The following is a 57,671-nucleotide window of genomic DNA, read 5'->3' as shown; positions in this document are numbered from 1 at the left end:
TAGACCTTGTAGGCGTGAAACTTGTTTCGCGCGCACTCTTGTAGGTCGTGCTTTAGCGCGTCATTTGAAAAATATTTAACGTTTTGTCGCCATAAATGACGACCTACATAAATATAATCCCTCAACAGAGGCATTTAAAGCCAAACATCCAAAGATTCACGGCTGAAGCCATTCCTACGGTGTTTTGTAGGTCGTGCTTTAGCGCGTCATTTGAAAAATATTTAACGTTTTGTCGCCATAAATGACGACCTACATCAATATAATCCCTCAACAGAGGCCTTTAAAGCCAAACATCCAAAGATTCACGGCTGAAGCCGTTCCTACGATGTTTTGTAGGTCGTGCTTTAGCGCGTTTGAACGGGTAATCATATCTGCTCTTGCCTTTGCTATACTAATAATTAAGTATTTATTTACGTTCTGACTTAAAAGGATATTAATCTATGTATAAACAGACAGAAATAAATTACTCGTTAATTATTATTTTATTAGTGATTAGTGCCTTTATATTCTTATCGCCTGAACTGGCTGGCCTCAAAATAATTATATTATCGATAAACCTGCTTATTACTTTGTTATTCTTTTCACTAACAATTGTCATCGATGATCAAACGCTTCGTTGGTATTTTGGGTTTGGGATTATTAGCAAAAGTGTTGAATTATCTAAAATTAATGATACTTCTACATACCAAACAAAATGGTATCAAGGAATTGGTATACGTATGCTAAGTGATGGCTGGTTATATAATGCCTCAGTTGGAAATGCCGTTAAAATAACTTTAACTGACGGAAAAAACATATACCTTGGCTGTAAAAACGTAGAGGCACTGCAAAAAGCACTCAAAGTAAACGTTTAAAGGTTTTATCGATGGGAAAGTTTGCGAGTTTGTCGGAGGCGTTTCAACGCCGAACATCTAAATTCACGGCTGAAGCCGCTCCTACAAAAAATGTTCAAGATTGTGTCGCCATAAATGACGACCTACACCAATACAATTTCTCGACGTAGGAGGCGTTTTAACGCCGAGTAAGTTAGCAAGTAGCTCGGGTAAAACTTGTAGCTTTACCCTTGGTACTTGCTAACTTTTATTAATCAATTACTTAATCGCTGGGTAACCGATGCGGTCTGATAAGTAACCAACACTGGTTGCAAAGTAATACGAGCGATTCCAATGCATAAGTGCTTTGTAGTTATCGTAGGCTAGATACATACGACCGTTTACGTCATCAGGCATTACCATTGCGGCAGTAATATCAACGTTTGGTAAGTCGCTACCATCCATTTTACGAACCCCAAGAGCTTGCCAATCAGCAAGGCTGCGTTCTGACTCTTTCCAATACTCTAACCATTGGCTGCGTGTTCTAGTGCCACGCTTAAGAATATTTGAGTTATCAAAGCCTTCAGGTAATTTAACTTGGCGACCCCAGGTTAAATCATCGTTCCAACCTGCTTGCTTTAAGTAATTGGCGATTGAAGCAAATGCGTCTTCTTCTGTGGTCCAAATGTCTTTGCGGCCATCACCATTGTAATCAACAGCGTAAGCGTTAAATGAGGTTGGCATAAACTGCGTTTGCCCCATTGCGCCAGCCCACGAGCCTTTAAACTTATCAAGGGTAATGTGCCCCTCTTTTAAGATATCAAGCGCTGCCCAAAGTTGGTTTTTGTACATGGTTTCGCGGCGACCATCAAAAGCAAGTGTTACTAATGATGCAATTACACTGTGACCACCTTGGATTTTACCGAAGTTACTTTCAAGGCCCCAAAGTGCAACAATAAAACGTGCTTGAACGCCGTATTCTTTGGCTACTTTTTCTAGAACGTCTTGGTTTTCTTTGTATAACTTACGCGCGCGGTCAATTTTCCATTGCGGCACACGTTTTGGTAAATAAGTTTCGAGGGTTTCTTTTACTTCTGGCTGATTTTTATCTGCTGAGATTACTTTCTTTTTAAATTTAGCCGTTGCGAATGCTTGCTCAATCAGGGCTTGATCATAGCCCTTTTCAATTGCTTCTTTTTTTAATGCAGCAACGTAAACGTCAAAATCAGCTTGGGTTTTTTCTTCTGCCAGTACTGATGTGCTCAAAGTGGCACTAAGTAAAATAACGGCAAGTTTTTTAATCACTCTCAACTCCCTTGTTTTTTTTGAATTGGGTTAACAGGTTTTCTTCTGGCGGTGGTAATTGTAAGTAGAAACCTTTATCAATTAACGCTTGCTTAACCGTTTCGATATCTGCAAAACCTAACTTTTCACGACTAGCAAGATTGATCATCATTACGTATTTAGGTTGACCAAACGTTTCTAGTAAAGGTTCAGGAACACGACCAAAATCGTCTCTTTTTTCAATAAAAAGGTAAGTATCCGCTTTTTTAATACTTTTATACACCGCAGTTAGCATTATGGCCCTATAATATCTTGCTTAACGAAGTCGCACACTATAACATGAGTCAAATAATAAGTTAGAAAAAATAGATTAGTTTTTACTGTGTATGCCTTGTTCAGCCTGTGTTTATATACAAACTATACTAATCAAAACAAATCAATTGAGCGTGTATGTCGGAACAAATTTTTGAGCTAAAAGGGAACCTTTTTACGTTATCTGTTTTACATTTATTTTCAGCAGATACATCCCTCTTAAGTAAGCAGTTAGATGAGAAAATCGCCCAAGCACCTAAGTTTTTTGCTGGTGCCCCCATCGTAATTAACTTAAGTGACATACAAGACGAAACACTTGATTTCTCATTCTTAAAATCAATGTTAAGCGGTCTTTCGCTAAACCCTGTTGGCGTTTGCAATGGCTCTCAAGAGCAAAACGAAAGCGCGAAAGCTGCAGGCCTGTCGGTGTTAAATTATTCACAAGACGTTAAGGGTGCAACCGCTAAACAACAAACAAATACATCTATCGTTGAAAAAACCGTTCATTTGCCTGCGCAGGTTATTAGCGGCACTGTACGCTCTGGTCAGCAAGTATACGCAAAAGACCGCGACCTAATCGTGATTGGTTCTGTAAGTCATGGCGCCGAAGTAATAAGCGACGGTAACGTGCACATTTATGGCACCCTTCGCGGCCGTGCAATTGCAGGGGCAAAAGGTTACAACGAAGCACATATATTTTGCCAAAAATTAGAAGCAGAACTTGTTTCAATTAATGGTAGTTATTGGATCAGCGACTCTCTTCAGGGTGAACACTGGGGTAGCGCAGTACAAATCCAACAAAAAAATGATTCATTAGAAATTTCAGCTTTGGTTAAAGGATAAATCTCATGGCAAAAGTGATTGTCGTTACTTCTGGTAAAGGTGGTGTTGGTAAAACCACATCGAGTGCTGCGATTGGCACAGGTTTAGCGCTTAAGGGCTTTAAAACCGTTATTATCGATTTTGATATTGGTCTGCGTAATCTTGACCTTATCATGGGGTGTGAGCGCCGCGTTGTTTATGATTTCGTAAACGTAATCAATGGTGAAGCAAACCTTAACCAAGCGCTTATCAAAGATAAACGCGTTGATAAGTTACATATTTTACCTGCTTCACAAACCCGCGATAAAGATGCCCTTACCCGTGATGGTGTTGAGCGTGTACTAAACGAGCTGAAAAAAGATTTTGATTACATTGTATGTGATTCACCTGCAGGTATCGAAGCCGGTGCAATGATGGCAATGTACTTCGCTGACGAAGCGATTGTTACAACTAATCCAGAAGTATCATCAGTACGTGACTCTGACCGTATCCTAGGTATTTTACACAGCAAATCAAAACGTGCTGAAGAAGGCCTTGAAAGCGTAAAAGAACACTTGCTATTAACTCGCTATAATCCTGAGCGTGTTGAAAAAGGCGAAATGCTTTCGGTAGAAGACGTACAAGAAATCTTAGCAATTAAACTACTGGGCGTTATTCCAGAATCACAAGCTGTACTTAGTGCATCAAACTCTGGTCAACCGGTTATCTTAGATTCTGAATCGGATGCAGGCCAAGCGTACACTGATGCTATCAATCGTTTATTAGGCGAAACTGTTGATTTTCGTTTCTTAGACGTAGAGAAGAAAGGCTTATTTAAACGGATTTTTGGAGGTTAATGTGTCTTTACTTGACTACTTCCGCTCAGAAAAGAAAAGCAGTGCGTCACTTGCAAAAGAGCGATTGCAGATCATCGTCGCGCACGAACGTTCACAGCGTGGTACACCAGATTATTTACCACAGCTAAAACAAGACATACTTGATGTTATTCGTAAATACGTGAATGTAAACAGTGATGCAGTTCAGGTACAGTTTGACCAAAACGAAGATGACTTAGCGGTACTTGAGCTAAACGTCACTTTACCTGACGAAGAAAAGAAATAGTCAAAATTGGGCGCTTAGTTATTCTTAACAGCGCCCTTTTTTATTTCTGCTGTATTTATTTTTGCCACTGCATATGAAACTCGTAGTCATCTTCGCCTAGAGTTTTAAACCCTGCCCGTTGATATAGCCCATACGCTGGATTAGCTTTTAGCACCGTTAAATTAATTTCTGATGTTTGCGCTTTTAGTGCATCTAACACCTTTGTGCCTAGCCCTTTGCCCTGCTCTTTAGCTGCAATTTGTAGCTGTAATAAACTAATTGCTTGGTCACTAACTATGAACTTGGCAGCGCCTACACATTGCCCGTTATTTAACACTAAATGACTGTGCTCAAAGTGCTCTGCCACTCGTGCTTGATGCTGCTCAAGTGATAAAAATAATCCCTGATTCTCTAAGTGCTCAACCATGGTATTTAACCTTAAGTCGAGTAAATAGGTTTTGTCTTGCTCGGTAGTCGCTACAAATTCAATCATTATTGTCTTTAAGAAAAAGGTACTTTTATAAAAGTACCTTTTTAGGTTGCAACAAACAACATATCTAAGGTCAGAAGCTATAATTTGCGCCTAGGTAAAAACGACGCCCCGAATATTGGTTATAGGTAAAGCGATTACTTTGTTTCCAATAACCTTCTTCTAACTCTTCTGTTAGGTTTACAACTGACGCGGTAAACGAAAGATCCTCTGTAAGGTTATATGAGGCATTCACATCAAGCTGACCATAGTCTTTGGTATATAAGTTGTAGCCTTGGTGTATACCGTTGGCACGGTCGTCTTTCCAGTTATATGACGCACGAACACTAAAGTCATCATTCTCAAAATACACCGATACATTATATTGGTGCTTAGCCGTGCCTGGAATTTCAGCCTTTGTTTTTTGCCCGTCTGTCGATACTTCGCTGGTGCTGGTATCTGTGTAGGTATAGTTGGTTAAAATACCAAAGCCATTATCAAACGAATGCTGGAAGAACAGCTCTAAGCCTTCTGATTTTGCATCACCGCCACCCACTTTGGTGTTCATTTCAACTTCAATTGGGCCATTACAACAATTGTGCTCACGCTCAACTATTTCCACTGATGAAATCGGTAAATTAGAAATATCCTTAGAGAATAAAGTTGCCCCTACCGCAGAGCCATCATCGTAATACCATTCAATACCTAAATCGAATTGATCAGATAGCATTGGCTCAAGTCCGGTGTTTACAGAAGTACCTGTACCACGACCAGTCCATGAATCCGGCGAGTTAATGTTAACTGGTGGTCCGTATGATTCCGCTTGGCTTAAGTCTGAATAACTCACTCTTGCCATTGTGCGCGCTGCAGCAAAGCGAACAACAAGGTCTTCGGTTGCATCCCATGCTAAGTTGAAGCTTGGTAATACTTCACTGCCATCACTACTGCGTTCATTCGGGTCTGTATCATTATCATCATGGCCAATGACTTCGTCGTAAGTCAAAGTGCTAAGCTCAGTGTTTACATAGCGCACACCAACATTGCCGCGGAAATATTGCCATTCAAAATCAGCTTGTGTGTAAACAGACCAAATTTTCTCTTCAAGGGCATAGGTGCCCGACAGTGAAGGCACAACTGTTTGGCTAAAGTTCTCTTTTAAGTAGTTATCAAGCGCTCCAAAATCAAACGCTAAGAAGTTAAATGCACCGGTATCACCCGCACTGTTATCAACAACATGGTCGCTCACCAATGTTGGTGCATCCGGGTGAAAATCTGGATTATGGAACCACTCAGTTCCCGGTAAATAACCACGGTAACCACCGTTATCCGCTATGCCGTCATCCCAACGAAAGTCGTTACGAATACCTTTAATTTCGTGGTCGCGGTATTTAGCCCCCACATAGACACGGGTGAAAAAGCTGCCATCTAGGTCAAATTTTACATCAGTTTGAATGTAATCTTCTGAGTCTTCATTTTCAGATGAATAAGAATCAAACCAATCATAATATTGGTACGCTTGTTTATCGGTAGCTAAATCAGTCGACACTTCGTAGCTTGGTTTTCCGTTTTGAATTGACCATAACCAGCTATTTACTGAGCCTAATCGTGCATCAATATTAGCGTAGGTTTCTTTTGAAGTACCACCTTCAGCTTCGGTATGACCAAGCTTTAATGTAACGCTGTAAGTATCGCCATAATAAGTGCCTTCAAAATCATAGGTATTTGATTTAGACTCACCGAAGCGTTCACGCCCTGTCAACTGCGGCGATAACAAACCACGACGAACGGGCACACCGCCATTTACATCGGCATCACCCCAGTTATTGTCATTCAGTAAACCGTTATCAGCATTACCATAGGCAACCACCGTATCGCCATCAAGCACAATACCGTAATACGGGTTGTGGTTATCGTTCCACTCGGCAAAAGTAATGGCTTGACTAGATTGGTCATAGCCTAGCTTGGCGCCAAAATAGTTAAAGTTTAAATCAAGTCTGTCACTCGGTGCCCACTGAACAGCCACTTGATAACCATCGCGTGTACGGTCTTGGTTTGAGTTTGTAACGTACATAGCACGAGGCGCCCACACATTGTTGTACACTTCGCCTGTGGCTTGGTCTACCAGCGCTGGGCGCTCTGCCCCTTCAACGGTATCTGAGTGAAAACGCCAGTGTGATGCGTTGTTAGTGATGGTTGTTACGGTGCGATCTTGACGAGTAAATCCGGCAAGCACACCAAAGTTTTCGTCGTCATTTTTCCATGAATACAGCACATTAACTTGCGGCTTAGTGTCTTCAGACACATCATCGTAAGTTACCTCAGCGCTTAACGCCCCTGAGTTTGCTTCCATTTCAAGCGGTTTACGGGTGTGTAAAATAACTGTACCACCAATACCGCCTTCATCAATGCGAGCTTCAGCACTTTTGTATACTTCTACACTTTTGATCATGCTTGATGGCAATAGCGTGTAATTAAAACTACGGGTAGGAGTACCAGAACCTGATGAAGCGATATAGTTACCGTTTAATTGGGTAAGTGTCCAATCAGGTGACGTACCACGAATACTAACACGGCTACCTTCGCCACCATCGCGGTCAATCAAAACGCCCGATACACGTTGCAATGAATCAGCGACATTTTTATCAGGAAATTTACCAATATCCTCTGCTGTAATTGCATCGACGGTTGCAGCTGAAAGTCGTTTTATTGCTAAGTTTTCTGCGGTTGAAGAACGAATACCACGTACTTCAATCACTTCTACATCGTCATTTACTTGCTCTGCCGCGTAACTTGTATTAACTGCAGCCAGTAGCGAAATCAAAATTGCATTACGCTTGAAATGCCGTCCCTGTCCTTTTGTTTTTATTACAGTTTGCTTGCCCATGCCTATCTCCAGTTGTGTGTTCTGTTTTTGTATAAGAGGTTTTAGCCCCTGCAAAAACAATTTATTGTTGTCGGTTTTTAAACTGATTTTTGGTAGTTAACAGCTTGTTAAACTCAAACTCAGAATAGGGGGAGGTGGTCAAAAAGTGATAATAAAAATTCGGTGACAGATATGACAAAATCGGCGTTAAGAATATTTTATCTTATTTTTTGTAATTTATGTTTTATAGTGAATCACAAGTTTACAGAGTCAAAAACACTTGCATTTAAAATAGAAACTAAATAATAAATCACTGATTTATAATTAAAATACTAACAGAAACAATACTATCATTATGGTTCTTAAATAGATACTTTAAAGCTGGTGTAATAAACATGGCAAACAAATAACAATGAGCAATGGTAAAATTCTTGAAGTCTGCTTAAATGAAACAGACACAAAGCAGCTGACAAACAATGTTTTAATGGCTGGCAACTTAGGTGTAAGCCGTTTTGAGCTATGCAGTAATTTACACCTAGGTGGCCTAACACCAAGTGTAAATGCGATTAACTGTGCTGTAAAAAGCCTAACCAATAACGCACAGTTAGTGGTGATGATCCGTCCTGACGCTGGTAATTTTTTTGTTAGTGCTAATTGTCACAAATTAATGGAAAAACAAATAATAATGGCAGCTAATGCGGGGGCGCATGGCGTGGTATTTGGTGCAGTGAAACACGGCTTACTTGATTTAGAGGTGACTTACTCTTTAGTTACTACAGCCAAACAGCATGGCCTGATGGTGACCTTTCACCGTGCATTCGATACCCTAACAAACCCGTTAAGCACACTTGATAAACTCATTAGCTTAGGAGTTGACCGCGTTTTAACAGCAGGCACGCCGTGGCAAAGCGGCCAAAGTGCCGTAGATGGCTACAAGCTGCTCAACACATACTTAGCGCACTGCGCTAATCAAATTGAAATTGTTATGGGTGGTGGCGTTACTTTAGAAAACGCCGCAACACTTTGGCAATTAATAGAAAATCATTCAGCACATGCATCTGTGCATGTACACTCATGCGTGCATAACGAAAATGGTGCAATTAACGCTGAGGCTATCAAAAAGCTTCTTTCAAAGGATTAAGCATGGCAAACAAAGCAAGGTTTTTTTTAGGAATTGATGGCGGTGGCAGTAAGTGTAAAGTCCGTTTAGAAAACGAAAACGGCACTCTACTCAGCGAAGCTATAAGTGGCTCTGCAAACGTGGCCACCAGCTGCCAACAAAGCCAAGAATCAATACTACTCGCCACTGAACTTGCTTTTCATGAGGCAGGGCTTGCCCTAAGCGAGCTGAAAAACACTTATGTGCATGCAGGACTTGCCGGAGCTAATATCGACTCAGCTTACCAAGCTATGACCAAGTGGCAACACCCTTTTGCCAAGTTTACCCTCTCAACAGATATGCTAATTGCCTGTAAAGGCGCACATCAACACCATGATGGTGCGGTGATTATTCTTGGTACGGGCTTTTGCGCAGGCTACCAGCAGCAAAACCAATTTAGCGAATTAGGTGGTTACGGATTATTACTAAGCGATGGAGCCAGTGGTGGTTGGTTAGGTTTACAACTTTGCCGAAACGCATTTGAAGTTCTTGATGGTGTCGCGCAAAATTCAGCGGCTGTAGATGCCCTGCTCACCCAACTTAACTGCCACTCGAGCCAAGCGTTAAGTCAACGTTTAATATCGGCTCGCCCTGCTGAACTTGCCAAATTTGCGCCCCTAGTTTTTAGCCATTCTGACGATACTTTTTGTCAGCAATTAATCAATGAAGCGTGCGCATACATTAGCCGCTATATCGCTTACTTTGAAAAACAAGGTATTGAAAACGTCACCTTGATGGGCGGCATTGCCAGTGCCATCACCCCTTACTTACCTAATGCCAGTAAAGCGCGTTTAACCTCTGCCCTTGCCAGTGCTGAGCAAGGGGCTATTCTAATGGCGAGAGAGGCAATTTAATCGTCTAATTGTTCACGCATTTGCGAAGGTATTTCACCAAACAAACGCCGAAATTGTTTGCTGAAGTAACTCGGTTCAGAAAACCCACACTGGTAGGCCACTTGTGAAATGGGCAGTTGCGTTTCAATCAGTAGCTTGCGGGCATTTTCGAGACGCACTTCGTTAATAAATTGATTAGGTGTTTTTGCTAAATGCTTTTTAAAGCGGCGCTCTAAAGCACTTACCGACAAATGCGCAAGCTCTGCTAATTCATCAATGCTGATCTGACGATGAAAATGCTCACGAATAAATTTTACCGGCTCTTCAATTGCCCTGACATGAGAAAGCGCTTTTGAGGTTTTTTGTAAATGTCGGGTTACTCCGTAAGTGCCAATCACATTGCCATCGTGATCTTTTAAAGCATGCTTTGATGTAGAAAACCAACCAAGCTCACCTTGTTGGGTTTGGTTAAGCTCTAAACGGTCAGTTACTATGTAGCCCTCCATCACCCGTTTATCATCATTGACGTACTGAAACGCAAGGTGCTTTGGCGAAAAATCAAAGTCAGTTTTTAGCAATATTTGCTCCAGTGTTTTATAACCCTGATGCTCAATAAAATGCTGATTACAATGCACGATTCTACTATCTGTATCTTTTACCCAAAAGAGGATATCTGGCAGTAAATCAAATGCAGCAATCAGCTGATTTACGCCAGCTTTTTTAATTATTTCTTGAATATCCATCGCTTTAATTTGTCTCTATAAAGAACAATTCTATATATTTTAAACGCCGATTTTGTTGCATTGTCAACCGAATTTTTATTAGCGCTTATCGCTTAAGCTTTCCTATTATCAATAACATGATATTAACAGTAGCCGACGCTATTTAAATTAGGAGCGCTTAAGATGAGCAAAGCTAAGATCCGCATGGCAATGGTAGGCGGTGGCGATGGAGCCTTTATTGGCGCTATTCATCGAATTGCAGCGCGATTAGATGGAATGATAGAGCTTGTTGCAGGCGCATTCAGTTCAGACGCAAACAAATGTAAAGCAACCGGCGAACTACTTGGGCTTGATAGCAGCCGCTGCTACGACAGTTACCAGACACTATTTGCCGAAGAAGCAAAATTATCCGCTGATGAGCGTATCGATTTTGTGGCTATTGTCACGCCAAACCATTTGCATTTTCCGGTCGCGAAAATGGCGCTTGAGCACGGCTTTCATGTGTTATCAGATAAACCTGCAACACTCACTCTCGCAGAAGCAGAGCAATTACAAAGCATTATTGCAAAACAGCAAGTTTTATATGGACTGACCCACACTTATACCGGTTACCCAATGGTAAAAGAAGCCAAGCATCGCGTTAAAGCTGGTGAGCTTGGCACCATACGAAAAGTAATTGTTGAGTACACCCAAGGTTGGTTAGCGCACAGCGAAGACGAAGGCTCAAAACAAGCAAGCTGGCGTTTAGACAGCAGTAAGTCTGGCATTAGTTGTTGTATGGGCGATATTGGCGTGCATGCAGCTAACTTAGCCGAGTATGTCTCTGATCTCGAAATCACCGAACTTTGTGCCGATTTAAATCATGTGGTTGAAGGCCGAGCCCTTGATGATGATGGCACCGTGCTACTTAGATTCAATAATGGTTGTAAGGGCGTTTTACTGGCAAGCCAAGTTGCTATTGGCGATGAAAACAACTTACGCCTGCGTATTTATGGCGATAAAGCCAGCCTTGAATGGTCACAACTTGAGCCTAATAGCTTATGGCTAAGAGGCCACAATCAAGCCGCTACGTTACTAAGAGCTGGCGTGGGAGAATTACACTCTGACACACACAATGCCCTGCGCACCCCTGCCGGTCACCCAGAGGGCTACCTTGAAGCATTCGCCAATATTTACCGCAATTTTGCAGCACAAATTCATGCCTTTAAGCAAGGCGACAACGCAACAAATTCAGCATTTGATGTGCCTGGCATCAAAGATGCCGTGCGCGGTATGGCGTTTATTGAGCACGTTGTAGCTTCTTCAAAACAAGACACTAAATGGCACAAATTACAGATTGGATAATAAAGAATGAATAAAATCAAAGGGCCAGCAATATTTTTGGCGCAGTTTATTTCAGAGCAAGCCCCCTTCAATAACTTTAAAGGTTTATGTGAGTGGGCAAGCGGTTTAGGTTACAAAGCGATTCAAGTGCCAACCTCAAATCCAGACATTTTCGATTTAGAAAAAGCAGCTCAAAGCCAGCAATACTGCGATGAAGTCACTGGTATTGCCACAGAGTATGGACTTACAATTTCAGAGTTATCAACGCATTTGCAAGGTCAGCTAATTGCTGTACACCCTGCCTACGATGAAATGTTCGATAACTTTGCCGCAGAGCATGTAAAAGGTAACCCTGCTGCGCGTACCAAATGGGCAACAGAACAACTAATGCTAGCTGCGAAAGCGAGTAACAACCTTGGCTTAACCACCCATGCGACTTTCTCGGGTTCTTTTTTATGGCATACCTTTTACCCGTGGCCACAGCGTCCACAAGGGCTTGTTGAACAAGGCTTTAGTGAACTTGCTAAGCGCTGGTTACCCATTTTAGATTGCTTTGACGAGTATGGCGTGGACGTGTGTTATGAATTGCATCCGGGTGAAGACCTACATGATGGTGTGACATTTGAGCGCTTTTTAGCGGCAACCAATAATCACCCACGCGTTAATATTCTTTATGATCCGAGCCATTTTGTATTGCAACAGCTCGACTATTTAGCGTTTATCGATATCTATCATTCGCGCATTAAGGCGTTTCATGTCAAAGATGCCGAATTTATCGCAAATGGCCGCTCAGGTGTTTATGGCGGATTTCAGAACTGGCAAGACCGACCGGGGCGTTTTCGTTCTTTAGGTGATGGCCAAGTAGATTTTAAGCAAATCTTTAGCAAGTTAACTCAATATGGTTTTGATGGTTGGGCTGTACTTGAATGGGAATGTTGCTTAAAGCACCCAGAAGATGGGGCAAGAGAAGGCGCTGAGTTTATTAAAGCACACTTGATAAACCCAACAGACAAAGCCTTTGACGATTTTGCCAGTGGCGCAACAAACACTGAGCGTAATAATCGAATTTTAGGTTTATAAAACCGACAACAATTGAACACACAGGACACACAATATGGACAACAATAATTATAACCGCATAGTCTTTCGGCTTTGCTGTATAGCACTGATTGTGACCTCTATGACCTTTGCCATTCGTGCTGGTATTTTGGGTCAACTTGGCAGTGAGTTTGGCTTAACCGACACCGAACTAGGTTGGGTTAATGCCATGGCATTTTTAGGTTTTCCCGTTGCGACTATGGTCGGCGGTATTATTTATAATGCCATTGGCGCGAAGAAATTAGTGGCTTTAGCGTTTATTTGTCATTTACTTGGTCTTGTTTTAACTATCACTGCTGATGGTTTTTGGGGCTTACTGGTTTCTACCTTTTTGATTGGTTTTGCCAACGGGGCTGTTGAAGCGGGCTGTAATCCACTGATTGCAGAAATGTACCCTAAAAATACCACCACTATGCTAAACCGTTTTCATGTTTGGTTCCCTGGTGGCATTGTGATTGGCGCACTTGCGTCGAATTTTATGTCGGGAGCGGGTTTAAACTGGCAATGGCAAGTGGCTTTAATTTTAGTTCCTACGGTTATTTATGGCGCTATGCTGATCAAAGCGCAGTTTCCACGCTTTGATACACGTACTCACTCAACTAGCAGCAATATTCGCCACTTATTCACGCCGTTATACATCTTTTTAATTGCCTGCATGACATTCACCGCAACCACTGAGTTTGGCACACAGCAATGGATTGAGCGTATTTTAGGGTCTTCAGGCGCCTCTCCTATGGTGGTGTTAGCCTTGATCACCGGCTTAATGGCTGTTGGTCGCTTCTTTGCAGGCCCCATTGTACATAGGCTTAATCCTACCGGTGTGTTACTTGGCTCTGCCATTTGTGCAAGCTTGGGGATTTTTATGATGAGTCAGGCCGAGGGCAGCATGATTTATCTGGCAGCGATGCTGTTTGCACTTGGCGTTACCTATTTTTGGCCGACCATGCTTGGCTGCGTTGCTGAATATATTCCAAAGTCAGGGGCGCTGGGTATGTCGTTAATGGGCGGTGCAGGCATGTTTGCTATGAGCATCTGGAACCCTGTAATTGGTAGCTGGATAGATACCGCACGCTCATCGGCACAGGCAAGTGGCGCAAGCGCAGAACAAATTGAAATTTTAGCCGGACAGGCTGTATTACAAAACCTACTGATCTTCCCAATTATTTTAATCGTCGCATTCATTGGGTTGCATCTAGTAATTAATAACAACAAACGCACCGAAAAATGTGCGTCTTAAGCAAGTAAATCGTCGAGGAACACTATGTTTAAATCTCTTAAAGCACTGACTTTAATGCTCACCGTTAGTAGCTGTGCACTCGCTAATGCGGCTGATAATCAGCTTACACAACAAGAAAAGCAAGCTGGCTGGCAGTTGTTGTTTGACGGCAAAGATATGTCGCAGTGGCGTAACTTTAAAAGCGAATCTTTAAATCCTGCATGGGTCGTTGAAGATGGCGCTATGACATTAACCAAAGGTGGCGGTGATCTGCTTACTAAAAAGCAATACCAAAACTTTGAATTACAGATTGATTGGAAAATCTCTACTAAAGGCAATAGCGGTATTTTTGTATTGGCTGATGAAACCGGGCAGATGATTTACTCTCATGCGCCTGAAATTCAAATTATCGATAACGAAGAGCATCCAGATACCGAAATTGACTCGCACTTAGCAGGTTCGATTTACGATTTATTTGCTGCGCCAGTTGCGGCTCACAAGCCAGCAAATAGCTGGAACCATGTACGCATTAAAATGCAAGACAACCACTTGCAAGTTTGGCAAAACGGTATTAGCACCACCAGCATTGTGATTGGTAGTACAACATGGAATACCCTTGTTAAAGGCAGTAAGTTTGCAACTTGGAAAAACTTTGCAACGGCTGAGCAAGGTCATATTGGGCTTCAAGACCACGGTGACAAAGTGTGGTTTAAAAATATAAAAATCAAGGAGCTATAAGATGTCTGATTTTAAACATAAGGTATTAGTTGTTGGCTCTGGTGCTGGCGGTGCAATGGCCGCTTATACGCTAACTAAACTCGGTCACAAAGTGTTATTACTTGAAGCGGGCCGTAATTATGACCCGAAAACAGAAAGCCCAATGTTTCGTCGTAACAGCGAAGCCCCGCTTATGGGTGCAGGTAACAAAGACAAAAACTTTGGCTTTTATGATGCAACCGTTGATGGCGGCTGGCAAGTACCTGATGAGCCATACACCAGCGCCAAAGGTAGCGACTTTTATTGGTGGCGCGCACGTATGTTAGGTGGTCGAACAAACCACTGGGGCCGCTATTCATTACGCTTTAGTGAACACGATTTTAAAGGTAAAAGCCGTGATGGTCACGGTGCCGACTGGCCATTTGAATACGCTGATTTAGCACCTTGGTACGATAAAACCGAAGAGCTTGTTGGCGTATGTGGCACTAATACAGGCCATGAAGATATGCCAGATTCGTCACCGGGTATTTTACAGCCGCCACCAAAACCGCGTGTGCCTGAACTTCTAATTGCCGCTTCTGCAAAGAAAATGGGCATTCAAGCAGTGCCGATGCATCGCGCGGTATTAACTCGCCCGAAAGATGATCGCATGGCGTGTTTTTATGCAACACCTTGTGGCTCTGGTTGCTCAATTGGTGCTGCTTTCCAAACTACGACATCATTACTGCCAATGGCAAAAGCCACCGGAAACTTAAAAGTCATTACCGATGCTATGGTTAAGTCAGTTAAGGTTGATGAGCAAGGTAAAGTCACTGGCGTCACTTATGTTGATAAACACACAGTAACCGAACATGCTATTGATGCCGATGTGGTTATCTTAGCCGCCAGCGCCTGTGAATCAGCACGTATTTTATTAAACTCAAAGAATAAAAATCACCCGAAAGGCCTTGCTAATTCAAGTGGCCAAGTAGGTCGAAATTTAATGGATTCGACGGGTGCGTGGTTAGGTGCGCAAATTCCGGCACTTAAAGGTCGCCCACGTTATAACGAAGATGGACATACCGCAAACCACTTATTTATTCCTTGGTGGGGTCATCAAGCACAAGCTAACAATGAATTAGATTTCCCACGTGGTTATCACTTTGAAATTGGCAGTGGCTTTGGTCAGCCGGGCTCGGGGGTGTCGGGTGATAAACAAGGTTATGGCCCTGCCCTTAAACAACAAATTCGTGATGCATATGGCTCTTACGTTGGCTTTGCCCTACGTGGCGAGATGCTACCGAACAAAGATACCTACATGGAAATTGACGAAAACGTTAAAGACAAATGGGGTATTCCGGTATCAAAGTTCCACTTTAAGTGGTCTGACAGAGAGTTAAAGCAAATCGAACATGGTTTAAAAACCGCGAAACAAATCCTAGAAAACATGGGTGCGACCGTTGGCGAACTCCCGCCTGCTGAAAAGGCAATTTCAAAAGGTGGCGAAATCATCCACGAAGTGGGCACCACACGAATGGGTAGCTCGAAGAAAGACTCGGTCACCAATCAATGGGGTCAAACATGGGATTGTAATAACCTATTTGTAATGGATGCAGGCGTATTTGCTTCTAACCCTCATAAAAACTGTACGCTCACCATCATGACACTGGCAATGCGTAATTCAACTTGGCTTGCTCAACAAATTGATAACGGGGTACTTTAATTATGCATCATCGTAACGAACACGACTCATATAACTATGTTTCTAACATGAGCCGCCGTGAGTCTTTAAAATGGCTTGGCTTATTAGCTGCAGGCTCAGCGGTTGGTTTAACTGCAGGTTGCACAAAAGCACTTGAAGATGACGGTGCATTCTCTGCAAAAGAGCATTGGCCTGATTTAGATATTAAGCCTGTGACCGCTAAAGGCTATGGTCAAGACCCTAATTTGGTAATGCCACCAGAATCACCTTGGCCACTAACCTTAACCGCAGACGAGCTTACGTTAGTAGCGCTATTAGCTGATTACATTGTGCCACGCGAAGGCGCTATTCCTTCAGCCAGTGAGCTAGAAGTACCGGCAGTTATTAATGAGTGGGTGAGCGCGCCTTATGAAGGCCAACAACGCGATAGAATTAAAATTTTAAACTCTCTAGCGTGGCTTAACGATGAAGCGCAGCTTCGTTTTAAAAAGCAATTTGTTGCGCTTAACGAAAAGCAACATCGTGCGATTTTAGACGATATTGCATTTTTAAACGAGCAAACACCTGCGCAATTTCAGCGTATTGGTAAAGCCTTTTTACGCTTTAAAGAATTAGTGCTGGCAGCATTTTTCTGTACACCTGAAGGCTGTAAAGACATAGGCTACCTAGGCAATGTTCCTATTGCTGGTGATTACCCAGGGCCTTCAGATGAAGCAAAAGCCCATTTAGATCAGGTTTTAGCTGAGCTTGGTTTAAGCGAGTACGCCTATACCGATTAACTTTCCCCCTTGTGTTGTTTAATAACACAATTTAATGCAGGGGGTCACTCCCCTGCTTTTTTAGGATTTAAGTATGTTTAAAACCCGCATTTTATTGCTCATTATTAGCCTTGTATTTAGTGGTCAATTATTCGCAAAACTGCCAGTTAGTGTGCAATTGTGGTCAGTCAAAGACACCTTAAAAAATGACTTTCATGGTACGCTTAAATCACTTGCCGAAATGGGATTTGACGGCGTTGAGTTTGCCGGAGATTTTGGCCCTTATTCTGATAACCCTGCGGCCTTAAAAGCAAAGCTCTCTGAATTAGGTTTAGTTGCCAGTAGTGCCCACATCGGCTTTGATGCTCTCACCGAAAGCACTATTGATAGCACCCTACTGTTTTACAAAACCCTTGGTGTTACCACACTCTATGTACCTTGGGATGAGCGAGCATGGCATCCTGAAGGGGTTAAGTCACTGGTTAAAGAGCTCACTAAAGTTAGTGATTATGCAACTCGCTTTAATATGAAGATCGGTTTTCACAATCATAATAAAGAGTTTAATGCATTTAATAACGCTACATTTTGGGATTATATTGCCAGTAACACACCCAAGACCATGCCATTGCAGTTAGATATTGGCTGGGTCAATTACGCAGCTAAAGATCCAATTTACTTCATTAAACAGTACCCTAACCGCACACTTGCTACGCACATTAAAGTACGTACGGTTGAGGGGAGCAACATGAGCCCGATTATCGGCGAAAACAACATTGATTGGCCTGCCATCATCGACACTTTAGAGTCGCACGGCAACACCAAGTGGTTAGTGCTGGAGCAAGAAGAATACCCAAGTGGACTAACACCGCTACAAAGCGTTGCGAAATCAAAACAAAATCTGGATAAAATTTTATTAAATAAGTAATTGATTTTGATCTCTAGTCTGAATTAATTGTTTGTTTAAAAGTAAGTGAGTTTCATACTAAAAACCTAAGAAATCAATACTGACACTGATTATTTTTTATACTTATAAAATCCGTTTTTTTATTCGTCTGTGTCGGTTAAATAGGCATGCAGCTATTAGTTGCATGCCATATTACTTACTATTCACTTTATTGTAAGCAATAACGAAGCTTCCTTTATTTTTCAGTATAGTAAGTTTAATTGGTACTAATAATAAGCTGATTTTAAGTTATCTACAAATAACATTATTCACTTTTTTTGCATTAACCTGCTCTGACCTTTGGTCAATTTAAAGTTGTTTCAAAGCGGCTATAAAACAGCCCTCACAACCACATAATATATTGATTAAAAATATATTATTCATCATTCCTAGTAAAAAACATAGATAAAAAAATAATAATAAAAGCTGAACACTTGTCCCTATTTTCATTTTTTTGGCAGATTGCTTTAAATTCTTGGAGAGGTAGCATTAAGCTATAAAAATCTCAAGGGATGAGTATGAAAGTTCTAAATCTTAAGAAAAGGTCAGAAAAAAAGGTTTATTCTTTTTTAGCCTTATTATTGTTTTTCACATTGATGTTGTTAAAGCTTTTTTCTCCACAGCATATTATTTATGAGCTAATCGCTGCGCTGTGCTTTTTTATCGCGCTGGTTTTGTTCTTTCTGGCAATTAACTGCAAACATGCTCTTACTGTTTGCCGACACGGTATTTATTATCATTCAATTTGGGGGCACCACTACATTGCAGCGCAAGAAATAAAATTGATTCAGCATTACTCAAAGTTTGGTTTAAGCTGCATATTTATAATAGGTCCTAGGTTTATTATATTTGCTCCTTTTTATTGTTTAACATCAAAACAAATGCACAGATTAAAACGATACGATTACAACCTATTACAATGGCTGCAAGTAAGTAATAAACGCGACAAATTTTATGGCTCTAAGCTCTGAGCAATTGCTTAGAGCCAAATTTTTAGTTATCCCACTCTTTAAGGGTGTCTTTTACAAGCTCATAACGCCACGAGTTTAATAAGTCGGGTTTTGAACTGTCTTTACGCTCTTGTGCATCTAGCTTCCAATTCCAACTAATCAATTGATTGATTTGCTTTTTAGATGCAAGCACATCTTCTGGGATTCCATTTGCTTTAGCAGCTTTGGTAATTTTTTGTTTTATATCTTTAGCGGCTTTTTTGTATGCCGGAAAATCAATAAGTCGTTTTAGTTGTGCTGGTTGCTCTTCTGGCGCAACCGCTTTACCCAGCTCGATGCATTTTAAAATTTCAACACCTGAACGGTTTACTTCCATTGGCTCAACACCCGGAACGCGGCGAAGTGCATTAAGACTTACTGGTTTACGTTTAGCTATTTCAACCAAGTTATGTTCTTTTAACACAAAGTTAAGAGCGAGATTTTTGCGCTCTGCCTTTTCACGGCGCCACTTAGCAAGTTCACGTAATACCGCTAAATCATGCGGTCGTAACTGCCAAGCATTTTTAATGTCTTTGTAAAGCTGCTCTGCAGGTGTTTGATAAGCACGTTTTTGCGCGACTAACTCACTTTCACTGATCACAATGTCAAAAAAGCCTGCTTCATCAATTTGTTTTTTAATAATTTCAAAGCATGGGAGTAAATGAAAGGTATCGGCAGCGGCATAATCTAGCTGTTTTTCTGTAAGCGGGCGCTGCAACCAATTAGTGCGCGATTCACTTTTATCAATTTCGATATCTAGTAACTCTTTGACCATATGCGCAAAGCCCATGCAGTTACCATGACCTAAAATTTGCAATGCAAATTGGGTATCAAATAGCGGTGTTGGTACAAAGCCAGCGTACTTTTGAAACACTTCAATATCTTCTGACGGTGAATGCAGTACTTTTAACACCTCTGGGTTTTTAAGTACTTGCCAAAAATCATAGAGCGATAATTCTGCCAGTGGGTCGATTAACGCTAAATGCTCACCATCATATACTTGAATAAGTGCAACTTCAGGGTACAGGGTGCGGCGGCGCATAAACTCAGTATCAATTGCTAATACTGGTTTTCCTATTATTTTTTCTACAAAATCATTTAACTGATTTTGCGTTTCGATCAGTTGGTATTGCACTTACACCCCTTTGTTTTACATAAAAAAGCCGGCTAATGCCGGCTTTTATTATTTCTCTTCGTCCTTTAAGGCTCTTCTAAGAATCTTACCAACGTTGGTTTTTGGTAATTCATCTCTAAACTCAACGAGTTTAGGCACCTTATAGTTCGTTAAATTATCACGACAATGCTTTATTATATCTTTTTCAGTTAAAGATTGATCTTTTTTCACGACAAAAACTTTAACTTGCTCGCCACTTACTTCATGCGGGACACCGATAGCAGCTACTTCAAGCACACCATCGTGCATTGCGACAACTTCTTCAATCTCATTAGGGAATACATTAAAGCCAGATACGATAATCATGTCTTTCTTACGATCAACAATGTAGAAGAAGCCTTCATCATCGTAAGTTGCAATATCACCGGTTGCAAACCAACCGTCTTTTAAGCATTCAGCTGTTGCATCTGGACGGTTATAGTAACCTTGCATAACTTGTGGGCCTTTAACCCAAAGCTCGCCTGGCTCACCTTTCGCTGCTTCTTCGCCGTTTTCAAGCATTAGTTTAATGTCAGTACTTGGTGCTGGTAAACCAATTGAGCCGTTATAACCATCAAGATCATATGGGCTTACAGTTACAAGTGGCGCGCACTCAGTTAAACCATAACCTTCCATTAATTTGGTTTTAGTTACAGCTTGCCATTTTTCAGCAACTGGACGCTGTACCGCCATACCACCGCCAAGTGACATTTTTAAGCTTGAGAAATCAAGTTCAGCAAAACCCGGGGTATTTAGTAAACCATTAAATAAGGTATTTACACCCGTTACCGCAGTAAATTTGTGTTGTGCTAACTCTTTTACAAAACCCGGCATATCGCGTGGGTTTGTAATAAGTACATTTAAACCACCATATTTCATAAATGTTAGGCAGTTAGCTGTTAAAGCAAAGATATGATAAAGCGGCAGTGCCGTGATAACGATTTCTTTGCCACGCTCAAGCACGTTATCTAAACAGCCTGATACTTGCTCAAGGTTACCAACCATGTTGCCATGCGATAGCATTGCACCTTTAGATACACCCGTAGTACCACCAGTGTATTGTAAAAATGCTAGGTCGTTTAAATCAACATCAGGCTTTTTGTAGGTTGCTTCGTTACCAGCCAGTGCATCTGCAAATTTAATTGCATTTGGCAATGAGTAGCTAGGCACCATTTTTTTAATGTGCTTAACCACAAAGTTAACGATGTGCTTTTTAAGACCACCGACCATGTCACCTACTTGGGTAACCACGATGTGCTTAACGTTGGTTTTTGGTAAAGCCTTTTCTAGAGTATCTGCAAAATTAGCAAGAATGAAAATTGCTGATGATTCAGAGTCATTTAGTTGATGCTCTAATTCACGTACCGTATAAAGTGGGTTTACGTTTACCACTACACAGCCTGCACGAAGAACACCTAGAATAGTCACAGGCGTTTGCAGTAGGTTCGGCATCATAACCGCTACTTTATCGCCTTTTTTCAGACCAAGATCATTTTGAATGTACGACGCAACACGTTTTGTAGCACTGTCTAACTCACTATAGGTCAACACTTTACCCATGTTGGTAAAGGCTGGAAGGTCACTATAGTCAGCAAAACTTTTTTCAAACAAGTCGAGTAGCGAGTGATAATGCTCAGGGTCGATTGTTTCAGGCATACCTTCTGGGTAGCGTTTAAGCCAGATTTTTTCCACTCTTAGCTCCTGTTTATAATTATATTTTTTTAATAACCTTAATCTAACTAAGGCCGTTTCTCAATGGAGTAAATACTCTAATGGTGCAGATAATCCCACATTTGGTGCAATTATACAATTAACTTGCTTTATACTGCCCAATAAATGCATGAATGTGCTCTAAGGTTAATGCAGGACTTTGCATATGGCAATGGTGACCTCCAGGTATCTCATGAATTTTTAACTCCTTGTAATATTTACCATATGCCTCTAGGTTATCTTTCACAAAAGGATACCCTTTATCCCCTAAGATAAGCTGACATGGTGCGTTTATTTGTTTGATGGTTGCAATACATTGTGCCTCATCAAAGCGAAATCCTGAGTGATTTTTAAGCTTTGGATCGGTTGTTAAATACCACTTCCCTGCTTTTTCGTAACTATTGCGTGTCATTAATAGCTCAGCTTGTGGGTATTCAAGATCCCCACTTGCAAGCCTTGCACTAATAATGTGCGCTATTGAGTCAAATGCACGAGGCCCTTTAGTGTTTACACGCGCTCTATTTAAAATTGCTTTACGAAGTTGGCTGCTCACTTCATTGCTGTTTGTTGTAACACAGCCTATTCCTTCAATAAAATTTACCGTTGCTACCTTTTCAGGAAAACAGCTGGCAAAAACCCCGGCAACCATGGCCCCCATTGAGTGGCCAACTAAATGCACTTTCGTTACATCTAGTGACTCAATAAACTTATATACGTCATCAATATAGTCAATAAAGTAATAGTGGGCATCACTACTTCGCCAATCAGATAAACCATGGCCAGGAAAATCGAGACAATACCAACGCTGATTAAGCTGCACATTTTGTAACATAGGTATGTAACTATGTGCGTTATCAAGCCAACCATGTAAGGCAATCACAACTTCTTCGCCATGACCAAAGGTTAGGCCATGCATTGCCTGAGTGCCAGTTTGAAAAGAAAAAGGTTGCACAATTGCTCCTATTTATTAAGCGTTTCAACTTAAAGGCGTTTATTTATCGTCTGGCTAGTATACAATAATCCTCGCAGTATAAATAAGGGCACAATAATAAGGTTACATCAATGAAATTAAAATTAAGTCTTTTAGCATTATTATGCTCAGCAGGCTCAGTAATGGCTGAATCAGCACCAAAAAATATCATTTATATGATTGGTGATGGTATGGGCCCGGCGTACACAACTGCATATCGTTACTTTAAAGATGATCCAAATACTAAAGTTGTTGACCCAACTGTTTTCGATACTATTTTACGTGGTATGGCACATACCTACCCTGATGATCATACCTATGTAACAGACAGCGCAGCAGGTGCAACAGCACTGAGTAGTGGCCATAAAAGTTATAATGGCGCAATTGCCGTTGATACTGATAAAAAACCAGTAAAAACCATGCTTGAAGTTGCAAAAGAACGCGGTATGACAACAGCACTCGTAGCTACTTCGCAAATCAATCATGCCACACCAGCAAGCTTTGCTTCGCACAACGAATCACGCCGTAACTACGACGAGATTGCTAACGACTATATCGATAACAAAATCGCAGGTAAATTACCGGTTGATTTAATGTTAGGTGGCGGCACTAAATATTATGTTCGTGAAGACCGTAATCTAGTTGAGGAGTTTAAAGCTGCAGGTTATCAATACAGCGATGACTTCGCAGCAATGAATGACTTAAAACAAGTTCCAGCACTTGGTTTATTCGCTGAAGTAGGTTTACCGTTTGCGCTTGACGAAAATCCAACGCGCCTTACGCAAATGACAACTAAAGCACTTGATTTACTTGATGGTCAAAACGACAAAGGTTTTTTTGTGATGATCGAAGGTAGCCAAATTGATTGGTGTGGTCATGCAAACGACATTGCATGTGCAATGGGCGAAATGGATGACTTTGCTAAGTCAATTGAACAAGCAAAAGCGTATGTAGATAAAAACCCTGATACTCTGCTTGTTATCACCGCCGATCACTCAACAGGTGGTTTAACGCTTGGTGCTCACGGTCAATATAAGTGGGAAACTGAGGTGATTAAAGGTGTTAAAGCAACAGCTGGCACTATCACAAAAGATCTACTTGAAAGCGATGACTTAAAAGCAGTATGGCAAAAGTATTCTGATATCGAATTCACTGATACAAACAGCATTAAGCTTAGCGAAGCTAAGAAAATGGGCGAAAAAGCACTGCTACTTGCTGTAAAAGATATCATCAATCATGCCAGCTTCACTGGTTGGACTACTGGCGGCCACACGGCTATTGATGTGCAAGTATTTGCCTATGGTAAACGTGCTGAAGATTTCTACGGTTCGCAAAACAATACTGCGATTGCCGACAAGCTGATTGATTTTATTAAACAGTAATTTATATTGAATACTGTCCAAGCATAAAAAAAGCCTAAACATTTTGTTTAGGCTTTTTTGTGAATTCAGTATTAGCAATTAGCTAAGCATATACATCAACGCCAATGAGGCTTTGCACTTCGGCGCGGCGCTCTAAGTTAGCAAATTCGGTGTAGGTTGAAATTGCCCGGCTGATTTTTGGGTTGCTTGGTTTGTCATAAATTGTTTGCTGATAGTTTTGCGACTCAGCTTTAAATTCATCGGCAATAGCAACTGCTTGAGGGCTCGATTTAACATATTCGGTTGACGATTTTTGCTCAGCCGTTTGATCTGATATCGCCTTAGGCTTATCAGTAACGGTATTTTTACGGCTATATTGACCAGGAATGTCACCGGTATAAAAGCCTGAGCCAATTGGTAAAGTCAAACTCGTAATTCCACATCAAACATGACTAAATTATGTGCCATAACTGACTGGCACGCAAGTCCCGTTATTCTTTCAGTTACTCTCGGCCTGGTAGCTTTTTCCAAGTCACTGTATCACGAACATATTTAGGCTGTGCATTGGCTGCTGTCACTGTTTCACCGTTAGCAAAAGCCGTTGCAACCGAGGCCAGCATGTATTTCGCATCAGGCAGTAGAATAGTTTCATTTAGACTTACATTTGCAAGTTCTGAAACAAGCGAAGGATAGGTCTGCCAGCCAGTACCCACCGCAGTTGCAGCTGTTTCAGGAAGCGTTAGCAACTCAGGTTTAATAACTTGCTCTTCATCAACAAGTAGCATTAAGCCATTATCATATGCTTTGTAGTGAGCGTAATAAATCTCACCCATACGCGCATCAATCGCAGAAAACACATCACTTGCTTGGTGTTGTTCAAATGCTTGTTGCGCCATCATCTGCAATGTTGATACGCCAACCAAAGGTAAACGTGCCGCATAAGCTAAACCTTGAGCAATCGCAACACTGATGCGCACGCCCGTGAAGCTACCCGGCCCTTGACCAAAACCAATTACATCTAAATCGGTTAGTTTACATTGCGCCTTTGCGAGTAACTCATCAATTAAAGGCAAAATCTTTTGGCTGTGCTGCTGAGGGCACTCTTCAAAATGATGAAATGTTTGCCCTCGATAATGTAGCACCAGCGATAAAGCTTCAGTTGATGCATCTAAGGCAAGAATATTGTGTTTAATCATCTAAGTTACTCTAATTGATCTGTTCTAAAAACGCGTTTGCCATTGCTAAATCGCGTGTGCGGCGCATGGGTGGCAAACTTTTTAAAAATACTTGGCCGTAATGGCGTGTTACTAAGCGGTTATCGCAAATAACCAGCACACCTTTATCTTTACTATCGCGAATAAGTCGCCCTACCCCTTGCTTTAATGCAATCACCGCTTGGGGTAATTGAATATGCGCAAATGGGTCTTTACCTTGCAGCTGGCAATCTTGCATTTTTGCTTGCAATAAAGGGTCATCTGGTGCGGCAAACGGCAATTTGTCAATGATAACACAACTTAATGTGCTGCCTCTAACATCTACGCCTTCCCAAAATGAGGCTGTGCCGAGTAAAACGGCATTACCGTGACGGGTAAACTTCTCAAGGATAATGCGTTTAGACATTTGCCCTTGCATATAAACCGGATAATCCATTTGTGTGGTTAAACCTTCAGCCACTAAGTGCATCATACGATAACTAGTAAACAGCACAAAGCAGCGACCTTTTGCTGATTTTATCAACTCAAGGGTCAGCTTGATAATTGCGTGGGGCATATTATTCGCATGAGACTCAGGTAAGTAGCGCGGTAAGCAAAGTAGTGCTTGTTGTTGATAATCAAATGGACTTTCAACAATCATACTTTGTGTTGGTTTTAAGCCAAGGCTAGCGTTAAAGTGCGCTAAGTCGTTATCGACTGATAAAGTGGCCGATGTAAACACAAAGCCAGCTCCAGTGTCTTTCATCATTTGTGCGAATTTAGCCGATACATTAAGCGGTGTAATGTTTACCGTTAGGTATCGGCGAGTGGTTTCGTACCAATAACTATAGCCCGTTTGTGCGGTATCAAATACACGCTCTAACTGACCTTTAAAGGCCAGTGTACGCTCAAATGGATGCTCTATTTTTTCGCTACGGTCTAAGCATAACTTTAATACTTGGTATAAAAAGTCGAGGTCGCTAATTACTCGGTGCAGTGCTGCACAAATCTCTTTATCAGCCAGCTTTTCACGCCAATCACCACGGCTACCATCAACCCCAAACTGTAAGCGTAAATCTGCCACGCTGGTTTCTAACTTGTTGAGGGTTTTACCTAATTGCAGCATATCCGGGATATCTGCACGGTATATTGCTCGTAAGTCATTAATTAAATCCACCAGCTTTTTGGTGCTAACACTTTCACCAAAATAGTCACTGGCAATTTCACTAAGCTGATGCGCCTCATCAAAAATATAGGCGTCTGCCGTAGGCATTAATTCAGCAAAACCCGTGTCTTTCACGGCCATATCAGCAAAAAACAAATGATGGTTGATCACCACCACATCAGCTTCCATGGCGTTTAAGCGCGCTTTACGAATATAGCAATCTTGAAAATCGGGGCACTCTTTACCCAAACAGTTATCAGCAGTTGAGCTAACATAAGGCAGTACTTTGGCATCTTCTTCTATGCCTATACAATCTGCTAAATCGCCGGAACGGGTTTCGCTTGCAAACTTTGCCACCATCGCGAGTTGATGCATTACATCAGGATCATCAGTTGGCACATGCGCAACATGCTGACTTAAACGATACGTACACAAATAATTTGCGCGGCCTTTTAAAAGGGCGACTTTTTTAGTGGCGCTCAGTGCTTTGACTAAGTTGGGTAAATCACGGTGAAACAACTGCTCTTGTAGTGCTTTTGAACCCGTAGAGATGATGGTTTTGCCTTTTGATTTTAACGCAGGCGCTAAGTAAGCATAGGTTTTACCCGTGCCTGTGCCCGCCTCAACCACTAATTGGTGACGTTTTTTTAAGGCATCGTCAACTGCAACAGCCATGTCAATTTGTGGCTGCCGAGGAGTATATCCATCAAGAGAAAGTGCAAGAGGGCCCGTGGCACTGAAAAGTTGTTTGATAAACTTCGCCAATAGATTAAAAGTGATGGGCAGATTTTACGTAACTGACTTGCCAAGGGCAAGACTAAATGAGGAAGCAAGGCTTCCTCATGGTTAAAAGTATGATTGCGTTTATATCATTGTCCTTTAATCGTTAATGTCACGCCCGATGCAGCTCGGTAACCTTGTAAATCTATGTACCAAGTACCACTTTGTGGGTTATCAAATTGACAACTTTCTTCGTTACCATTTTTGTAAGGTCGGCACAGATAATTTGAGCTTGTTGACGCTGAGCCATAGTTAACATACAAATCTGCATCGCCACTACCGCCAGTAATCGTCACCGTTAAATTACTAAGGCCTGTGGGTATTTGTTGAGTAAAGCGCTGCCAACTACCGGTAGCCACACTCACGTTTGTCTCAGTTCGATCAACGTTTTCGCTGCCACCAGAGGTACTGTAGCTTCCCGTGAGTGACACATTCGAAATCTCATTCCACGCTTCGACCATGACATGATAGGTGCCAGTTTGAACTGACGACATCACACAACTTTCATTACTTGTAGAGGTTGTGCTTTTACATTCAAAGTCTTGTAAGGTCGGCCTACTGCCAAATTTAACGTATAAATCGGCATCGCCCGAGCCGCCCTCGGTTACAAACTCAAGGTTACTGCTCATTGCAGGTACTTCAAGCGTAAAGAATAGCTGCTCTTTTGCTGCGCCCGCCAAACCCGTTTTAGCTACGCCATTTTCAAGCTGATTAGTCGGCTCAGTCACCACATCACCGGCATTTTTTGCCATTTCAGCAACATAACTCACTGCTAGTTTTGCAAATTTACTCGCGTGAGCCGCATCAAACTGGGCATCATTTGATGTGTGGATCAATGGGTTAATATCACTCATTGTTGATTCAAATGGCATTGAGGCGGCAAACCCTTGTTGATACCAAGAGGCATGATCTGAGCAGCCATAACCACATTGATCAAAGCCATAGCTCACTGTGGGTTGATAAGCATCGAGCAACTGCGATAGATACTGATTTTGCGATGAGTTTGTGTAGTCGGTCATCATCACAATATCTGTGCTGCTGCCGTTATTGCCAGTCATATCAAACTGCACCATACCTACAACATTCTTACCCTGAGTTTTATAACTCTGAGCAATATCTTTTGAGCCCCTAAGACCCACTTCTTCAGCGGCAAACCCCATAATTTGAATGGTTCGCTGAGGTTGGTAGTTATTTTCTACAATCGCTTTTAGGGTTTGTGTAAGCACCGCAATACCAGAGGCGTTATCATCTGCACCGGGAGCACGGCCATTACTTGGATTTGACTGATTAATTGAGTCTAAATGACCACCAATAATGACGATTTCATCTGCTTTTTCTGCACCAGGAATGGTCACAATAACTGATGATTGAGAAAAGCTATGGTTAAAATACTCAACAGTTATATCACTGCGGCTACTGGCTATTTGTTGCCAATGGCTCTTTAACCAATCTGCTGCATCAACACCACTTTGCACTGCATAATATCGGTTATGAAAGTTCATCATGCTATTAACCGTATCACTCAGTTCACTAGTATTAATCGAAGATATTAGCGCGTTAACTGTCGCAGCATTATTAATGCTGTAGTTAACAAGGCTGGCATTCATCGCAATGTTCGATACCGCATTTAATTGCTGGGTATAAAGCTCTGCATCTGCTAAAGAATCATGTGCTACAAAACCACCACAGCGATGATAGTTATCGTGCATAAATTCACTTAATCCAGCGATATCCTGCTTGTTAACGCGCATAAAATTAACTTGATTTAAAGCTGATTTTTGCATCGCAAAATTGCTGTTTTGTTTACGTTTACTCACTGTATCTTGTTGAAAGTGCTCTGCAGCAAGGGCATCAATGGTGACCCAAATTGTTTCATCTTGCGCTGCATAACTTAATTGGCTCAGTGACAATATTGCAAAGCCCACTAGGCACTGTGTTAGGCGGGTTGTCATAATCAATCCTTTTATTATTTGTATTAATAAAAAAGGGAGCCGAAGCTCCCTAAAAGGGTGGCTAGTTAGCCGAAATGGTGAGTGTTACACCACTTGCAGCGCTGTAGCCGCGAAGGTCGATATACCAAGTACCCGCTTGTGGGTTTGTAAATGTGCAAGTTTCGCTATTGCCATTTTTATATGGGCGGCAATCATAGCTAGATGTTGTCGATTGCGAACCAAAGTTCACATACAAGTCAGCATCACCAGACCCACCAGAAATAGTTACATCAAGTGACGAATAACCCGCATCTAGGTCTTGCGTGAAACGAGTCCAGCTATTTGTAGCAACACTTAAGTTAGACTCAGTGCGGTTAATCGGTGTTACACCACCACCGCTGCCAGAATCAAAGCTACCTGTAAGTGATACACCTGAAATTTGATTCCACGCTTCTACCATTACGTAGTAAGTACCCGCTTGCACATTACTAATAGCGCAGCTTTCTGTGCTGGTAGATGAAGTGCTTTTACAATCAAAGTTGCTCAGTGTTGGTTTTGCGCCATACATAACGTAAAGGTCTGCATCACCACTTCCGCCAGTTGTATTGAATTGTAAATTCGTTGCACCTGCTGGCACCTCAAGAGTAAAGAACATTTGATCTTTAGCAGCACCACTGATCCCTGTGCGTGCAACGCCATTGGTTAGTTCTTCATCACCGCCCGGAGGTGGCTCAGTCGTACCACAGCTACTACCCGCACTTAAGCTTGAAGTCACACCGACCGCTGCAAGTGCCGCTTGTACATCTGCTGGGTCATAACTTAAATCACAGGCTGCATCCATTACGCCGTTACCTGCTAAATCCCAGTTTGTGCTGGCTGTCCAGTAAAGTTGATTAGCACGTGCCATCACAACGAACGCCTTTTGCGTATCCCAACCTGGTGTGGTTGCAAGGTTATAAAATGCCTTGTTGAATACACCTGAGCTGTAGTGCACATCCATGCCTGAGTAGTAACTGTTTTGATGATCAATGGAGCTGCCATCTTGGGTTGGGTTATTCATGTAACGTAATGCACCGTTACCTTTGAAAATTTCCTGACCTACTAACCAGTCGTTTGAGCCTTTCATGTAAAACTCAGCCGCTTCACCTGCCATATCAGAGAACGCTTCGTTCAAACCACCGGATTTACCAGAATAAATAAGCCCTGAGTTTTGCTCAGTAAAACCATGGCTTACTTCATGCGCTGACACATCAAGACTTACCAGTGGATAAAACGTATTTTGACCATCACCAAAGGTCATGGCACTGCCATCCCAAAACGCATTTTCGTAGTTATTGCCGTAATGAACGCGCATTTTCAATTGGAAAGTTAATGGCGCTGTGCCTACCCAATCGTTATACATATTAAAAATAACGTTACCGAAATAATGCGCATCATTTAAAGGTGAGTACGCACCGTTAATTTCTTTAAAGGTATTTTCAGGGCATGTAAACGAATATGCTGTAGAACCACTCGTACTTCCATTTAAGTTAATGGTTTTTACGTTAGCGTTATTCATCGTACAAGTGTTGCCAGACTGGGTTACATCTAGGCTATCAAAGTCAGTACCGTAAATGTATTTACCGGTTTTTAAGTTACCACCTGGGCCTGTTGCACTAGCATGTTGTAAGTTATCGAAGCTGAATAAGACTTCACCGCTGTTGGCATCAATAATTTGATACGGACGAGATGGGTTATCACCATAAGTCACATAAGATACTTCATACACTAGGTGTGCAACACTATCTTCATCTAGCCAAATAGCTAAACGCGATTGTTCATTATGCTTTTTTAACCCAACTGATTTAATTGCAGCAGGTGAGTTAGCAAGACCTTTCGCCATTGCTTTTTTCTTGTTAAGAGCCGGAGAGACAGAATCGATGTCGGCGGCAATATCATATACCGCAGCACCATGTGCACGTTTTAATTGGCCATTACCATCAAATGTAAGGCTAACCGTATCGCCAATGACAGGTAGACCTTGATACATCTGTTGATAACGACGAGTGGTGTTGCCGTTACTGGTTTTGATTTCTTTTAATACAACTAAATCATTCCCTGCACCTAAACCAACTAACTGATTAGGATTTGCACTCAATACCGATGACGCATTGGTTTGCAAAGCTTGGTTAATCCCTGTTTGTTCGTTTAGGTATTTCTTGTTCGCAGCTACTGCACTTGTTGCTTGAGTCAAAGCAAAAGCAGCAAGAGTTGCTAATGTGATTTTAGATAAATTCACGTTTACGCTCCGTTAGATTGTTATGTATTTAATATTTTCCTAGTAACCGGACTGCACTGTTCCCGATTAGTGACCAGCCTAGATTGAATGGAGCGAAATTGAAAATGAAACAAAAAATTTACAAGTAAAGTATTAGCTCTAATTTAAAACACTATAATTAACAGCAAGATAAGAATTTTCAGGTTTATTAAATGTTAACAAATACAACTTTAATGTAAATTTATTGATACAAAAAGATAACATTTAATAAACATTTGTACCTTTTATTTGTATTTATTTTGCTCACCTTACCATTTGTGATTCACCGCTAAAAATTCAGCTATTAACCAAAAAGCCTAGGTACATAACTTGCAGCTATCGCAAGTATCTAGGGTTTAAGGACTAAGTATGATTACTGAACTAATACAAAATGAATGGCTAAATGAGCCTTGGCTGGTCGTCATTGGCGGCACTGTACTAGCCGCCATAACCCTGTTTTTATTAAAGTTTGTAATTATCTATTGCCTAAAAAAATGGACCCAACGAACTGATTTTGTGTTCGATACCTTGCTGGTTAACTCACTTTCTACGCCATTGACCTTGTGCACAATGATGGTGCTTGTGATCATTTTTGGTCAGTTATTAAACATCACCGGCTTTATGGCCGAACACCCCTTACCTATTGCAGCCACCGCTAAAGCCATTTGTATTTTTGCCTTAGTGTTATTTTTAGACCATTTCTTATTTGGCACCGTTGATTATTACAGTGCCCGTTCAGTGGTGGTTTCGAATAGTCATAGCATCATTAAAGGCTTGATCCGCTGCGCCATAGTCTGTATTGGCTTATTGGTGTTATTGGGCACGTTAGGGATTTCAATCACTCCGATTATTGCCTCTTTGGGCATTACCTCACTTGCTGTTGCTTTGGCTTTGCAACCTACACTTGAAAACTTCTTTTCAGGCGTTCAGTTGGTGATTGATAAACCTATTCGGGTTGGCGACTTTATAGAACTTGAAAGTGGCGACCAAGGTTTTGTTGAAAAAATTGGTTGGCGCTCTACATGGGTAAAAATGTTGCCGAATAACATGATAGTCATCCCAAATAGTCAGCTGTCTAAATCACGCATCATTAATTACTTTTATCCCGAAAAAGAACTCAGCGTCCCCGTTGAGGTGGGTGTTCATTATGGCTCAGATCTTGAAAAAGTTGAGCAAGTGACTTTGGATGTTGCCAGACAGATTTTAAAAAGTCATCAATGGGGTGTTGATGACTACGATACTTTTGTGGTGTTTCACACCTTTGATCAATCAAGTATTAATTTTACGGTGATGCTAAGAGCAAAAGAGTACTTCAACCGATTTTGGGTTAAATCAGCGTTTATAAAAGCACTCCATAAACGTTACGCCGAAGAAGGCATTGTGATCCCTTATCCAATCAGGTCTATAAATACCAGTCAAGAATCTGCCCAGTTCAACAAATTGACCTAACTAAACTTATCAATGCTACATATTTTGCAGGGCTTTTTATGTCTCTTTTTAGACATTTTTAACAGCAATTATACATATGCAATCAGCATCAAGTATTTTTACTCTAAAAAGTCATAAAAATCGCATAAACACTGTGACATACCTATATTAGAGGCGTACTATATGCGGCCAGAAAGTGACAGCTTTCTGCGTCTTGTTATAAAAATATTTAAGGTCAAACAATGAATGCTTGGTACCTCATTTGTTTTCTTTCAGCATTAGCTATTTTTATTGCTTTTGCTAATCAATATATCCTCAAAATGCAAACCACGATTGCTATAACAACTGGCTCTGTTGTTATTTCTTTGCTACTTATTCTTGCCGTTAAAATGCTTGGTGATACAACGGCCCTCGAAATAACTCAGATTGTTTCTAGTATCAACTTTAATCAGTTGCTATTAAAAGGCATGCTTGGGTTTTTGCTATTCGCAGGGGCATTGGAAATCAACTTGGCAGCCCTTCGTAAACAACGATGGGAGATAACTGCATTAGTGCTATTTTCAACCATAACCTCCACGGTCATAGTCGGTTATTTAAGTTATTACTTATTTGCCTTTGTTGGCTGGCCAGTGCCGTTTATTTATTGCTTGCTATTTGGAGCATTAATAAGCCCAACCGATCCGATTGCCGTGTTAGCCATTATTAAACAAATGCGAGCCCCAGAAGGAATTTCTGTGCAAGTTGAAGGTGAGTCTTTGTTTAATGATGGTATTGGCTTAGTCATATTCACCACCATATTTTCAGTGGCCTTTTATGGCACCGAAGCCACTTTTGCTGATGTTGCCGAACTGTTCTTAGTGGATGCCATTGGCGGTATTGTGTTTGGTTTAGTCATTGCATTGGTTGGGCACTTTTTGATCATCAATAGCCGCGATGTGAATATTCGGTTACTTCTAACTTTGACCATCCCAACCGCTGGTTTTGCTGCGGCAAATATATGGGAAATATCGGGCGCACTTGCCATGGTTACCAGTGGTATTTTGCTTGGCAATATTACCCGCTCAAAGGCAACAGAGCGCACAGGGCCTGAAGATACCCGTTATGTAAAAGACTTTTGGCATGCCACCGATAGTTTTTTAAACGCCTTGCTGTTTTTGATCATCGGTATGCTCATCGTGACTATGCCTATTACCTTTGAAGAAATCGGTTTAGGTCTACTCATGGTGCCTGTGGTGTTATTAGCGCGTTTTATAAGTGTAGGTGCGCCATTTGTATTCTTTAAAAAGTATCGTCAATACGATAAACACTCGGTAAAAATCTTAACTTGGGGCGGCCTGCGTGGTGGATTAGCACTAGCAATGGCTGCAGCTATACCTCGTGATCAAGTGATGATTGCAGGGTCTGACTTGCATGACCTAATAGTAATAGTGACTTATGTAGTTGTGATTTTTTCGATTATTGTACAAGGCTTAACAATCTCACCATTGATCCAAAGCAGTATTCAATCTGCTAAAACGCAACAGTGAGTATGCCATTAGTCATTAAAAAGGCTCATAATTGAGCCTTTTTTTGTACCTTTGCGTTATACATTCTACTATCAGCAACAGCTAATAGCTTTGCAAGTGAACAGGGTTGCTGGCCCGAAAAATCAGCAATTCCATAAGAAAAACTCAATATGCTTTGACCTGTAAAACTCGAAGGTAAATTACAAAATGACTGCAGTAGACGTTGCATGATTGTTTCGCATTCTGAGGTGTTTAAATCAGTAAACAGAATCACGAACTCATCCCCACTCAAACGTGCATATAAGTCTGCTTTTCGGCAGTATTCTTTTAGTAATGATGCAAATTCTTTCAGAACTCTATCACCAGCAGAATGCCCAAAGTTATCATTAATGTATTTGAAGTTATCTAAATCTATAAATACCAATTTGGCATTTAATTGCTGCCTAATACACAAATCTAAATAATGCTCAGCAGTGCTTGTAAAACCTCGACGATTAGGGAGCAAGGTCAATTCGTCCATTGTAGCAAGTTGCAATATGGAAAATTCACGCTCAATAATTGCAGCAAAATCTTTCAGCGCTTGAAGATTTTTATTACTCAATGTGCGTGGTTTATAGTCAATAATACACAGTGTTCCAATACAATTACCTGATTTAAGGATGATTGGGCATCCCGCATAAAAGCGAATATGTGGCTCTCCAACTACTAGCGGATTATCTGCAAACCTTTTGTCTTTCAACGCATCATTAATCACAAAAGGTTCGTCTTGTAGGATTGCATGGCCACAAAAAGAGATATCTCGGGCAGTTTCAGTGACATTTAAACCAACACAAGACTTAAACCACTGACGTTGCTCATCAACTAAACTTATGATGCAAATTGGCACTGAAAAGAATTGCTGAGCAAGGCGTGTGATTCTGTCGAAAACAGGTTCTCTTTGCGTATCTAATATTTCAAGCGAACGCAATTCGTCAAGGCGAGCTTGCTCATTCAATGGCACTGCAGGTTTATCCATTAATCTGCCCTGTAAAATATAAATGAACTTACTTAAACGTTAGCAGAAATTGCGCAACTGTTGCAGAAAAATTTGGCTTTCGTTTAAGCCCAGGTATCTAGGTGCTTATTACCCTCTTCATCTTCTTCAATAGCATTTTTACTGTTTTTATCGCCATTTTCAGCAGCTTTTTTACGTCGTTCAATTTCACGTTTTTGCCGTTTTTCGAGTTCAATTCGCTGCACGTTCGCGTCTTTTACGCCCGCAATATGAAACGCGCCTTTACTCTCCAACTGTAAGCGCGTTATGCGACCTAAAAAGGGGATCATGATATCCATTTGTACCTCCTATCACTCCATTTATTATCGGCAGTTATAGCATATACTTTAATTTAGAAAAAAAATGCTTGCCAAAGATTAGCAAAGCATGTTTATCTATATACGTAAATTATTTAAACAGATATACGCACTGGTTTACATAAACGAGTGCAATACAGGAAAAATTATGCGTTTCAATCTGACAACTATCCATCATCACCATCATTCACCGGAATAGCCTGTCAGGTTTTTCGCTGAGAGGTTATTCCTAAAAGGAACCTCTGGCGAGCAATCAACCAAATTATTTATTTTCGCCCTGAGGTTCCCTCGGGGTTTTTAGTTTTTGAATTAAAGGAAAATAAATAATGAGCAATACCAATCGTTTACGAATCGCCATCCAAAAAGGTGGCCGCTTATCAAAAGACTGCCAAGAATTACTTAAGCAATTAGGCGTTAAATTAAACCTTCGTGAACAACGTTTAATCGCACACTCTACCAACATGCCAATTGATGTACTTCGTGTACGCGATGACGATATTCCGGGCCTAGTAATGGACGGTGTGTGTGACCTAGGTATCGTTGGCGAAAACGTACTTGTTGAAGTACAAGCCGAACGCGAACGCCAAGGCGCAGCATTCGAAGTAAATAAACTTTCTAAACTTGATTTCGGTTACTGCCGCCTAGCACTTGCATGGCCACAAGAACTTGGTCCGCAAGATAAAAGCTGGTTTGAAGGTAAACGCATTGCCACTACCTACCCAGAAATCTTGAGCCAGTACCTAAAACGCGAAGGCATTAACGCAAGCACGGTAATGTTAACGGGTTCTGTTGAAGTAGCCCCGCGTGCAGGTTTAGCTGATGCAATCTGTGATTTAGTGTCTACTGGTGCAACATTAGAAGCAAACGGCCTAATGCAAGGCGAGACCATCTTAGAATCAAACGCATGTTTAATTCAAAACAAAGACCTTAAAGACCAAAGTAAACTTGATTTAATCAATACGCTAATGCCGCGTCTACGTGGTGTTCGTCAAGCTAAAGAAAGTAAATACATTATGTTACACGCACCAAAAGCAAAGCTTGATGAAGTGTGCGATTTACTACCAGGTACTGGCCAGCCAACATTGTTAGCACTTGCTGGTAGCGACGATTACGTAGCACTGCACATGGTTAGCAGCGAAACTCTATTTTGGGAAACAATGGAACAGTTAAAAGCACTGGGTGCTAACTCAATCCTTGTTATGCCAATTGAAAAAATGATGGAGTAATAATCCATGTTTCGCTGGAATGAGGAAAATCAACAAGCACAGCAGGCGGTACTCACCCGCCCTGCTGTTACTGCAAGTAAAGAGGTCGAAGCAATTTGCATCGACATCTTAAATGCAGTTAAAACCGAAGGTGACGCTGCGTTGTTAAAGATGGCTAAAGAGTTTGATAAGCGCAAGACACCACGTTTATTAGTGCCAGTTGAAGAAATTAATCAAGCTGAGCAGTTATTATCAAACGAGTTAAAAGCCGCCATCGAAACGGCCTATGCTAATGTAAAACGCTTTCACCAAGCACAATTACCTAAAGACATTAAGTTAACAACGCAACCTGGTGTGTTATGTGAACTTAAATATCAAGCCATTGAAGCGGTGGGTATTTACGTGCCAGGTGGCAGTGCACCATTGCCATCATCAGTGATCATGCAAGGAGTGCTTGCACAATTAAGCGGTGCACAAACTGTTGTGCTTACTACACCTGTAAAAGCCGATGAAACCATCAACCCTGCCATTTTATATGCTGCAAAACTATGTGGTATTAAAACCATTGTAGAAAGTGGTGGCGCCGGAGCGATTGCAGCAATGGCATACGGCACAGAGTCAGTGCCTAAAGTGAACAAAATTTTTGGCCCGGGAAATAGCTTTGTCACCATGGCAAAACAACTTGTTGCGCAAACCATTCCGGGCATGGCGATTGATATGCCTGCGGGCCCTTCTGAAGTGTTAGTGATTGCAGATGAGCGTGCAAACCCAGAGTTTATTGCGGCAGATTTATTATCGCAAGCAGAGCACGGTGCCGATTCGCAGGTTATTTTACTGTGTAACAGCGAACGTATTATTGAAAAAACACAGCAAGCTTTAACTGAGCAGCTAGCAAAATTAAGTCGTAAAGACACTGCCGAGCAAGCGCTTGCAAACTCAAGCTTGATATTAGTGGACTCGGTTGAGCAAGCCTTTGCGGTGTCTGCTCAATATGGTCCTGAGCACCTTATTTTACAACTTGCTGATGCGCAGCCTTATTTAAACTTAGTGAGAAATGCTGGCTCAGTATTTGTAGGCGATTACACCCCAGAGTCTGCCGGTGACTATGCGTCTGGCACGAATCACGTACTACCAACGTATGGTTACAGTGCGACCTATTCGAGCTTAAACTTACTGGACTTCTTTAGAACTTACACAGTACAAACCATCAGCAAAAATGGTTTACGTGAATTATCTAAAGCAATTTTACCTTTGGCCGCAGCAGAGGGGCTTGATGCTCACGCTAATGCTGTTTCAATTCGTCTTGAGGCTATGAACAATGAGCGATAATTCAAAAATAACAACGCTGTTGCCAGATAACATTGCAGCGCTTACAGCCTATAGTTCAGCGAAAAGTGAAAAACTAACAGGCACAACGTGGTTAAATGCCAATGAAAGCCCGTATTCACGTACGCCAAATATCAATTTAACTGATTTAAATCGCTACCCTGATCCGCAGCCTCAGCAAGTGATCACTCGTTACGCTTGCTATGCTAATTTAGAGCCAGAGCAAGTACTGATGACTCGTGGCGCTGACGAAGGTATTGAGCTATTAGTACGTACTTTTTGTAGCCCTGCTAAAGATAGCATTGCACTCTTTTTGCCAACTTACGGCATGTACAAAGTCACTGCTGATACCCACAACATTGCGATTAACGGTTTAACTCAAGAGCTGTTATTAAAAGGCACCGTTGATGAGATTGTCACTGCGGTTGCTGATTCAAAGCTGGTGTTTATTTGTAATCCAAATAACCCTACCGGCAGCATGACAAACCTAGACAAAATCAGAAAAATCACCCAACAACTTGCGGGTAAAGCGATTGTGGTGGTGGATGAAGCTTATATAGAATTTTGCCCTGAACAAACAGCAGCAAGCCTGATCAACGAGTTTAGTAACCTTGTGGTACTTAGAACCTTATCAAAAGCATTTGCACTTGCGGGTTTAAGAACAGGCTTCACTTTAGCCAACAGCGAATTACTTGCGCCTATTCGTAAAGTGATTGCGCCTTATCCTGTATCAACGGTGGTTGCTAGCATTGCAGCAGATGCATTAAGTAGTGACAACATCGTTTCAATGCGCCGTCAGGTGACTATTCTAAATAGCTTAAAAGGCAAACTGAAAAGCTGGCTTGAGCAGTCACCAGCCGTTATCAAAGTCCTGAGCGGTGAAGGTAACTTTGTCACCTTAAAATTAAAAGACAAACAATCATTTAATATCGCACTAGAGCAAGGGCTTGTGATGCGTGCCTTCACCTTATATGGCGAAAATGATTGGTTACGAATTTCTATCGGTAACGAGCAAGAACTAGAACAAGTAAAAATTTGGTTAGATGGCTTATCACTGACCAGCAATACAGTAGAACAGGAATTATCATGAGCAACCCGTATTTATTTATTGACCGCGATGGCACGATTATCGAAGAGCCTATCACCGACAAACAGGTTGATAGCCTCGAAAAATTAGTTTTTTTGCCAAATGTGATCCCTGCTCTGTTACAACTTCAAGCGGCAGGTTACCGCCTTGTGATGGTTTCAAACCAAGATGGTTTAGGCACTGATAGCTTCCCGACAGCTGATTTTGATATTGCTCAAGACAAGATGATGAATATCTTAAACAGCCAAGGGATTAAATTTGATGAAGTTCTGATTTGCCCTCACTTTGATGAGCAAAATTGTGAATGCCGTAAACCAAAAACCGGCTTACTTACAGAGCTTATGCGGTCAGGTAAAGTCGATTTAGCACGCTCATTTGTGATTGGCGACCGCCAAACTGATATTGGACTTGCCAATAACTTATGTTGTGAAGGTATTTTGTATGACGGCAGCTGGGATGCCATTGTCACTAAACTGACAACCGCGAACCGTGAAGGCCGTGTCACTCGCAACACCAAAGAAACGCAAATCGATGTGCAAATTAATTTAGACCAAACAAAAAATGGCGAAATTAGCACTGGTCTTGGCTTTTTCGATCACATGCTTGACCAAATTCGCACTCATGCCAATATCGGACTTAATATTCAAGCCACTGGCGACTTACACATTGACGAGCATCACCTTGTTGAAGATATCGGTATTGCGCTTGGCCTAGCCCTTAAACAAGCCCTAGGTACAAAAACGCAAATTGGTCGCTATGGTTTTGCATTACCTATGGATGAATGTAAAGCAGAAGCGCAAATTGATTTATCAGGCCGCGCCTCATTTGTATTAAATGCTGATTTTAGCCGTGAAAAAGTGGGCGACTTAGATGTACAAATGGTTGAGCACTTCTTTAAAAGCTTAAGTGATAATGCCGCCATGAGCCTAATTCTGTCGGTTAGCGACGGTAACTGTCACCACCAAGTTGAAGGCCTATTTAAAGCGTTTGCAAGAGCACTTCGTGCTGCGATTGCAAAAGATGCTTCGCAACAAACCGCCAGCTCTAAGGGGTGTTTATGATTGCCATAATTAATACCGGTTGTGCCAACATTAACTCTGTTCGCTTTGCCTTTGAACGCTTAGGTGAAAAGCCAGAGGTGATCACCTCACCTGAACAACTAAAAGGCTTTGAACGTGCGATTTTACCTGGTGTAGGCCATGCTTCCGTTGCAATGAAACGCTTAAAAGACGGTGGTTGGCAGCAAGCAATTGATGAATATCAACGCCCGCTGATGGGAATTTGTTTAGGCATGCAATTACTTTGTGATAGCACAGAAGAAGGCAATGTCGATTGCCTTGGCAAAATTCCGGGTGTTGTTAAGCACTTAGATGTGGGTACATTAACTTCTCCACACATGGGGTGGAACGACCTAAGCGTACTAAAAGAGCATGCCCTTACCAAAGGGTTATCGGCGCAGGATCAAGTGTACTTTGTGCATAGCTTTGCTCACACAGTGAACGATGCAACCCTAGTAAGCGGTGAATACGGGCAAGCTTTTTCAGCAATTGTTGCCAAAGATAACTACGCAGGCATGCAGTTCCACCCAGAGCGAAGCGCCAAAGTAGGCACACGACTTTTACAAAACTTTTTAGATTGGCAGCTGTAAGCGCAGCAAAAAATAAGAGAAATAAACGTGATTATTCCAGCACTCGATGTATTACAAAACCAAATTGTGCGCTTATACCAAGGTAAGTATGATACAGCACAATTTTACCCTTACGAACTTGGCGCACGCTTACAAGAGTACGCAAGCAGCGGCGCAGGCAAACTGCACCTAGTTGATTTAGAAGGCGCGCGCGATCCAAATAAAAAACAATGGCAGCATATTCAAGCCGCAACCAAAGCGCTTAATGTACCTTATCAAGTGGGCGGCGGTATTCGCTCTGAGCAAGATGTTGCTGACTGGCTTGAAGCCGGTGCTAACCAAGTTGTAATAGGCTCAATGGCCGTTGAAAAGCGTGAGCAAGTGCAGGCGTGGATTGAAAAATTTGGCAGCGAACACTTTGTTATCGCACTAGATGTTAATAAAACTGACAACGGCTGGGCACCAGCAACACATGGTTGGTTAAGTGAATCTGAGTTTGGCTTGTTCGAACTTGTTGATTTTTACGTGGCACTTGGTGTGGTTGATTTTCTGTGTACTGACATCAGTAAAGACGGCACCATGACCGGCCCTTCGTTTGCACTTTATGAAGATTTAACCAACCACAACAGCGAGATTAAAGTTCAAGCATCAGGCGGTGTAAGCTCTCTTGATGATATCGCAAAGCTGAAAAAACTAGGCGTTGGCGGTGTTATATTAGGTAAATCATTGCTCGATGGTGCCTTTAATGTTGAGGAGGCGTTAGCATGTTATCAAAACGCATAATCCCTTGTTTAGATGTAAAAGACGGCCAAGTTGTTAAAGGCGTTAAATTTAAAGGCCATGAAGTAGTTGGTGATATTTTAACGCTTGCCAAGGCTTACAGCGATGCTGGTGCGGATGAACTGGTGTTTTATGAAATCAGTGCCAGCGTCGAAAAACGCCTACTTGATGTCAATTGGGTAGAGAACATTGCACGCCACATTGATATTCCATTTTGTGTGGCTGGCGGTATTAAATCTGTTGCCGATGCAGCACGTGTTTTAGAACGTGGTGCAGATAAAATCAGTATTAACAGCCCTGCTATCGCGCGCCCTGAGCTTATCAAAGAGTTACACGATGAGTTTGGTAAACAGTGCGTGGTTGTGGGAATAGATAGCTTTTATGATGAAAACACTGGCGAGTATTTAGTCTACCAGCTAACTGGCGACCCAAATGCATCAAGCCGTACTCGCTATAAAACCGAAGAATGGGTTAAGCGTGTGCAAGACCTAGGTGCTGGTGAAATCGTGCTGAATTGCATGAACCAAGACGGCGTGCGTAAAGGCTACGACAATGTTCAGCTATCAAAAATGCGTGCACTGTGCGATATTCCACTGATTGCTTCGGGTGGCGCAGGGACGATGCAAGACTTTGTTGATGTATTTCAGCAAAGCCAAGTTGATGGCGCGCTCGCTGCCAGCGTATTTCACAAGAACGTCATTGATATTGGCGAACTAAAACAATTTTTAATCGATAATAATGTAGCGGCAAGACTATGCAATTAACCAAAGACACTCTTTCTCAAGTCGACTTTGCCAAAAGCGAATTGATCCCAGCTATCGTGCAAGACGCACGCTCTGGGGTGATTTTAATGCAAGGCTTTATGAATCAAGACGCATTAGCTGCCACTTTCGACAAACAAAAAGTAACCTTTTACTCGCGTTCTAAAGAGCGCTTATGGACGAAAGGCGAAACATCAGAAAACTACCTTGAAGTAGTTTCTGTACACACCGATTGTGATTACGACTCACTATTAGTACTGGCAAACCCACTTGGGCCAACATGCCACTTAGGTACACAAAGCTGCTTCGGCGATGATGCTAAACCTAGCTTGTCGTTTTTAGCTGAGCTTGAACAAGTGATTGTCTCGCGTAAAGACGATGATCCAAGCAAAAGCTACACTGCGTCTTTATTTGCAAAAGACTTAAGCCGTAGTTGCCAAAAAGTAGGTGAAGAAGGTGTCGAAGTTGCCCTTGCAGCCATGAAACATGATAACGATGAATTAACCAATGAATCGGCAGACTTACTGTATCACTTAACCGTGTTATTACAGCGCCAAGGTTTATCATTGGCTGATGTGGTGAGCTGTTTACAAGGCCGCCATAAGTAATTGAAATTGATTAAGATGCACCTTTTCAGGTGCATCTTTTTAGTGTTTCTTAAATCCAATTTTATCTACCCAGAGCTTTTAGAACATCACGAGTAAAGTCATGTTCACTAAAGCCTTTAAGACCCGCAAGGTCATACCCTCGCCTAACAATAACTAGCTGCTCGCTTGGAATAATCACCAAATATTGACCACGGTTGCCTCGCGCAGCAATAGTATCGTTTGGTAATTCAGGGAAACGTTCGTTATAAAGCCACCACTGTGCGCCGTATCCCGGTGCCGTTTCTTGGGGTTGAGCAGGGGCTGGTTCACTAATATAACTTAACCAGTCTTTTGGTAATATTTGCTCCCCTTGCCAGCGACCATTGTTCAAGTGTAATAGCCCTAAGCGAGCAAGATCCCTTGAAGTAGTCCACACTTGCGATGACAAAATAAAGTCACTTTGCCAATCTGACTCTAAAAATGTGTGCTGCATTCCGATTTTATCGAGTAAATTGTCATACGGATAACGCAAATAGCTCGCCTCATCGTTGAACGTTTCTCGTAAGGTGCGTAGCGCTAACATGGTGTCGTTATTCGCGTATTTCCAGCGGCTACCTGGCTTTACTTCTAATGCGGTATGCGTTGCAGTATCAGACACTAAACCGCCGCCCATATACACACGGTCTGTCCGGTTGCCCGCTTTATTACTGTCTAAGCCTGATGCCATGTGAAGCAAGTTTTCAAGGGTAATTTCGCCACGTGGGTCAAGCGGGTGAGACCAGCTTTCAAGCCCCGCAGGCTTAGTAACATCAAGTCGCTTTTGCTGTACCGCAACACCAATGATGCTCGCGCCAATACTTTTTGCAACAGACCAAGTACGCTGTGCGGTTTCTGGGGTAAAGCCTGCTTTATATTGCTCTGCTAAAACCGCCTGAGGGCTTGCTATTAAAATAGCTGAAGTGCGTGCGCCTTCACCATAATGACTAGTAAAAGCCTGAGCAATAACCTCATCAAGCGCCTTATTACTCGTTGCTTTATTAACACCATTTAGCGTTAGCCAAGGCTTACCGTCATCCTTTTGGTCGGCTAAGTTTTCTTTGAACGGCGCTTGCACAAGTGATGTAGCTTTAAGGCTTGCCCCTACTGGCAAATCAACACAACCTAAACGAGGACGCCACACCGATATGCGTTGCTTATCTTTATCGTAATCAACAATGACTCGTTTATGCTCGTTATCAATGTTCGCTTTCAATGTTTTTACAGTATCTGCAATTAAAGGGTAAATACCGGTTAGTTCATCAATATCGATTTGATCTTTGCTTTTGCCCGCGTTAAAGGTGGCACTACAGGTAAAGTTGGCGACGTACCCAGCGGCATAAGCGTTTAAAGTTGTATCTGTTTCTTCGCTACAAACAAAAAAGCTGGTGCTCAATAACGCGCTTAGGAAGGTTATTTTTTTCATTATTACTCCTTGAAGACCAAAGAGTTTAAATTAGCAAAAGAAAAAAATAATGGTATATTTTTACGGCAGTATTCGCTCCTTGAGCGACAAATAACCCAACAAAATAGGTTCATTGTTAATAAACAAAATGAATTTAGAGTCCGAAGCTCCTGTTGTCTACGCAACTTTTTTTCTATTTGTGTAAAAATTTTTTAAAGCCTTTAAACCTTTTTTATCAGCACTTGCGACTAAGCTAATAACACCACACATATGAAAGGGAAGAACCATGTTAAGTACAGTAAAAACGCTTTCACTAATTGCCGCAGGCTTATTATCAGCACAAACATTTGCTTGGGGTGATATGCCTCTACAAGCAACTAAAAACCTAACGCTAGATGCAGCATCATTAAGTGCTTTAAAAGTAGAAGCGGGCTCAGGTTTTTTACACATTACCGGTAGTGACAGTGATCAAGTGACCGTTAAAGCCGAGATTTATCAAGAGCAGCCACATGATGAATATTGCTTAACGCTTGAAGCTAAAGGTAAGAGTGCAGCGCTAAGTGCAGGTCAATGTGAATATCATACCAACAAGCAAACTCGCATTGATTTAACCGTTGCGATCCCTCGCTCATTTAATGTCGATGTGCACGATGGCTCAGGTGAAATTATCATTAGCAAAGTTGCGAATACCGTTATAAACGATGGTTCTGGTTCAATTACCGCAAATGACATTGAAGGCACATTAGAAATCAATGATGGTTCAGGCAGCATAGATGTTCGTAATGTTAGCCGTGATATTAAAATTCATGATGGCTCTGGCAATATTGATGTTGCAAACGCACTGGGCAATATTGAAGTACACGATGGCTCTGGTGGTATCGACTTAAATGATATTTCGGGTGATGTTGTCGTTTCAGATGGTTCGGGAAGCATTCGCGTTGATACTGCGGCAAACTTTGAGTTACTAAGTGATGGTTCTGGCTCAGTAAAAGTAACCAACATTGCTGGTAAAACTAAGATGTAAGCTTACGCTTTTATTAATATACGCAACTAAAATGCCTTCCTTTGCGAGGGCATTTTAAATTGTAATCACCAATCTTTATTAGCATTTTTACAAGGGCTTAGGTATCCTTTAGGAAACGTTTAAGGAACTGCTATTTAAAAGGATAGCCTGATATGAAAAAGCCACTCGCCGCCTTACTAACTGGCCTTGTATTAACAGGTTGTACAGGACTGACAACTGAACAACAAGCAGCCATTGATAACTTAACCCCTTGCGAGAAAATCAATGCCCTATTAGGTGCTTACGACAACCGCTTTGAAGGCTTAAAACGTAGCCGTGTAAATACTAAGTACATGGAAACATGGACAGCAAAATACAACCTAATTGCCGATAACTGTCAAATCACGGCGCTTGATAAAGACAATGTTACCTACCGCTGTGTAGGCAACTATGAGCAACAGCAGCAAGCTGTCGCCGATCACACCCGTGCGGTTAATTTTACCCAAGCTTGTTTAGCAGGAAATAATTGGCATCAAACACAAAAAGAGTCAGCTGAATCGTTACGCACAACCTTTGTACTTGACGAAAATACCCCTGTTATCTCAATTCATTCGGGTAAAACTCTATCGCGTAAACAGCCTTGGTCTACTACCCTTGAAATTGGTAAGCCTGTTGAAGGTAAGTAATACACTTAGGAAGGCTAATAGACATTAGCCTTCGTATCTCTATGGCACATTCAAAAAAACCAACCAGCGAATTTAAAACAGATTGCATCGGTCAATGTCATCGCCTCAATGGCTATTGCACTGGCTGTGGTCGCAGTAATGATGAAATTTTTGATTGGATCATTTTATCCGAACAAGAAAAGCAAGCGATTTTAAATACTCCTCGCCCTGACATAAAAGCGAAATAGTTCTGACACCCAAGCGTCATTAAAGCTTGTTAGCCTGATTCAAACTGACCCATCAGGTAACAATAATGACCGCTATTTTTGTAATTAACTTAGCAAGCTCTACAGAACGATTACACCGTGTGAGCAATGAACTCAACGCGCAAGGTTTAACATTTGAACGTATTGATGCAATTGATGGTAGAGAGCTGTCCGATACAGCGATTGCTGAGCATTATAATGCTGATTTAAATCTAAAAAAATACCATAAACCATTGAGTAAAGGTGAAATTGGCTGTTACCTGAGTCACAGAAAAGCATGGCAAACCATGGTCGATAGGCAGTTAGATTACGCCATTATTTTAGAAGATGACTTTGTTCTCGACCGCTCTATTCACAGTGCAATTGAAAACATTAATACATTAAAACAGCCTTGGCAGCTAATAAAATTGGCCGCTTATAAAGACCGAAATCGGGAAATTGCCTTTACAAAACCCCTCGCTGATGAGCAGCATTTAGTCATTCATAAAAAGCTTATGTCTGGCTGCTGTGCAACGGCTGTTAGTTTAGCTGGTGCAAAAGCGCTATTAAAAGCCACTGCTTCATTTGGCCGCCCTGTCGACTGCGATTTACAGCACGTTTGGGAAACTGGCGTATATGGATACTCTTTACTGCCCTACCCGGTATCACAACCTGATAATTCACAAAGCGATATTCGTGATAGATCAGACAAAGTTAAAAAGTCGTTTTGGCGACGTAAAAAGCAGCAACTTAATAGTGCACTGCTAAATGCAAAATACACTAAGCAGTTTATCAAGGCGCAACAAACGCCGAATAAAAAGAAAGGAGCCGCAGCTCCTCTCTTACCAATTAAAGATCATTAACTATTTTGCTAGGTTTGGATGGTCAACGCCCATCCACGCTTTAAACAGTGCCATTTGAGCTGGTGTTGCATCTTTTAATGCTTTTACCTTTTTCTCTTTATCAAAGTCTTCGCTCAGTGTTAGCTTTGTGCTTTGCAGTGCATCACGTCTAATAAAATCAACAGTCACTGTGTCGCCTGCTTTAAACGTTTCAAGGCTGGCTGTTAAGTCTTTACCAACATGCTTTTTGTTAAACGCAACGATTTTATCATCTGTAGTTAAGCCTGCTTGCCATGCAGCGCCACCACGACGAACATGAGTTAGGGTTAATAACTCACCGCTGTTTTTAGCAAACGAGTCAATACTAGGTACTGATTTAGCATCTTCAGGGCGAATTAAACCTAAGCCCACTTTTTCAAGTAGCGAATCAAAGTCGATAGCTGCTGGCTCATCCACATTCGCTTGCCACCAAGCACTGTAATCACGACCTGTAAGTTCTTTTAAAATCGCTTTAACATCATCAGGCGTAAAACCATCAGGTAAACGATGCTTGTTGTACAGTTCACGGTGAACATCGCGGTAACTGATTTTGCCATCGCTTTTTTCAAGTAAATCAATATCAAGCGCCATTGAGATCAATGAACCTTCTAAATAGATATTGGTGCTGTAGTTGCGAGCGTGGTCACCGCCTTGGTTGATCCACTTATCAAAACTGGTTTCGGTTGCGCTTTGCACTTCGCGACCCGGTGTTTGTAAGTGACGATTAATCGTTTTCGTTAACGTACCGAAAAACTCATCGGTTGTTTCAATTCCAGAGCGAACCATTAAGTGATCTTCAAAGTAGCTGGTTGAGCCCTCTGCAATCCATAATGTTTTAGCGTAGTTAATATTGGTGTAATCGTATGGAGCAATACCTTTTGGACGGTATGCTTTAACGTTCCAAGTATGAATAAATTCGTGAGCTGCAGTGCTGATAAACGCAAGGTAGTCTTTACGAGAACCAAAACGGTCACGTGGGCGCTGGATAATAGTAGAGTTTAAATGCTCTGTTGCGCCACCGGCGCCAGACGTAGCATGGACCATAAATACATAGCGCTCATATGGGTAACCGTCCCAAATTACATTGCCAGTTGTCACTAGCTTTTTAAGGTCAGTTAGCATTTGATCTACGTCGTAGTTGCCATCGCCCCAAATAACTAATTCGTATTCACGGCCATCAACGGTGAACTTGTGTAGCTCATTGATACCACTTTCGATTGGTGAATCAACTAAAATGTCGTAATCAGCGGCTTTAAAGCTGTGTTTAGAGCCCGCATTTTCCATACCCGATACTGAGCGCCATTGTTTTGGTACGTTTAATTTTACGGTTACCGGGTCTTGGCGGAATGATTCACTAAACATGAAAAAGCCAGATGCATCAACAAATGCATGGCTGTCATCAATATGACGAGCGCGTTTACCTAGCTCGTTAGCGTAAACTTGGTAATCTACATTGACTTGAGTTGGCTCGTTTAGGTGAACACGCCACGTGCTGTGATCAATTTTTTCCCACTTTAATGGCTTGCCGTCATCATCTTTTGCTTCGAAAAAACGTACGCCATTAGCAAGATTCAAAATTTCATAACGACCAGTACGCCAAGCGGGAAGTTTAACATCTAAATGTGCTTGTGCAGTTTCAGGAAACTCAACACTCACATTACCTAAATGATGCTCTGGCTCAGTAATCGACAGTGAATAGTTTACATCTGCAAACACACTGCTTGAGCACGCTGCCAAAATTGACAGTGCCAAAAACTTTTTCATAACAACTCTTTTTATTACTTTTAAAATTGCGGACAAGCCTAACAATTGCGAGAAAAAATGTGAATTAAAAACCGATAAACAGCCATTGCAACAGGTTTGATATACAAATTAACTAAGTTTTTGACTTGGAACCTACATTTCGTATTAATTTGTTGTAAACTTACCCTATAGAAAATTTGAATCTTGACGGCGGTATTACTAGGTGCAGCAACAGCATGATGTTCTTAATAAAAAGTTAAAGCAGGCTATCGACGCACGCACAGTGGTCGAAGATGCACGCAAACATCAAGTTGAAGTGCTTTCACAGTTTGCGGCAAAACTGTCGCTCAGCTGTAAAGGGCTAGACATTGAGCTAGATAACCGTTTAGCCAAATTTAGAAACGCACTAAAAAAAGGTGTTAATTTTGAATTACTAACACCTTTCATAGATGATGTACTTGGTCTTCTAAAACAACAAGAAACCAAGCAAATGGCTCAACAACGCGAGCTTAACAAAAGTATCACTGATGCAGGTAAACAATTACAAAAAGTCCAAGGTTTACCTGATAATGCCCGTCGAACATTGCGTTATCTGCTTGACCACGAATTGAATAATATACAGTCTAATCATGACTTTATACCTTTATTGTCTAAGCTGGTTACTATTTATCACCAAGCACTTCAAGCAAAGCTCGCTAAAAGTAGTCAAGCCGAGGCATTAATCAAACCTGAGTTAGCGTCTGAGCTGCTGTCTCTTGCTAATGAGCTTGTGCTCGAGGATGAAAGTGCAGAGAAAATAAATATAATTAAAAGCAAAATCACTCATAATGACAGTGTTGACGATTTACTTGATTCTGCGCTGAGTATTATCACCATCATTACGCGTAATATGAGTAAAGAGCGTCAATCTGCACAAAGCTTTTTAATCTCATTAAATCAAACTATTGAAGATTTACATCACTCTATTGTTTCAACCAGTAAACACTCAGAGTCGATTAGCGCAGAATACGATTCCCTGAACAAACAGATTGAAGCAAAAATTAAGAATCTTCATACGCAAACTCAACAGGCTACCTCAATAACATCACTTAAAGAATTAGTAGAAGAAGAACTTAAATCTTTAAGTGATGATTTAATTGCCAAAGAAAAACTAGAGCAAACGGAGCGAGAAAACTTGCTCGCTAGCTTTAACGATATCAATAGCCGTATTAGCCATTTAGAAGCTAAACTTTCAACTTATAAACAACGCTTAAATGAACAGCGATTTAAAAGTTTGCTCGATGATTTAACAAAATTACCCAACCGCGCAGCGTTTGATGAACGGTTTAATCAAGAGTTTCAATTATTTGATCTACAAGAGTCGGCAGTGACATTTGTAGTAATTGATGTAGACCATTTTAAATCAATCAATGACCAATATGGCCACAGTGCCGGTGACAAAACATTACAAGTCATTGCTAAAGCACTACAAAAATCAATACGTAAATCAGACTTTATTGCCCGTTACGGTGGCGAAGAGTTTGTGTTACTAATGAGTGGTATGTCACTTGAAAGTGCAGCAGCACCACTTGAAAAGTTGCGTAAGACAATTCAGGGTATTCCATTTAAATTCAAAGATAAGCAAGTAGAAATCACCATTTCTGCTGGCGCAACCCAGTTGAAAAAAGGTGATACCCCACTGATTGCCTTTGACCGTGCAGACGAAGCACTATACAAAGCCAAGAACGAGGGACGAAATAAAGTTTGCATTAGCAAATAAAGGCCTCATCTTGTTAGTAAGGTCTTTGACACACAATGATAAAGGCTCATTGACGAGCCAGGAGAGTGCTTATGTTAAAACAACTGAATCCTACAGGTGTACTGGATTTACTATCGCAACTAGAAGTTGATCTACTCGAACAATCATCCACCAGCGAGCGCTATAAATTATTTAGGAACTGTGTGCTCGCGGTTCTTAATGTGGGTAGCCACACTGACTCAAGCTCTGAAATTTACAACAAATACGAAAATTTCGATATTCGCTTATTGAGCCGCGAACGCGGGATTAAAATTGAGCTTGAAAACCCACCCGAATCAGCCTTTGTCGATGGCGAAATTATCACCGGTATTCATGAACATATCTTCTCGGTTATTCGCGATATTCTATTTATTTGTCAAAAATACGAAAAAGATTTAACTGAGCAAAAAGCCATAACTCATATGGTGTTTGACATGCTCAGGAATGCAGGTGCGCTAAGAGTAAATAGCGATCCGAGCATGATAGTTTGCTGGGGTGGCCACTCTATAAACGAAGTCGAATACAAATACACCAAGCAAGTTGGCTATGAGCTTGGGCTTCGTGGCTTAAACATTTGTACAGGTTGTGGCCCAGGTGCAATGAAAGGCCCAATGAAAGGCGCGACGATAGGCCATGCCAAACAGCGTATTACTAATAATCGTTATTTAGGTTTAACTGAACCAAGTATTATTGCCGCTGAGCCACCTAACCCAATTGTAAACGAATTAGTGATTTTGCCTGATATCGAAAAACGTTTAGAGGCGTTTATCCGTACAGCCCATGGCATTATTATTTTCCCAGGTGGCGCGGGTACCGCAGAAGAGCTGTTATATCTTTTAGGTATTTTACTGCACCCTGAAAACGAAAAACAATCTTTACCTGTGATCTTAACTGGCCCTAGAGAGAGTGAAAATTACTTTATTGAGCTGTGTAAATTCGTTGAGAAAACGCTTGGTAAAGAGGCACTTGATAAGTTTGAAGTGATCATCGATGACCCAGAGCGAGTTGGCAAAACACTCAAATCAAAAATGGCTGAAGTGCGTGAATACCGCAAGAGTCAAGGTGATGCATACTACTTTAACTGGACGCTAAAAATCGATAATGATTTTCAACAGCCGTTTGCACCGACTCATGCCAATATGGCGAGTTTGGATTTACACTTAGATCAGCCGACTCAGCAACTAGCCGCTAATTTACGCCGTGCGTTTTCAGGTATTGTGGCTGGTAATGTTAAAGACGAAGGCTTGCAAGCCATCAAGCAACATGGCCGATTTGTATTAAGTGGTGAGCCTGCATTAATGGCTGATATGGATAAACTACTTGCTGCTTTTGTTGAGCAAGGGCGAATGAAATTACCCGGTAGTAAGTATATTCCTTGCTATGAGATAAATGCTTAACAGGAGACTATGTGACAACCCAGTTACTTTTAATAGATGCGTTAAATCTTATTAGGCGCATCTATGCTGTTGATAGTAATCAGAGTCATCACAGTGAAGAACATATGATAAAGGCAAGCTGTGCCCGCGTGGCACATGCTTGTAAAAAGTTACGTCAGCAAACTAATGCTACTCACGCGATTGCTGTGTTTGATGGTGAAAAAAGCTGGCGTTATCACTACTATGAGGCGTACAAAAGCACTCGCTCACCGATGCCAGATACCCTAAAACAAAACTTATCGCTTTTTAAACAAGCCATTGAACAAACAGGCATTGTGGTGTTTTCACCTAACAATGATGAAGCTGACGATATAATTGCCACGCTGGCACATAAAGCCGCGACTAATGATGTACCTTCTACTATCGTTTCTACAGATAAAGGGTTTTTACCATTTTTATCTGAGCAGATTGCTATTTATGATTACTTCAAAAAACAGTATCTTGAAGCCGACGACATTAAACAGCGCTTTAATGTTCCAAAACATCGACTCGCTGATTTTTGGGCTTTAGCTGGTGATAAAACCAATGACATACCCGGCGTGAAAGGTATTGGTAACAAAACTGCGCAGCAATTAGTAAATGAGTATGAGTCAATTGCAGCCGCAATCAACGACGATGAACTAAACCCTTCAGTAAAGCGTAAATTGAACGATGAGATGGATATGTTTGTTATTTCGAAAAATCTTGTGATGTTACGCACAGATATTCACTTAGGCTTTAGTTTAAAGCAGTTAAGGCTCAATTAATCGCAATCTCGTAGCGCACTTGGATATCACAGCGTATACTGCAAATTCGCGTTAATTTTAAAGAGTTACACATGTTTAAAAAGGTTTTCCAATATCTGGTGCTGGGTTTAGGTGTTTATGCACTTATCGCCACTCTTGTGATCACTTTTTATAAAGATGATCCACAAGCCATGATCTGGCAAGACCGTGAAGCTTTTAATAAACGTTACATCTCGAAACTATCTATCGATAAGCCTGAAAACTTAAACGCCGTACTTGATTACTTAGGCAGCCCAGACCTAACCTATGCTAAACGAGTCGAAGACAATGTTTGGCAAATCATTTTTTACCGTACGCAACACGTAAAATCGGATGGTATTACAACAATAGATGAGTGCACTGGCTTGCTGTTTAAAAATGGTCAATTAGTATTGTGGGGGCCAAGTGCCTATGAAAGCTATCAACAAGAAACCTAACCGCTTATGATGGAAAACGTGACGCCTCGTGAGTTGGCACGCTTATTTGATAGTACGCACCAGTTGCTCAAGCTTTATTATCAAAAGCAGAAATGGTCGCAAATTTATCCTTTATTAAGCAACCTTGCTGAGCGATATTACTTAATCTACCAAGCCTGCCCAAAAGGTATGCAAGCGCAACTTAGCTTATATGTTCCTAATCATGGCTACACAACAAATTTAGTTGTTAACCAATGCGTTATTGCTTGCATTCTATGTCGTAGCCTAAATTACAACCAAGCAATTAGTGAACAAATTATTAGCTGCTGTTTAGCTAATTACCTGTGCGTACAAACTCAAAGCAATAAGTTAGCTGCCTGTGAAAAGCTAACATTACAAGATAAAAAACTTTGGCAGAGTCGTCACCAGCTTGCTGCAAAATTACTGCAAAGCTCAGGTCCTCATACATTATCTATTCAGCATTTATTAGCGCGGTTAAATAAATACAAACAAGCACTTTTAAGTGCGCCAAAAATTATGATTTATGACGGAGCAACAACACTTGTAGCTTTAGCTAACATTATCGCCATGAATACCACTTATCGTGAATCTGGTGGGCATATTAGTATACATAAAGCATTGGCTGATATTTATCTTCGTACACCTAATGAGTTTGCTCAAAATGCAATAAAGGCGCTCATTGCGCACATAGGCCCATACATTCCAGCAAGTGAAGTAAATTACGCTGAACGCATTCTTATCTATTTAACCACCGATGAGCAAGGTAGGCATATTTTAGTCGATGCTAGCCGCCCAGAAAAAGTACGCTGGCATCGCATCAAAGCTAATTTGAGCATTTTAGACAAACAAAGAACATGTAAAGACACGCGTTTGCTCTACACCGTATGGTTTAGTGAGAACATCAATTTTACAGAACCACCACCTATAAATCAGCAACGCAGACAGCAATACTTAGCATTAATTAGTGACTTAAAAGTATCAAAAGAATACAGCTATCGTGGTTTAAATAAGCTGTTAAGTCCCTACCCTGAATTAATTACGCAACTTACAATTGCCGCTAAGCCCTATAATAAAGAGCAGCAAAGAGCCAAAGACTTGCGTCATTGTTTATCGATGGTTGGATACGACAATGCACCGGCAATCATTCAGAAAGTATTATTTCAACGCTTAGTAGCAACAACTACTCACCCACTGTTTCAGCATATTTCTAAACGACTTGAAAATATGGTGCGGATTATTCAAGCATTGTTTAAACACTCTGACTCAGTGCAATTTGAACACGTGAGCTTGCCATTATATGCCTACGTTTTATACCTTTGCGAATATCAAGCTACGAGCCTGTCTCGAAAAACTATATTTGAACAAGCCGAAGAGCATGTTATTAGCCCACCATTGGCCTGCCTATTTGGTGTTAATCACCTAGATCAAGCCCCATTAACTGAATATTTAAATCAGCTAATTGGTGACAACGTCTGGACTCAACATTTACTGGCTAGTGAACAACACAAAAAACAGCAACTCACCATAAATGAGAAACATTGGATAGCTATTAAATTATTTACTTATTATGTTTTTCAACCAAAAGCTTTATTTAGCAGCTGGCAAGAGCAAATCATTTTCGACAGCCTATCGGCTGCTGGTTGGGACTCAAAAGCTAATTTTTATGCATATTTGAAAAATTGCGAGTTTGCAGACAATTTTTAGAATGTGTTGTTAAAAAGTGCGAAAACGTTAAATAAATATGAACTTTAGTCTGTTTATAGTCAGTATTCACAGGATAAACTGGTAAAAAGCTGAATAAATTGCTATAAAAGCCGCTTAAATTTTCAAACACATCCACGTAAACCTTCTAACAAGTAAATCGCATGCTATTTCGCGACGAGTTTACGTGTTTATCTACTCATAAATAGGAAAAGTAAATGGCTAAACAAACCATCACAGTGATCAAAGGCGACGGCATTGGTCCTAGCATTATTGATTCAGCACTTGAGATCCTTGAAGCTGCAGGTTGCGATTTTGATTATGAATTCGTTGATGCTGGCCTTGCTGCCCTAGAAAAAACTGGTGAGTTACTTCCGCAAGAAACAATCGACACAATCGCGCGTAACAAGATCACTTTAAAAGGCCCATTAACTACACCAGTTGGTGAAGGTTTCACTTCAATCAACGTGACTTTACGTAAAAAGTTTGGCCTATATGCTAATGTTCGTCCTGTTAAATCATTTGCAGGTACACAAGCTCGTTACGACGATATCGACATCATCACTGTTCGTGAAAACACACAAGGTATGTACTCAGGTCTTGGCCAAGTTGTATCTGAAGATGGTAACGAAGCAGAAGCAATGTCAAAAATCACCCGTGAAGGTGCAGAAAAAATCGTAACTTTTGCATACGAGCTAGCGGTACGTGAAGGCCGTAAAAAAGTAACGGCTGTTCACAAAGCTAACATCCTTAAATCAACATCTGGTTTATTCTTAAAAGTTGCACGTGAAGTAGCTGAGCGTTACCCGCAAATCGAATCAACAGAAATGATTGTTGATGCAACATGTATGAAACTAGTTATGACTCCTGATGAGTTTGATGTAATCGTTACTACAAACTTATTCGGTGATATCTTATCTGACCTATGTGCTGGTCTAGTTGGTGGTCTTGGTATGGCTCCTGGCGCAAACATTGGTGAAGATGCAGCTATCTTCGAAGCTGTACACGGTAGCGCACCAGACATCGCAGGTAAAAACCTTGCAAACCCAACTTCAGTGATCTTAGCATCAATCCAAATGCTAGAGCACTTAGGTATGGCTGACACTGCAGAGCGCATCCGCAGTGCAGTTGCAGATGTTATCAAAACAGGTGACCGCACAACGCGTGACCTTGGCGGCAGCCACGGCACTACAGACTTCACTCAAGCTGTAATTGAGCGTCTATAAGCGAATAATTGTTTAGGGCTTAAGACAACCTAACCCTTAAACACTCCCTACCCAAAGCCAGTCTAAGACTGGCTTTTTTATACCCTCAATTAATTGGACATCCACATTAATTAGACATCCATAACACACATAAAACTAGACACCCAACTTAATAGTTCTCACTTCTCAAAATTATGACTAAACTTACATAGTTCACTCATGGAGGAGAAGAACATGGCAACCCCTCGCAGAAACTTAATTAGCGTTTCAAACACACCCTATTATCACTGTATTTCACGCTGCGTTCGTCGCGCTTTTTTGTGTGGGCATGATCCACTAACAGGCCGCTCATATGAACATAGGCGGGATTGGGTTGAAAAGAAACTACTTCAACTTGGTCGGATATTTTGTATTGATATTTGCGCCTACGCAGTAATGAGTAATCACACACATCTGGTTCTGCACATTGATATAGCAAAAGCGAAGCGTTTAAGTAATAAAGCTATTTTGATTAGGTGGCACAAGTTATTCAACAGTACATTCCTATGCCAACGCTTCTTAAATGGCGAATTACTAACACAAGCAGAGCTCTCGGCGGTTAATGACAGAGTTAATTTATATCGAGAAAGGCTAAGTAGTATTAGTTGGTTTATGCGTGTTCTAAATGAGAGCATCGCGCGAAAAGCGAATCAAGAAGATGATTGCAAAGGGCGCTTTTGGGAAGGTCGCTTTAAATCGCAAGCCTTGCTTGATGACGCAGCACTTGCAGCTTGCCTTGCTTATGTTGACTTGAACCCTGTGAGAGCAAAAGCAGCTAATTTACCAGAGCAATCAGACTACACCAGTATAAAATCACGTATTGAGTCAGCTCAAAAAGCAAAGCAACCGAAAACACTTATGCGCTTTGCAGGTAAACTACGCAAACATATGCCTAAAGGACTCCCATTTGAACTTAAAACCTATTTACAACTTATTGATTGGACTGGCCATTCTATAAGAGAAGGTAAACCTGGTGTAATCCCCCTAGATGCAGCACCTATATTAGAAAGATTAAATATCTGCTCTGATAATTGGCTT

53 protein-coding genes (1 of these 53 only partly in view) are annotated in these 57,671 nt (G+C 41.4%); 36 read left to right on the top strand and 17 right to left on the bottom strand.

Features of this window, described 5'->3' with window-relative positions:
- Nucleotides 1-440 precede the first annotated feature (440 nt).
- The gene (locus tag ACSFVZ_RS08905) at nucleotides 441-854 is read left to right on the top strand and encodes a hypothetical protein (RefSeq protein ID WP_435558639.1); all 414 of its coding nucleotides are present in this window, start codon (nucleotides 441-443) and stop codon (nucleotides 852-854) included.
- A gap of 237 nt (nucleotides 855-1,091) precedes the next feature.
- Here ACSFVZ_RS08905 and ACSFVZ_RS08900 read toward each other — a convergent pair whose 3' ends face one another.
- Entirely contained in the window at nucleotides 1,092-2,117 is a 1,026-nt protein-coding gene (locus tag ACSFVZ_RS08900; RefSeq protein WP_435558637.1) for a lytic murein transglycosylase, read from the bottom strand.
- Nucleotides 2,110-2,391: a YcgL domain-containing protein gene (locus tag ACSFVZ_RS08895; RefSeq protein ID WP_135926436.1), complete on the bottom strand. Its 282-nt coding sequence runs from the start codon at nucleotides 2,389-2,391 to the stop codon at nucleotides 2,110-2,112. The genes ACSFVZ_RS08900 and ACSFVZ_RS08895 overlap by 8 nt, the downstream gene beginning before the upstream one ends.
- Nucleotides 2,392-2,546: 155 nt before the next feature.
- Between ACSFVZ_RS08895 and minC the strand changes: the two genes are divergently transcribed.
- From minC to minE, 3 genes are read left to right on the top strand one after another with little or no spacing between them, the layout of a single operon-like run.
- A complete protein-coding gene (minC, locus tag ACSFVZ_RS08890; RefSeq protein WP_135926435.1) occupies nucleotides 2,547-3,251 on the top strand; it encodes a septum site-determining protein MinC in 705 nt (234 codons plus the stop codon).
- A gap of 5 nt (nucleotides 3,252-3,256) precedes the next feature.
- On the top strand, nucleotides 3,257-4,066 hold the full coding sequence (gene minD / locus ACSFVZ_RS08885; protein ID WP_135926434.1) for a septum site-determining protein MinD: 810 nt from the start codon (nucleotides 3,257-3,259) through the stop codon (nucleotides 4,064-4,066).
- A 1-nt stretch (nucleotide 4,067) separates the two neighbouring features.
- The gene (minE, locus tag ACSFVZ_RS08880) at nucleotides 4,068-4,331 is read left to right on the top strand and encodes a cell division topological specificity factor MinE (RefSeq protein ID WP_135926433.1); all 264 of its coding nucleotides are present in this window, start codon (nucleotides 4,068-4,070) and stop codon (nucleotides 4,329-4,331) included.
- A gap of 55 nt (nucleotides 4,332-4,386) precedes the next feature.
- Here the strand turns inward: minE and ACSFVZ_RS08875 are convergent, their stop codons facing one another.
- Complete coding sequence (locus ACSFVZ_RS08875) at nucleotides 4,387-4,803, bottom strand: GNAT family N-acetyltransferase (protein ID WP_435558636.1); 417 nt, start codon at nucleotides 4,801-4,803, stop codon at nucleotides 4,387-4,389.
- Nucleotides 4,804-4,873: 70 nt separating this feature from the next.
- Nucleotides 4,874-7,663 (bottom strand): TonB-dependent receptor, encoded by a 2,790-nt coding sequence (locus ACSFVZ_RS08870; protein WP_435558635.1) that lies wholly within the window; start codon nucleotides 7,661-7,663, stop codon nucleotides 4,874-4,876.
- A 391-nt stretch (nucleotides 7,664-8,054) separates the two neighbouring features.
- Between ACSFVZ_RS08870 and ACSFVZ_RS08865 the strand changes: the two genes are divergently transcribed.
- Both ACSFVZ_RS08865 and ACSFVZ_RS08860 read left to right on the top strand, forming a co-directional pair.
- On the top strand, nucleotides 8,055-8,783 hold the full coding sequence (locus tag ACSFVZ_RS08865) for a copper homeostasis protein CutC (protein WP_435558634.1): 729 nt from the start codon (nucleotides 8,055-8,057) through the stop codon (nucleotides 8,781-8,783).
- Between the two features lie 2 nt (nucleotides 8,784-8,785).
- Nucleotides 8,786-9,655, top strand: coding sequence for a glucosamine kinase nucleotide-binding domain-containing protein (locus tag ACSFVZ_RS08860; RefSeq protein WP_435558633.1), 870 nt, complete (start codon nucleotides 8,786-8,788; stop codon nucleotides 9,653-9,655).
- On the opposite strand, the gene ACSFVZ_RS08855 is transcribed toward ACSFVZ_RS08860, so the two are convergent.
- The gene (locus tag ACSFVZ_RS08855) at nucleotides 9,652-10,377 is read right to left on the bottom strand and encodes a PAS domain-containing protein (protein WP_435558632.1); all 726 of its coding nucleotides are present in this window, start codon (nucleotides 10,375-10,377) and stop codon (nucleotides 9,652-9,654) included. The two genes, ACSFVZ_RS08860 and ACSFVZ_RS08855, sit on opposite strands and share 4 nt — an antisense overlap.
- Nucleotides 10,378-10,539: 162 nt before the next feature.
- On the opposite strand from ACSFVZ_RS08855, the gene ACSFVZ_RS08850 reads away from it, so the two are divergent.
- From ACSFVZ_RS08850 to ACSFVZ_RS08815, 8 genes are all read left to right on the top strand, one after another.
- A complete protein-coding gene (locus ACSFVZ_RS08850; protein ID WP_435558631.1) occupies nucleotides 10,540-11,700 on the top strand; it encodes a Gfo/Idh/MocA family protein in 1,161 nt (386 codons plus the stop codon).
- Between the two features lie 6 nt (nucleotides 11,701-11,706).
- Nucleotides 11,707-12,759: a sugar phosphate isomerase/epimerase family protein gene (locus ACSFVZ_RS08845; protein WP_135926427.1), complete on the top strand. Its 1,053-nt coding sequence runs from the start codon at nucleotides 11,707-11,709 to the stop codon at nucleotides 12,757-12,759.
- Between the two features lie 34 nt (nucleotides 12,760-12,793).
- Complete coding sequence (locus tag ACSFVZ_RS08840) at nucleotides 12,794-14,014, top strand: MFS transporter (RefSeq protein WP_235403789.1); 1,221 nt, start codon at nucleotides 12,794-12,796, stop codon at nucleotides 14,012-14,014.
- Nucleotides 14,015-14,038: 24 nt separating this feature from the next.
- On the top strand, nucleotides 14,039-14,731 hold the full coding sequence (locus ACSFVZ_RS08835; RefSeq protein ID WP_054552038.1) for a 3-keto-disaccharide hydrolase: 693 nt from the start codon (nucleotides 14,039-14,041) through the stop codon (nucleotides 14,729-14,731).
- A 1-nt stretch (nucleotide 14,732) separates the two neighbouring features.
- Nucleotides 14,733-16,412, top strand: a complete 1,680-nt coding sequence (locus ACSFVZ_RS08830; protein ID WP_435558630.1) for a GMC family oxidoreductase — start codon at nucleotides 14,733-14,735, stop codon at nucleotides 16,410-16,412.
- A 2-nt stretch (nucleotides 16,413-16,414) separates the two neighbouring features.
- Nucleotides 16,415-17,170, top strand: coding sequence for a gluconate 2-dehydrogenase subunit 3 family protein (locus tag ACSFVZ_RS08825; RefSeq protein ID WP_435558628.1), 756 nt, complete (start codon nucleotides 16,415-16,417; stop codon nucleotides 17,168-17,170).
- A 73-nt stretch (nucleotides 17,171-17,243) separates the two neighbouring features.
- Nucleotides 17,244-18,074: a sugar phosphate isomerase/epimerase family protein gene (locus ACSFVZ_RS08820; protein WP_135926423.1), complete on the top strand. Its 831-nt coding sequence runs from the start codon at nucleotides 17,244-17,246 to the stop codon at nucleotides 18,072-18,074.
- A 536-nt stretch (nucleotides 18,075-18,610) separates the two neighbouring features.
- Nucleotides 18,611-19,063 (top strand): hypothetical protein, encoded by a 453-nt coding sequence (locus ACSFVZ_RS08815; protein ID WP_135926422.1) that lies wholly within the window; start codon nucleotides 18,611-18,613, stop codon nucleotides 19,061-19,063.
- A gap of 22 nt (nucleotides 19,064-19,085) precedes the next feature.
- Here the strand turns inward: ACSFVZ_RS08815 and rnd are convergent, their stop codons facing one another.
- From rnd to ACSFVZ_RS08800, 3 genes are all read right to left on the bottom strand, one after another.
- Nucleotides 19,086-20,216, bottom strand: a complete 1,131-nt coding sequence (gene rnd / locus ACSFVZ_RS08810) for a ribonuclease D (RefSeq protein ID WP_138557684.1) — start codon at nucleotides 20,214-20,216, stop codon at nucleotides 19,086-19,088.
- A 48-nt stretch (nucleotides 20,217-20,264) separates the two neighbouring features.
- Nucleotides 20,265-21,926, bottom strand: coding sequence for a long-chain-fatty-acid--CoA ligase FadD (gene fadD, locus ACSFVZ_RS08805; protein ID WP_138557685.1), 1,662 nt, complete (start codon nucleotides 21,924-21,926; stop codon nucleotides 20,265-20,267).
- A gap of 118 nt (nucleotides 21,927-22,044) precedes the next feature.
- Nucleotides 22,045-22,896: an alpha/beta fold hydrolase gene (locus ACSFVZ_RS08800; RefSeq protein ID WP_295512030.1), complete on the bottom strand. Its 852-nt coding sequence runs from the start codon at nucleotides 22,894-22,896 to the stop codon at nucleotides 22,045-22,047.
- Between the two features lie 110 nt (nucleotides 22,897-23,006).
- Between ACSFVZ_RS08800 and ACSFVZ_RS08795 the strand changes: the two genes are divergently transcribed.
- The gene (locus tag ACSFVZ_RS08795) at nucleotides 23,007-24,296 is read left to right on the top strand and encodes an alkaline phosphatase (RefSeq protein WP_435558627.1); all 1,290 of its coding nucleotides are present in this window, start codon (nucleotides 23,007-23,009) and stop codon (nucleotides 24,294-24,296) included.
- Nucleotides 24,297-24,378: 82 nt separating this feature from the next.
- Here the strand turns inward: ACSFVZ_RS08795 and ACSFVZ_RS08790 are convergent, their stop codons facing one another.
- The 5 genes from ACSFVZ_RS08790 to ACSFVZ_RS08770 all read right to left on the bottom strand — a co-directional run bounded on the left by ACSFVZ_RS08790 (nucleotide 24,379) and on the right by ACSFVZ_RS08770 (nucleotide 31,622).
- The gene (locus ACSFVZ_RS08790) at nucleotides 24,379-24,702 is read right to left on the bottom strand and encodes a hypothetical protein (RefSeq protein WP_135926417.1); all 324 of its coding nucleotides are present in this window, start codon (nucleotides 24,700-24,702) and stop codon (nucleotides 24,379-24,381) included.
- A gap of 76 nt (nucleotides 24,703-24,778) precedes the next feature.
- Nucleotides 24,779-25,471: a tRNA (adenosine(37)-N6)-threonylcarbamoyltransferase complex dimerization subunit type 1 TsaB gene (gene tsaB, locus ACSFVZ_RS08785; RefSeq protein WP_435558626.1), complete on the bottom strand. Its 693-nt coding sequence runs from the start codon at nucleotides 25,469-25,471 to the stop codon at nucleotides 24,779-24,781.
- A gap of 10 nt (nucleotides 25,472-25,481) precedes the next feature.
- The gene (yoaA, locus tag ACSFVZ_RS08780) at nucleotides 25,482-27,398 is read right to left on the bottom strand and encodes a DNA repair helicase YoaA (protein ID WP_063707466.1); all 1,917 of its coding nucleotides are present in this window, start codon (nucleotides 27,396-27,398) and stop codon (nucleotides 25,482-25,484) included.
- A 104-nt stretch (nucleotides 27,399-27,502) separates the two neighbouring features.
- A complete protein-coding gene (locus ACSFVZ_RS08775; RefSeq protein ID WP_435558625.1) occupies nucleotides 27,503-29,365 on the bottom strand; it encodes a M28 family metallopeptidase in 1,863 nt (620 codons plus the stop codon).
- Between the two features lie 61 nt (nucleotides 29,366-29,426).
- Nucleotides 29,427-31,622: a M4 family metallopeptidase gene (locus ACSFVZ_RS08770; protein WP_435558624.1), complete on the bottom strand. Its 2,196-nt coding sequence runs from the start codon at nucleotides 31,620-31,622 to the stop codon at nucleotides 29,427-29,429.
- Between the two features lie 387 nt (nucleotides 31,623-32,009).
- Between ACSFVZ_RS08770 and ACSFVZ_RS08765 the strand changes: the two genes are divergently transcribed.
- Together ACSFVZ_RS08765 and ACSFVZ_RS08760 are read left to right on the top strand one after the other, a co-directional pair.
- Entirely contained in the window at nucleotides 32,010-33,089 is a 1,080-nt protein-coding gene (locus ACSFVZ_RS08765) for a mechanosensitive ion channel family protein (protein WP_435558623.1), read from the top strand.
- A 221-nt stretch (nucleotides 33,090-33,310) separates the two neighbouring features.
- Complete coding sequence (locus ACSFVZ_RS08760) at nucleotides 33,311-34,594, top strand: cation:proton antiporter (RefSeq protein ID WP_199527743.1); 1,284 nt, start codon at nucleotides 33,311-33,313, stop codon at nucleotides 34,592-34,594.
- 25 nt (nucleotides 34,595-34,619) lie between these two features.
- Here ACSFVZ_RS08760 and ACSFVZ_RS08755 read toward each other — a convergent pair whose 3' ends face one another.
- A complete protein-coding gene (locus ACSFVZ_RS08755) occupies nucleotides 34,620-35,588 on the bottom strand; it encodes a sensor domain-containing diguanylate cyclase (RefSeq protein WP_435558622.1) in 969 nt (322 codons plus the stop codon).
- 83 nt (nucleotides 35,589-35,671) lie between these two features.
- Nucleotides 35,672-35,905, bottom strand: a complete 234-nt coding sequence (locus ACSFVZ_RS08750; RefSeq protein WP_063529102.1) for a hypothetical protein — start codon at nucleotides 35,903-35,905, stop codon at nucleotides 35,672-35,674.
- 344 nt (nucleotides 35,906-36,249) lie between these two features.
- Here ACSFVZ_RS08750 and hisG point away from each other — a divergent pair, with 344 nt between their 5' ends.
- Genes hisG through hisIE form a run of 8 tightly spaced genes read left to right on the top strand, consistent with a single transcriptional unit; the run spans nucleotide 36,250 to nucleotide 43,317 of the window.
- A complete protein-coding gene (hisG, locus tag ACSFVZ_RS08745; RefSeq protein WP_135926409.1) occupies nucleotides 36,250-37,149 on the top strand; it encodes an ATP phosphoribosyltransferase in 900 nt (299 codons plus the stop codon).
- Nucleotides 37,150-37,155: 6 nt separating this feature from the next.
- Nucleotides 37,156-38,457 carry a histidinol dehydrogenase gene (gene hisD / locus ACSFVZ_RS08740; protein ID WP_435558621.1) on the top strand — a complete coding sequence of 434 codons (1,302 nt, stop codon included), beginning with the start codon at nucleotides 37,156-37,158 and terminating at the stop codon, nucleotides 38,455-38,457.
- On the top strand, nucleotides 38,447-39,544 hold the full coding sequence (hisC, locus tag ACSFVZ_RS08735) for a histidinol-phosphate transaminase (protein ID WP_435558619.1): 1,098 nt from the start codon (nucleotides 38,447-38,449) through the stop codon (nucleotides 39,542-39,544). Before hisD ends, hisC begins: the two co-directional genes overlap by 11 nt.
- Nucleotides 39,541-40,602 carry a bifunctional histidinol-phosphatase/imidazoleglycerol-phosphate dehydratase HisB gene (gene hisB, locus ACSFVZ_RS08730; protein WP_135926406.1) on the top strand — a complete coding sequence of 354 codons (1,062 nt, stop codon included), beginning with the start codon at nucleotides 39,541-39,543 and terminating at the stop codon, nucleotides 40,600-40,602. Before hisC ends, hisB begins: the two co-directional genes overlap by 4 nt.
- Nucleotides 40,599-41,189 (top strand): imidazole glycerol phosphate synthase subunit HisH, encoded by a 591-nt coding sequence (gene hisH, locus ACSFVZ_RS08725; protein WP_135926405.1) that lies wholly within the window; start codon nucleotides 40,599-40,601, stop codon nucleotides 41,187-41,189. Before hisB ends, hisH begins: the two co-directional genes overlap by 4 nt.
- Before the next feature lie 27 nt (nucleotides 41,190-41,216).
- On the top strand, nucleotides 41,217-41,951 hold the full coding sequence (locus ACSFVZ_RS08720) for a 1-(5-phosphoribosyl)-5-[(5-phosphoribosylamino)methylideneamino] imidazole-4-carboxamide isomerase (protein ID WP_135926404.1): 735 nt from the start codon (nucleotides 41,217-41,219) through the stop codon (nucleotides 41,949-41,951).
- Entirely contained in the window at nucleotides 41,933-42,712 is a 780-nt protein-coding gene (hisF, locus tag ACSFVZ_RS08715; protein ID WP_055021694.1) for an imidazole glycerol phosphate synthase subunit HisF, read from the top strand. The genes ACSFVZ_RS08720 and hisF overlap by 19 nt, the downstream gene beginning before the upstream one ends.
- Nucleotides 42,703-43,317 carry a bifunctional phosphoribosyl-AMP cyclohydrolase/phosphoribosyl-ATP diphosphatase HisIE gene (gene hisIE / locus ACSFVZ_RS08710; RefSeq protein ID WP_054552013.1) on the top strand — a complete coding sequence of 205 codons (615 nt, stop codon included), beginning with the start codon at nucleotides 42,703-42,705 and terminating at the stop codon, nucleotides 43,315-43,317. Before hisF ends, hisIE begins: the two co-directional genes overlap by 10 nt.
- 61 nt (nucleotides 43,318-43,378) lie before the next feature.
- Here the strand turns inward: hisIE and ACSFVZ_RS08705 are convergent, their stop codons facing one another.
- A complete protein-coding gene (locus ACSFVZ_RS08705; RefSeq protein ID WP_435558618.1) occupies nucleotides 43,379-44,758 on the bottom strand; it encodes a serine hydrolase domain-containing protein in 1,380 nt (459 codons plus the stop codon).
- Nucleotides 44,759-45,023: 265 nt separating this feature from the next.
- Here ACSFVZ_RS08705 and ACSFVZ_RS08700 point away from each other — a divergent pair, with 265 nt between their 5' ends.
- From ACSFVZ_RS08700 to ACSFVZ_RS08685, 4 genes are all read left to right on the top strand, one after another.
- Entirely contained in the window at nucleotides 45,024-45,761 is a 738-nt protein-coding gene (locus tag ACSFVZ_RS08700) for a DUF4097 family beta strand repeat-containing protein (RefSeq protein ID WP_435558617.1), read from the top strand.
- Between the two features lie 152 nt (nucleotides 45,762-45,913).
- Nucleotides 45,914-46,426 carry a hypothetical protein gene (locus tag ACSFVZ_RS08695; RefSeq protein ID WP_138557700.1) on the top strand — a complete coding sequence of 171 codons (513 nt, stop codon included), beginning with the start codon at nucleotides 45,914-45,916 and terminating at the stop codon, nucleotides 46,424-46,426.
- 41 nt (nucleotides 46,427-46,467) lie between these two features.
- On the top strand, nucleotides 46,468-46,653 hold the full coding sequence (locus ACSFVZ_RS08690; protein ID WP_435558616.1) for a DUF1289 domain-containing protein: 186 nt from the start codon (nucleotides 46,468-46,470) through the stop codon (nucleotides 46,651-46,653).
- A 65-nt stretch (nucleotides 46,654-46,718) separates the two neighbouring features.
- Entirely contained in the window at nucleotides 46,719-47,513 is a 795-nt protein-coding gene (locus ACSFVZ_RS08685) for a glycosyltransferase family 25 protein (RefSeq protein ID WP_435558614.1), read from the top strand.
- On the opposite strand, the gene ACSFVZ_RS08680 is transcribed toward ACSFVZ_RS08685, so the two are convergent.
- Nucleotides 47,514-49,295: a M61 family metallopeptidase gene (locus ACSFVZ_RS08680; RefSeq protein WP_435558613.1), complete on the bottom strand. Its 1,782-nt coding sequence runs from the start codon at nucleotides 49,293-49,295 to the stop codon at nucleotides 47,514-47,516.
- 202 nt (nucleotides 49,296-49,497) lie between these two features.
- On the opposite strand from ACSFVZ_RS08680, the gene ACSFVZ_RS08675 reads away from it, so the two are divergent.
- The 7 genes from ACSFVZ_RS08675 to ACSFVZ_RS08645 all read left to right on the top strand — a co-directional run.
- On the top strand, nucleotides 49,498-51,033 hold the full coding sequence (locus ACSFVZ_RS08675) for a GGDEF domain-containing protein (protein WP_435558612.1): 1,536 nt from the start codon (nucleotides 49,498-49,500) through the stop codon (nucleotides 51,031-51,033).
- A gap of 71 nt (nucleotides 51,034-51,104) precedes the next feature.
- Nucleotides 51,105-52,448, top strand: coding sequence for a nucleotide 5'-monophosphate nucleosidase PpnN (ppnN, locus tag ACSFVZ_RS08670; protein WP_435558611.1), 1,344 nt, complete (start codon nucleotides 51,105-51,107; stop codon nucleotides 52,446-52,448).
- Between the two features lie 11 nt (nucleotides 52,449-52,459).
- Complete coding sequence (gene xni, locus ACSFVZ_RS08665) at nucleotides 52,460-53,233, top strand: flap endonuclease Xni (protein ID WP_199527752.1); 774 nt, start codon at nucleotides 52,460-52,462, stop codon at nucleotides 53,231-53,233.
- A gap of 71 nt (nucleotides 53,234-53,304) precedes the next feature.
- Entirely contained in the window at nucleotides 53,305-53,688 is a 384-nt protein-coding gene (locus ACSFVZ_RS08660; RefSeq protein ID WP_075594547.1) for a DUF3192 domain-containing protein, read from the top strand.
- 6 nt (nucleotides 53,689-53,694) lie between these two features.
- Complete coding sequence (locus ACSFVZ_RS08655) at nucleotides 53,695-55,392, top strand: hypothetical protein (protein ID WP_199527753.1); 1,698 nt, start codon at nucleotides 53,695-53,697, stop codon at nucleotides 55,390-55,392.
- A 215-nt stretch (nucleotides 55,393-55,607) separates the two neighbouring features.
- Nucleotides 55,608-56,615, top strand: a complete 1,008-nt coding sequence (locus tag ACSFVZ_RS08650) for an isocitrate dehydrogenase (RefSeq protein WP_130052654.1) — start codon at nucleotides 55,608-55,610, stop codon at nucleotides 56,613-56,615.
- Between the two features lie 213 nt (nucleotides 56,616-56,828).
- A protein-coding gene (locus ACSFVZ_RS08645; protein ID WP_235383435.1) for a transposase crosses the window boundary here: on the top strand, nucleotides 56,829-57,671 show its 5' portion. 132 nt of this gene lie beyond the right edge of the window; only the first 843 of its 975 coding nucleotides appear in the window; its start codon is at nucleotides 56,829-56,831; its stop codon lies off the right edge, out of view.

This window comes from Pseudoalteromonas nanhaiensis (genome assembly GCF_051235485.1).
GTDB classification, from domain to species: domain Bacteria; phylum Pseudomonadota; class Gammaproteobacteria; order Enterobacterales; family Alteromonadaceae; genus Pseudoalteromonas; species Pseudoalteromonas lipolytica_C.
This window is presented reverse-complemented; position numbering and strand designations above follow the sequence as displayed.

What these genes read in the sequence shown, in the direction of transcription:
- ACSFVZ_RS08905 (WP_435558639.1), top strand. Translation starts at nt 441, where the DNA reads ATGTATAAACAGACAGAAATAAATTACTCGTTAATTATTATTTTATTA.
- ACSFVZ_RS08895 (WP_135926436.1), bottom strand. Translation starts at nt 2,391, where the DNA reads ATGCTAACTGCGGTGTATAAAAGTATTAAAAAAGCGGATACTTACCTT.
- minC (WP_135926435.1), top strand. Translation starts at nt 2,547, where the DNA reads ATGTCGGAACAAATTTTTGAGCTAAAAGGGAACCTTTTTACGTTATCT.
- minD (WP_135926434.1), top strand. Translation starts at nt 3,257, where the DNA reads ATGGCAAAAGTGATTGTCGTTACTTCTGGTAAAGGTGGTGTTGGTAAA.
- ACSFVZ_RS08875 (WP_435558636.1), bottom strand. Translation starts at nt 4,803, where the DNA reads ATGATTGAATTTGTAGCGACTACCGAGCAAGACAAAACCTATTTACTC.
- ACSFVZ_RS08870 (WP_435558635.1), bottom strand. Translation starts at nt 7,663, where the DNA reads ATGGGCAAGCAAACTGTAATAAAAACAAAAGGACAGGGACGGCATTTC.
- ACSFVZ_RS08865 (WP_435558634.1), top strand. Translation starts at nt 8,055, where the DNA reads ATGAGCAATGGTAAAATTCTTGAAGTCTGCTTAAATGAAACAGACACA.
- ACSFVZ_RS08860 (WP_435558633.1), top strand. Translation starts at nt 8,786, where the DNA reads ATGGCAAACAAAGCAAGGTTTTTTTTAGGAATTGATGGCGGTGGCAGT.
- ACSFVZ_RS08855 (WP_435558632.1), bottom strand. Translation starts at nt 10,377, where the DNA reads ATGGATATTCAAGAAATAATTAAAAAAGCTGGCGTAAATCAGCTGATT.
- ACSFVZ_RS08850 (WP_435558631.1), top strand. Translation starts at nt 10,540, where the DNA reads ATGAGCAAAGCTAAGATCCGCATGGCAATGGTAGGCGGTGGCGATGGA.
- ACSFVZ_RS08845 (WP_135926427.1), top strand. Translation starts at nt 11,707, where the DNA reads ATGAATAAAATCAAAGGGCCAGCAATATTTTTGGCGCAGTTTATTTCA.
- ACSFVZ_RS08840 (WP_235403789.1), top strand. Translation starts at nt 12,794, where the DNA reads ATGGACAACAATAATTATAACCGCATAGTCTTTCGGCTTTGCTGTATA.
- ACSFVZ_RS08835 (WP_054552038.1), top strand. Translation starts at nt 14,039, where the DNA reads ATGTTTAAATCTCTTAAAGCACTGACTTTAATGCTCACCGTTAGTAGC.
- ACSFVZ_RS08830 (WP_435558630.1), top strand. Translation starts at nt 14,733, where the DNA reads ATGTCTGATTTTAAACATAAGGTATTAGTTGTTGGCTCTGGTGCTGGC.
- ACSFVZ_RS08825 (WP_435558628.1), top strand. Translation starts at nt 16,415, where the DNA reads ATGCATCATCGTAACGAACACGACTCATATAACTATGTTTCTAACATG.
- ACSFVZ_RS08820 (WP_135926423.1), top strand. Translation starts at nt 17,244, where the DNA reads ATGTTTAAAACCCGCATTTTATTGCTCATTATTAGCCTTGTATTTAGT.
- ACSFVZ_RS08815 (WP_135926422.1), top strand. Translation starts at nt 18,611, where the DNA reads ATGAAAGTTCTAAATCTTAAGAAAAGGTCAGAAAAAAAGGTTTATTCT.
- ACSFVZ_RS08795 (WP_435558627.1), top strand. Translation starts at nt 23,007, where the DNA reads ATGAAATTAAAATTAAGTCTTTTAGCATTATTATGCTCAGCAGGCTCA.
- tsaB (WP_435558626.1), bottom strand. Translation starts at nt 25,471, where the DNA reads ATGATTAAACACAATATTCTTGCCTTAGATGCATCAACTGAAGCTTTA.
- ACSFVZ_RS08775 (WP_435558625.1), bottom strand. Translation starts at nt 29,365, where the DNA reads ATGACAACCCGCCTAACACAGTGCCTAGTGGGCTTTGCAATATTGTCA.
- ACSFVZ_RS08765 (WP_435558623.1), top strand. Translation starts at nt 32,010, where the DNA reads ATGATTACTGAACTAATACAAAATGAATGGCTAAATGAGCCTTGGCTG.
- ACSFVZ_RS08760 (WP_199527743.1), top strand. Translation starts at nt 33,311, where the DNA reads ATGAATGCTTGGTACCTCATTTGTTTTCTTTCAGCATTAGCTATTTTT.
- ACSFVZ_RS08755 (WP_435558622.1), bottom strand. Translation starts at nt 35,588, where the DNA reads ATGGATAAACCTGCAGTGCCATTGAATGAGCAAGCTCGCCTTGACGAA.
- ACSFVZ_RS08750 (WP_063529102.1), bottom strand. Translation starts at nt 35,905, where the DNA reads ATGGATATCATGATCCCCTTTTTAGGTCGCATAACGCGCTTACAGTTG.
- hisG (WP_135926409.1), top strand. Translation starts at nt 36,250, where the DNA reads ATGAGCAATACCAATCGTTTACGAATCGCCATCCAAAAAGGTGGCCGC.
- hisD (WP_435558621.1), top strand. Translation starts at nt 37,156, where the DNA reads ATGTTTCGCTGGAATGAGGAAAATCAACAAGCACAGCAGGCGGTACTC.
- hisC (WP_435558619.1), top strand. Translation starts at nt 38,447, where the DNA reads ATGAGCGATAATTCAAAAATAACAACGCTGTTGCCAGATAACATTGCA.
- hisB (WP_135926406.1), top strand. Translation starts at nt 39,541, where the DNA reads ATGAGCAACCCGTATTTATTTATTGACCGCGATGGCACGATTATCGAA.
- hisH (WP_135926405.1), top strand. Translation starts at nt 40,599, where the DNA reads ATGATTGCCATAATTAATACCGGTTGTGCCAACATTAACTCTGTTCGC.
- hisF (WP_055021694.1), top strand. Translation starts at nt 41,933, where the DNA reads ATGTTATCAAAACGCATAATCCCTTGTTTAGATGTAAAAGACGGCCAA.
- hisIE (WP_054552013.1), top strand. Translation starts at nt 42,703, where the DNA reads ATGCAATTAACCAAAGACACTCTTTCTCAAGTCGACTTTGCCAAAAGC.
- ACSFVZ_RS08705 (WP_435558618.1), bottom strand. Translation starts at nt 44,758, where the DNA reads ATGAAAAAAATAACCTTCCTAAGCGCGTTATTGAGCACCAGCTTTTTT.
- ACSFVZ_RS08700 (WP_435558617.1), top strand. Translation starts at nt 45,024, where the DNA reads ATGTTAAGTACAGTAAAAACGCTTTCACTAATTGCCGCAGGCTTATTA.
- ACSFVZ_RS08695 (WP_138557700.1), top strand. Translation starts at nt 45,914, where the DNA reads ATGAAAAAGCCACTCGCCGCCTTACTAACTGGCCTTGTATTAACAGGT.
- ACSFVZ_RS08690 (WP_435558616.1), top strand. Translation starts at nt 46,468, where the DNA reads ATGGCACATTCAAAAAAACCAACCAGCGAATTTAAAACAGATTGCATC.
- ACSFVZ_RS08685 (WP_435558614.1), top strand. Translation starts at nt 46,719, where the DNA reads ATGACCGCTATTTTTGTAATTAACTTAGCAAGCTCTACAGAACGATTA.
- ACSFVZ_RS08680 (WP_435558613.1), bottom strand. Translation starts at nt 49,295, where the DNA reads ATGAAAAAGTTTTTGGCACTGTCAATTTTGGCAGCGTGCTCAAGCAGT.
- ppnN (WP_435558611.1), top strand. Translation starts at nt 51,105, where the DNA reads ATGTTAAAACAACTGAATCCTACAGGTGTACTGGATTTACTATCGCAA.
- ACSFVZ_RS08660 (WP_075594547.1), top strand. Translation starts at nt 53,305, where the DNA reads ATGTTTAAAAAGGTTTTCCAATATCTGGTGCTGGGTTTAGGTGTTTAT.
- ACSFVZ_RS08655 (WP_199527753.1), top strand. Translation starts at nt 53,695, where the DNA reads ATGATGGAAAACGTGACGCCTCGTGAGTTGGCACGCTTATTTGATAGT.
- ACSFVZ_RS08650 (WP_130052654.1), top strand. Translation starts at nt 55,608, where the DNA reads ATGGCTAAACAAACCATCACAGTGATCAAAGGCGACGGCATTGGTCCT.